56 protein-coding genes (2 of these 56 cut by a window edge) are annotated in these 56,807 nt (G+C 64.7%); 27 read left to right on the plus strand and 29 right to left on the minus strand.

Annotation, left to right across the window (positions count from 1 at the left end; all coding sequences use genetic code 11):
- The 5 genes from aroQ to F562_RS0112570 form a co-directional block, all read right to left on the minus strand.
- A protein-coding gene (gene aroQ / locus F562_RS0112550) for a type II 3-dehydroquinate dehydratase (RefSeq protein WP_018157316.1) crosses the window boundary here: on the minus strand, positions 1–187 show its 5' portion. Its footprint begins 269 nt before the window's first position; 187 of the gene's 456 nt are visible here — the first part of the coding sequence; it begins with the start codon at positions 185–187; the stop codon falls past the left edge of the window.
- A gap of 33 nt (positions 188–220) precedes the next feature.
- A complete protein-coding gene (locus tag F562_RS0112555) occupies positions 221–1,645 on the minus strand; it encodes an SPFH domain-containing protein (protein WP_018157317.1) in 1,425 nt (474 codons plus the stop codon).
- A gap of 5 nt (positions 1,646–1,650) precedes the next feature.
- Entirely contained in the window at positions 1,651–2,082 is a 432-nt protein-coding gene (locus tag F562_RS0112560) for an NfeD family protein (RefSeq protein WP_026181247.1), read from the minus strand.
- 161 nt (positions 2,083–2,243) lie between these two features.
- Positions 2,244–3,035 carry a carbon-nitrogen family hydrolase gene (locus tag F562_RS0112565; protein ID WP_018157319.1) on the minus strand — a complete coding sequence of 264 codons (792 nt, stop codon included), beginning with the start codon at positions 3,033–3,035 and terminating at the stop codon, positions 2,244–2,246.
- Positions 3,032–5,122 carry a cytochrome c oxidase assembly protein gene (locus tag F562_RS0112570; RefSeq protein WP_245553646.1) on the minus strand — a complete coding sequence of 697 codons (2,091 nt, stop codon included), beginning with the start codon at positions 5,120–5,122 and terminating at the stop codon, positions 3,032–3,034. Before F562_RS0112570 ends, F562_RS0112565 begins: the two co-directional genes overlap by 4 nt.
- 116 nt (positions 5,123–5,238) lie before the next feature.
- Between F562_RS0112570 and F562_RS20270 the strand changes: the two genes are divergently transcribed.
- The 3 genes from F562_RS20270 to F562_RS0112585 are packed head-to-tail and all read left to right on the plus strand — an operon-like array spanning position 5,239 to position 7,812.
- On the plus strand, positions 5,239–5,709 hold the full coding sequence (locus tag F562_RS20270; RefSeq protein ID WP_018157321.1) for a MarR family winged helix-turn-helix transcriptional regulator: 471 nt from the start codon (positions 5,239–5,241) through the stop codon (positions 5,707–5,709).
- Complete coding sequence (locus tag F562_RS19105; RefSeq protein WP_018157322.1) at positions 5,706–7,391, plus strand: MDR family MFS transporter; 1,686 nt, start codon at positions 5,706–5,708, stop codon at positions 7,389–7,391. Before F562_RS20270 ends, F562_RS19105 begins: the two co-directional genes overlap by 4 nt.
- Before the next feature lie 43 nt (positions 7,392–7,434).
- Positions 7,435–7,812, plus strand: coding sequence for a nuclear transport factor 2 family protein (locus F562_RS0112585; RefSeq protein WP_018157323.1), 378 nt, complete (start codon positions 7,435–7,437; stop codon positions 7,810–7,812).
- A 36-nt stretch (positions 7,813–7,848) separates the two neighbouring features.
- Here F562_RS0112585 and rbsK read toward each other — a convergent pair whose 3' ends face one another.
- The 8 genes from rbsK to hisC all read right to left on the minus strand — a co-directional run bounded on the left by rbsK (position 7,849) and on the right by hisC (position 17,277).
- A complete protein-coding gene (rbsK, locus tag F562_RS0112590; protein ID WP_018157324.1) occupies positions 7,849–8,751 on the minus strand; it encodes a ribokinase in 903 nt (300 codons plus the stop codon).
- Complete coding sequence (locus F562_RS0112595; RefSeq protein ID WP_018157325.1) at positions 8,748–9,803, minus strand: aldose 1-epimerase family protein; 1,056 nt, start codon at positions 9,801–9,803, stop codon at positions 8,748–8,750. The genes rbsK and F562_RS0112595 overlap by 4 nt, the downstream gene beginning before the upstream one ends.
- A gap of 1 nt (position 9,804) precedes the next feature.
- Positions 9,805–11,199 carry an L-fucose:H+ symporter permease gene (gene fucP / locus F562_RS0112600; RefSeq protein WP_018157326.1) on the minus strand — a complete coding sequence of 465 codons (1,395 nt, stop codon included), beginning with the start codon at positions 11,197–11,199 and terminating at the stop codon, positions 9,805–9,807.
- 171 nt (positions 11,200–11,370) lie between these two features.
- The gene (locus tag F562_RS0112605) at positions 11,371–12,315 is read right to left on the minus strand and encodes a sugar-binding transcriptional regulator (protein ID WP_018157327.1); all 945 of its coding nucleotides are present in this window, start codon (positions 12,313–12,315) and stop codon (positions 11,371–11,373) included.
- A gap of 37 nt (positions 12,316–12,352) precedes the next feature.
- On the minus strand, positions 12,353–13,741 hold the full coding sequence (locus F562_RS0112610) for a dihydrolipoamide acetyltransferase family protein (protein WP_018157328.1): 1,389 nt from the start codon (positions 13,739–13,741) through the stop codon (positions 12,353–12,355).
- 85 nt (positions 13,742–13,826) lie between these two features.
- Positions 13,827–14,816, minus strand: a complete 990-nt coding sequence (locus tag F562_RS0112615) for an alpha-ketoacid dehydrogenase subunit beta (protein WP_018157329.1) — start codon at positions 14,814–14,816, stop codon at positions 13,827–13,829.
- Positions 14,816–16,039 (minus strand): pyruvate dehydrogenase (acetyl-transferring) E1 component subunit alpha, encoded by a 1,224-nt coding sequence (gene pdhA, locus F562_RS0112620; RefSeq protein WP_018157330.1) that lies wholly within the window; start codon positions 16,037–16,039, stop codon positions 14,816–14,818. Before pdhA ends, F562_RS0112615 begins: the two co-directional genes overlap by 1 nt.
- A 134-nt stretch (positions 16,040–16,173) precedes the next feature.
- The gene (gene hisC, locus F562_RS0112625; protein ID WP_018157331.1) at positions 16,174–17,277 is read right to left on the minus strand and encodes a histidinol-phosphate transaminase; all 1,104 of its coding nucleotides are present in this window, start codon (positions 17,275–17,277) and stop codon (positions 16,174–16,176) included.
- 597 nt (positions 17,278–17,874) lie between these two features.
- Here hisC and F562_RS0112630 point away from each other — a divergent pair.
- Positions 17,875–18,327, plus strand: coding sequence for a phage holin family protein (locus F562_RS0112630; protein WP_018157332.1), 453 nt, complete (start codon positions 17,875–17,877; stop codon positions 18,325–18,327).
- On the opposite strand, the gene F562_RS20275 is transcribed toward F562_RS0112630, so the two are convergent.
- Genes F562_RS20275 through F562_RS0112645 form a run of 3 tightly spaced genes read right to left on the minus strand, consistent with a single transcriptional unit; the run spans position 18,318 to position 21,035 of the window.
- Entirely contained in the window at positions 18,318–19,169 is an 852-nt protein-coding gene (locus tag F562_RS20275) for an NUDIX hydrolase (protein WP_018157333.1), read from the minus strand. The two genes, F562_RS0112630 and F562_RS20275, sit on opposite strands and share 10 nt — an antisense overlap.
- Complete coding sequence (locus F562_RS0112640; protein WP_018157334.1) at positions 19,166–19,549, minus strand: ankyrin repeat domain-containing protein; 384 nt, start codon at positions 19,547–19,549, stop codon at positions 19,166–19,168. The genes F562_RS20275 and F562_RS0112640 overlap by 4 nt, the downstream gene beginning before the upstream one ends.
- Before the next feature lie 16 nt (positions 19,550–19,565).
- A complete protein-coding gene (locus F562_RS0112645) occupies positions 19,566–21,035 on the minus strand; it encodes a catalase (protein ID WP_018157335.1) in 1,470 nt (489 codons plus the stop codon).
- Between the two features lie 192 nt (positions 21,036–21,227).
- Here F562_RS0112645 and F562_RS0112655 point away from each other — a divergent pair, with 192 nt between their 5' ends.
- Complete coding sequence (locus tag F562_RS0112655; RefSeq protein WP_018157337.1) at positions 21,228–22,460, plus strand: alpha/beta fold hydrolase; 1,233 nt, start codon at positions 21,228–21,230, stop codon at positions 22,458–22,460.
- Here the strand turns inward: F562_RS0112655 and F562_RS0112660 are convergent.
- Both F562_RS0112660 and F562_RS0112665 read right to left on the minus strand, forming a co-directional pair.
- Positions 22,457–23,113 carry an HAD family hydrolase gene (locus tag F562_RS0112660; protein WP_018157338.1) on the minus strand — a complete coding sequence of 219 codons (657 nt, stop codon included), beginning with the start codon at positions 23,111–23,113 and terminating at the stop codon, positions 22,457–22,459. The genes F562_RS0112655 and F562_RS0112660 overlap by 4 nt on opposite strands.
- 31 nt (positions 23,114–23,144) lie before the next feature.
- Positions 23,145–24,539 (minus strand): amino acid permease, encoded by a 1,395-nt coding sequence (locus tag F562_RS0112665; protein ID WP_018157339.1) that lies wholly within the window; start codon positions 24,537–24,539, stop codon positions 23,145–23,147.
- Positions 24,540–24,769: 230 nt separating this feature from the next.
- Between F562_RS0112665 and F562_RS20625 the strand changes: the two genes are divergently transcribed.
- The 3 genes from F562_RS20625 (at position 24,770) to F562_RS0112680 (ending at position 28,440) form a co-directional block, all read left to right on the plus strand.
- Positions 24,770–25,342, plus strand: coding sequence for a hotdog fold thioesterase (locus tag F562_RS20625; RefSeq protein WP_018157340.1), 573 nt, complete (start codon positions 24,770–24,772; stop codon positions 25,340–25,342).
- Between the two features lies 1 nt (position 25,343).
- On the plus strand, positions 25,344–26,654 hold the full coding sequence (gene paaK, locus F562_RS0112675; RefSeq protein ID WP_018157341.1) for a phenylacetate--CoA ligase PaaK: 1,311 nt from the start codon (positions 25,344–25,346) through the stop codon (positions 26,652–26,654).
- Between the two features lie 88 nt (positions 26,655–26,742).
- The gene (locus tag F562_RS0112680) at positions 26,743–28,440 is read left to right on the plus strand and encodes an alpha/beta hydrolase (protein WP_018157342.1); all 1,698 of its coding nucleotides are present in this window, start codon (positions 26,743–26,745) and stop codon (positions 28,438–28,440) included.
- Between the two features lie 5 nt (positions 28,441–28,445).
- Here F562_RS0112680 and F562_RS0112685 read toward each other — a convergent pair whose 3' ends face one another.
- Positions 28,446–28,979: a DivIVA domain-containing protein gene (locus F562_RS0112685; protein WP_018157343.1), complete on the minus strand. Its 534-nt coding sequence runs from the start codon at positions 28,977–28,979 to the stop codon at positions 28,446–28,448.
- Positions 28,980–29,038: 59 nt separating this feature from the next.
- On the opposite strand from F562_RS0112685, the gene galE reads away from it, so the two are divergent.
- Positions 29,039–30,061 carry a UDP-glucose 4-epimerase GalE gene (galE, locus tag F562_RS0112690; RefSeq protein ID WP_026181251.1) on the plus strand — a complete coding sequence of 341 codons (1,023 nt, stop codon included), beginning with the start codon at positions 29,039–29,041 and terminating at the stop codon, positions 30,059–30,061.
- 26 nt (positions 30,062–30,087) lie between these two features.
- Here the strand turns inward: galE and F562_RS0112695 are convergent, their stop codons facing one another.
- Positions 30,088–30,588: an ASCH domain-containing protein gene (locus F562_RS0112695; RefSeq protein ID WP_018157345.1), complete on the minus strand. Its 501-nt coding sequence runs from the start codon at positions 30,586–30,588 to the stop codon at positions 30,088–30,090.
- Positions 30,589–30,683: 95 nt separating this feature from the next.
- On the opposite strand from F562_RS0112695, the gene F562_RS0112700 reads away from it, so the two are divergent.
- The 3 genes from F562_RS0112700 to panD all read left to right on the plus strand — a co-directional run bounded on the left by F562_RS0112700 (position 30,684) and on the right by panD (position 33,500).
- Positions 30,684–31,580 carry a siderophore-interacting protein gene (locus F562_RS0112700; RefSeq protein ID WP_018157346.1) on the plus strand — a complete coding sequence of 299 codons (897 nt, stop codon included), beginning with the start codon at positions 30,684–30,686 and terminating at the stop codon, positions 31,578–31,580.
- Positions 31,581–31,699: 119 nt separating this feature from the next.
- Entirely contained in the window at positions 31,700–33,040 is a 1,341-nt protein-coding gene (locus F562_RS19115) for a lysine N(6)-hydroxylase/L-ornithine N(5)-oxygenase family protein (protein WP_018157347.1), read from the plus strand.
- A 52-nt stretch (positions 33,041–33,092) separates the two neighbouring features.
- Entirely contained in the window at positions 33,093–33,500 is a 408-nt protein-coding gene (gene panD, locus F562_RS0112710; RefSeq protein ID WP_018157348.1) for an aspartate 1-decarboxylase, read from the plus strand.
- 13 nt (positions 33,501–33,513) lie between these two features.
- Here panD and argS read toward each other — a convergent pair whose 3' ends face one another.
- A complete protein-coding gene (argS, locus tag F562_RS0112715) occupies positions 33,514–35,460 on the minus strand; it encodes an arginine--tRNA ligase (protein ID WP_026181252.1) in 1,947 nt (648 codons plus the stop codon).
- Positions 35,461–36,026: 566 nt separating this feature from the next.
- On the opposite strand from argS, the gene F562_RS0112725 reads away from it, so the two are divergent.
- The 11 genes from F562_RS0112725 (at position 36,027) to F562_RS0112775 (ending at position 47,078) form a co-directional block, all read left to right on the plus strand.
- Complete coding sequence (locus F562_RS0112725) at positions 36,027–36,971, plus strand: ABC transporter ATP-binding protein (protein WP_018157350.1); 945 nt, start codon at positions 36,027–36,029, stop codon at positions 36,969–36,971.
- A complete protein-coding gene (locus F562_RS0112730; protein ID WP_018157351.1) occupies positions 36,968–37,732 on the plus strand; it encodes an ABC transporter permease in 765 nt (254 codons plus the stop codon). The genes F562_RS0112725 and F562_RS0112730 overlap by 4 nt, the downstream gene beginning before the upstream one ends.
- Positions 37,729–38,823 carry a sensor histidine kinase gene (locus F562_RS0112735; protein WP_018157352.1) on the plus strand — a complete coding sequence of 365 codons (1,095 nt, stop codon included), beginning with the start codon at positions 37,729–37,731 and terminating at the stop codon, positions 38,821–38,823. The genes F562_RS0112730 and F562_RS0112735 overlap by 4 nt, the downstream gene beginning before the upstream one ends.
- Positions 38,820–39,428 (plus strand): response regulator transcription factor, encoded by a 609-nt coding sequence (locus F562_RS0112740; protein WP_018157353.1) that lies wholly within the window; start codon positions 38,820–38,822, stop codon positions 39,426–39,428. The genes F562_RS0112735 and F562_RS0112740 overlap by 4 nt, the downstream gene beginning before the upstream one ends.
- 65 nt (positions 39,429–39,493) lie before the next feature.
- Positions 39,494–41,086: a cytochrome ubiquinol oxidase subunit I gene (locus F562_RS0112745; protein ID WP_018157354.1), complete on the plus strand. Its 1,593-nt coding sequence runs from the start codon at positions 39,494–39,496 to the stop codon at positions 41,084–41,086.
- A 25-nt stretch (positions 41,087–41,111) separates the two neighbouring features.
- Entirely contained in the window at positions 41,112–42,125 is a 1,014-nt protein-coding gene (gene cydB, locus F562_RS0112750; RefSeq protein ID WP_018157355.1) for a cytochrome d ubiquinol oxidase subunit II, read from the plus strand.
- Positions 42,125–43,654 carry an ABC transporter ATP-binding protein/permease gene (locus tag F562_RS0112755; RefSeq protein WP_018157356.1) on the plus strand — a complete coding sequence of 510 codons (1,530 nt, stop codon included), beginning with the start codon at positions 42,125–42,127 and terminating at the stop codon, positions 43,652–43,654. The genes cydB and F562_RS0112755 overlap by 1 nt, the downstream gene beginning before the upstream one ends.
- The gene (cydC, locus tag F562_RS19120) at positions 43,648–45,282 is read left to right on the plus strand and encodes a thiol reductant ABC exporter subunit CydC (protein ID WP_018157357.1); all 1,635 of its coding nucleotides are present in this window, start codon (positions 43,648–43,650) and stop codon (positions 45,280–45,282) included. The genes F562_RS0112755 and cydC overlap by 7 nt, the downstream gene beginning before the upstream one ends.
- Positions 45,279–45,644 (plus strand): BlaI/MecI/CopY family transcriptional regulator, encoded by a 366-nt coding sequence (locus F562_RS0112765; protein ID WP_018157358.1) that lies wholly within the window; start codon positions 45,279–45,281, stop codon positions 45,642–45,644. Before cydC ends, F562_RS0112765 begins: the two co-directional genes overlap by 4 nt.
- A gap of 2 nt (positions 45,645–45,646) precedes the next feature.
- The gene (locus tag F562_RS19125; RefSeq protein WP_018157359.1) at positions 45,647–46,501 is read left to right on the plus strand and encodes a M56 family metallopeptidase; all 855 of its coding nucleotides are present in this window, start codon (positions 45,647–45,649) and stop codon (positions 46,499–46,501) included.
- A 31-nt stretch (positions 46,502–46,532) separates the two neighbouring features.
- Positions 46,533–47,078, plus strand: a complete 546-nt coding sequence (locus F562_RS0112775; RefSeq protein ID WP_026181253.1) for a DUF4282 domain-containing protein — start codon at positions 46,533–46,535, stop codon at positions 47,076–47,078.
- A 70-nt stretch (positions 47,079–47,148) separates the two neighbouring features.
- Here F562_RS0112775 and F562_RS0112780 read toward each other — a convergent pair whose 3' ends face one another.
- Positions 47,149–47,559 (minus strand): hypothetical protein, encoded by a 411-nt coding sequence (locus F562_RS0112780; protein WP_018157360.1) that lies wholly within the window; start codon positions 47,557–47,559, stop codon positions 47,149–47,151.
- Positions 47,560–47,696: 137 nt separating this feature from the next.
- Here F562_RS0112780 and F562_RS19130 point away from each other — a divergent pair, with 137 nt between their 5' ends.
- From F562_RS19130 to F562_RS19135, 3 genes are all read left to right on the plus strand, one after another.
- Positions 47,697–48,458, plus strand: coding sequence for a VOC family protein (locus tag F562_RS19130; protein ID WP_156822647.1), 762 nt, complete (start codon positions 47,697–47,699; stop codon positions 48,456–48,458).
- 64 nt (positions 48,459–48,522) lie between these two features.
- On the plus strand, positions 48,523–49,947 hold the full coding sequence (gene purB, locus F562_RS0112790) for an adenylosuccinate lyase (RefSeq protein ID WP_018157362.1): 1,425 nt from the start codon (positions 48,523–48,525) through the stop codon (positions 49,945–49,947).
- A gap of 111 nt (positions 49,948–50,058) precedes the next feature.
- The gene (locus F562_RS19135; protein WP_018157363.1) at positions 50,059–50,361 is read left to right on the plus strand and encodes an SH3 domain-containing protein; all 303 of its coding nucleotides are present in this window, start codon (positions 50,059–50,061) and stop codon (positions 50,359–50,361) included.
- Positions 50,362–50,432: 71 nt separating this feature from the next.
- Here F562_RS19135 and F562_RS0112800 read toward each other — a convergent pair whose 3' ends face one another.
- The 6 genes from F562_RS0112800 to serS form a co-directional block, all read right to left on the minus strand.
- On the minus strand, positions 50,433–51,086 hold the full coding sequence (locus tag F562_RS0112800; RefSeq protein ID WP_018157364.1) for a VOC family protein: 654 nt from the start codon (positions 51,084–51,086) through the stop codon (positions 50,433–50,435).
- Positions 51,087–51,134: 48 nt separating this feature from the next.
- Positions 51,135–51,938 carry a TrmH family RNA methyltransferase gene (locus F562_RS0112805; protein ID WP_018157365.1) on the minus strand — a complete coding sequence of 268 codons (804 nt, stop codon included), beginning with the start codon at positions 51,936–51,938 and terminating at the stop codon, positions 51,135–51,137.
- 20 nt (positions 51,939–51,958) lie between these two features.
- Entirely contained in the window at positions 51,959–52,441 is a 483-nt protein-coding gene (locus tag F562_RS0112810) for a glutathione peroxidase (RefSeq protein ID WP_018157366.1), read from the minus strand.
- Complete coding sequence (locus F562_RS0112815; protein WP_018157367.1) at positions 52,438–53,259, minus strand: HAD family hydrolase; 822 nt, start codon at positions 53,257–53,259, stop codon at positions 52,438–52,440. Before F562_RS0112815 ends, F562_RS0112810 begins: the two co-directional genes overlap by 4 nt.
- Before the next feature lie 60 nt (positions 53,260–53,319).
- On the minus strand, positions 53,320–54,240 hold the full coding sequence (locus F562_RS21070; RefSeq protein WP_211206457.1) for a hypothetical protein: 921 nt from the start codon (positions 54,238–54,240) through the stop codon (positions 53,320–53,322).
- Between the two features lie 124 nt (positions 54,241–54,364).
- The gene (serS, locus tag F562_RS0112830) at positions 54,365–55,672 is read right to left on the minus strand and encodes a serine--tRNA ligase (RefSeq protein ID WP_018157370.1); all 1,308 of its coding nucleotides are present in this window, start codon (positions 55,670–55,672) and stop codon (positions 54,365–54,367) included.
- A 179-nt stretch (positions 55,673–55,851) separates the two neighbouring features.
- Here serS and F562_RS0112835 point away from each other — a divergent pair, with 179 nt between their 5' ends.
- The gene (locus F562_RS0112835; protein ID WP_018157371.1) at positions 55,852–56,226 is read left to right on the plus strand and encodes a peptidoglycan-binding domain-containing protein; all 375 of its coding nucleotides are present in this window, start codon (positions 55,852–55,854) and stop codon (positions 56,224–56,226) included.
- A gap of 16 nt (positions 56,227–56,242) precedes the next feature.
- On the opposite strand, the gene F562_RS0112840 is transcribed toward F562_RS0112835, so the two are convergent.
- Positions 56,243–56,807: the 3' end of a nucleobase:cation symporter-2 family protein gene (locus F562_RS0112840; RefSeq protein ID WP_018157372.1), read on the minus strand. The gene runs 917 nt beyond the window's last position; only the last 565 of its 1,482 coding nucleotides appear in the window; the start codon falls outside the window, past its right edge; its stop codon occupies positions 56,243–56,245.

Below are 56,807 nucleotides of genomic sequence, written 5' to 3' on the forward strand. Positions count from 1 at the left end.
CCTCGTCGACGAGAGCGCCCTCGTGGTTGGACTGGAACCAGGAAACCTTGCACCCCAAGTCGTTGGCGGCGGCCAGGCAGGAGCGCTCGACATCATCGAGCGTCTCCTGCCCGTAAATCTCCGGCTGCCGCTGCCCCAAAAGGTTGAGGTTCGGACCGTTCAGGACAGCGAAGATGCGGTGCGGCATAACCCCCAGTATGCCGCGCTGCCAAACAGTGAACTACTGGTGCGGGCCCTCGTCGTCTGGGCGCGGGCCCGGCTGGCCGGGCAGCTGCTGTGGCGGCGGACCCTGACGACCGGGGGGTGGGCCTTGTGGTGGACCCTGCGGCGGCGGACCCTGGCGACCGGGCGGCGGACCCTGCGGTGGGCCATTCCAGCCACCCTGCGGGCCTTGCGGCGGCAGCTGCATTCCTTCGGTACGCCCATCATCTTCGGCCTCATCGTCGCTGGGCAGCGGACGGCTCGGCTCCGGCGGGCGGGGCGGCGGCGCCTGGTCAGGTCGGATGGTCGTAGCCGGCGGCGAGACTCGCGGCGAGGTCAGAGGAGCTTCATCCACCGGGGTCATCGCCGCTTCCTCGGCCTTACGCACTGCCGCGATAGCTGCGTCGGCGGTCGTAGAACTGAACCAGTCCTCGACATCTTCATCGACGTCGCCCGGACGGAGAACGTTCGACTCCGGCTCGGGAGCTTCGTAGCGGAACACGCCATCGGGCCCCTTGTCGCCGAAGTTCTGCGCGAACTCCTGCAACGCCTTCGAGAAGTCGTTGGGGATCATCCACACCTTGTTGGCGTCGCCCTTGGCCATGGTGGGCAGAGTTTGGAGGTACTGGTAGGCCAACAGTTCGGGGGTGGGACGTCCCTGCTTAATCGCCGCGAAGGTCTTCTCGATGGCCTTGGCCTCACCTTGAGCGGTAAGGAACTTGGAGGCTCGCTGGCCTTCGGCCCGCAGGATCGCCGACTGACGCTCACCCTCGGCGGTCAGGATCGCGGCCTGCTTGGCACCTTCGGCGGAGAGCACTGCCGCCTGCTTGTCACCCTCGGCGGTCTTGATCGCTGACTCTCGGTTTCCCTCGGCGGTCAGGATCATGGCGCGCTTGTCACGGTCGGCGCGCATCTGCTTTTCCATCGACTCCTGAATGGAGGGCGGCGGATCGATCGCCTTGAGTTCGACTCGCGCCACGCGGATGCCCCACTTGCCGGTGGCCTCGTCCAGGACGCCGCGGAGCTGGCCGTTGATCGAGTCGCGGCTGGTGAGCGCCTGCTCCAGCGTCATGCCACCGACCACATTTCGCAGGGTCGTCGTGGTCAACTGCTCGACGGCCACGATGTAGTTCGCGATCTCATAGACCGCGGCCTTAGCGTCGTTCACCTGGAAGTACACGACGGTGTCGATGCTGACCGTCAGGTTGTCTTCGGTGATGACCGGTTGCGGGGGGAAGGACACAACCTGCTCGCGCATGTCGATTCGGGCGCGGATGCGGTCCAAGAAAGGCACCAGAATCATGACGCCAGCGATACCGGTCTTGTGATAGCGCCCGAGGCGTTCGATCACCGCGGCCTGTGTCTGAGGAATGATCTTGACCGCGCTGAAAACGATCAGGGCGGCGACGAATACCAACAGCGCCAGCACAATCAGCAGTTCCATGGCCTTCAGGCCCTTTCGATATAGACGGTCGCGCCGCGTACCTCACGCACACGGGCTTCTGTTCCGGGAGGCAACGGCGGTATGCCATCAGGGATCCGCGCGGTCCACGTGTCGCCGCCAACCTTGGCTAGGCCGTGCCCGCTGGTGACTTCTTCCAGCACCAACGCGTGGGCACCGATCAGCCGATCGATTCCGAGCTTGGGCTGGCCGGGGGCCAGCATCTTGCGTACCAGCATCGGCCGCACAAGCGTGATCATTGCGATGCTCACCACGAGAAACACGATCGCGGGTAGCAGAATGGCGTCACCCGTGACTGCCGCTGTGAAGCCGGCTGCGAGCGCACCCACCGCGAGCATCAGCAGGAAGAACTCGGCACCCAGGAGCTCGGCACCAGCAAGCAGGAGCGCGGCCCCCACCCAAATCAATGCGCCTCTCATGAGTCGACCCTAACCCGGACGGCCCTGCGTTCGTGAGAGAGTCGCTGATCCCTGTGGGGTCTCAGACCACCCGACCCGGAACTAACCGAGTTAGGTGCCCTTGACCAGGAAACTTCCTGGTCAAGGGCACCTAACTCGGTTATGTCAGTTGGGACGCGGCGCTAGAGCCGACGGTCGTCCAGCACGGGGAAAGTCTCCCGCGCAGTGGCGACCAGGTCGTCAGCCACCTCGACGGACAGGATTTCCTCGTCGGAGCCGGCCTCAGCGAGCACTTCGCCCAGCGGCCCCACCACCGCACTGTGGCCACCCATTTCGGCGCGCGCGTGGGTGCCAGCCGTATTGCAGGCCACAACGAGGCACTGGTTCTCCATGGCCCGCGCGCGCAGCAGCACTCGCCAGTGTTCAACGCGCGCCATCGGCCACGCGGCCGGGATGACGAATGCTGTTGCGTCGGAGTCGAGTTGGGCTCGGTAGAGCTCTGGGAAGCGCAGGTCGTAGCAGGTGGACAAGCCAGCCTTCATGCCATTGGGCAGATCGACGAAGCGCAGGTCTTCGCCCGCTTCCATGAGCGCGGGTTCGCCTGCGGCAAAACCGAATCGATGGATCTTGCGGTACGTCTCAAGCAGTTTTCCGTCCGCCCCCAGCACGAGCGAGGTGTTCCAGAGTTCCTTGCCCTCAGGTCCGGTCTCTCCTGGGCGTTCCACGATGGAGCCCGCGTGGACCATCGCGCCGATGTCCCGCGCAGCGGCCGCGATCGCTGCTCGCACGGAGCCCTCGACCGACTCGGACTTTTCGTCCCAGGCGCGGTAGTCGAATCCACCCATCGGCCACAGCTCAGGCAGCACGACCAGATCGTGCCCGGCTTGCGCTCGTACCAACTCCGCCACGCGCTCGGTGCGTTCGGGTACGGACTCGGTGTCGTCGTACCCGAGTTGGATCACTGCGATCTTCATGATTCCTCCGGGGGTCTCGACAGGCTCGACCGGCGTTGGTCCTCGCTCGACCGGGGTTGGTCATCGCTCGGGGGGCGGGCGCCGGATCGCTCGGCGAGATAGGCGTTGTAGGCCGCCAGCTCGGCGTCGCCATCGCGGTCCGCCTGACGGCCCTGCCTGCGCGCTTCTGCCGTATCGGATCGCAACCAGTCTGCCGTCACCAGAATCGCCAACACGAGCGTCGGGATCTCACCAGTGGCCCACGCGATCGAGCCGGCAAGTTGCTGGTCCTCCAACGGGTTTGGCACCCACGGCAGTTGGAGCGCGCTGAAGAACTCCGGCGCGAGCAGGGTGGTACCGCTCATGAGAGCCACCCCGAAGAAGGCGTGTGCAGCCAACGTCACCAACAACACCAGGAGACGCAGCGGCGCCGGCCACTTGGGTGGGCCCGGGTCCCGGCCAATGAGTGACCAGACGAACAAATAGCCGGTCAGCAGGAAGTGGAAGGTCATCAGGATGTGGCCGGTATGCGTCTCCAATGCCATCCCAAAGGCGGGCGAGTAGTAGAAGACGATGAGGCTCAGGAAGAACACGAGGGCGGCGACCACCGGGTTGGCGAGCACCCGAACTACCGAGGAATGCACGGTCGCCAAGACCAACTCGCGTGGCCCGAGAGTGGCGTCCTTGCGCTTCGGGAGGGCGCGCAACGCCAGGGTGACCGGCGCAGCCAACACCAGCAGCAACGGGATGGTCATGGCGATCGACATGTGCTCGATCATGTGGATGGAGAACATGACTCGGCCATAGATGCCGAAGCCGCTATCGATCATGTAGGCGAACAGCGCCCAGCCGCTCACCCAGGCAATCGTGCGGCCGATTGGCCAGGAGTCACCTCGTGCGCGCAGCCGCCAGACCCACGCGAGGTAGACACCGATAGCGAGGACCGCAATGGTGGTGAACAACCACTCCGTACGCCACATCGTGAAGAGGCGAGACACGGTGAAGTCCGGCGGCATCCAGTAGCCAGTCCGATCAAAGACCGGGTCGCTCTCCACGATCTTTTCCGGAACAGGTGGCGCCGATCGAGTGAGCGCGGTGGCCAGACCGACCGCGAAACCCATGACCGCCACTTCCACGGCTGCCAGCCGCACGAAGAGTCTTCGCGGCGGCTCAGCCGAGGGGTCTGCCTCCAGTGTGCGGACAACTCGCTCGCGCTGGAGATAGCCGAACATGCCGAGCACGATGAGCGCCACGGTCTTGCCCATGATGAGGACGCCGTATCGCGTCGTCAGTCCACCCCAACCACCGAGGCGGACCGCGGCATTCAGCAACCCGGATCCGGCCACGAGGACAAAGCACCAGAGCGCCACGGTGGAGTAGCGCTGCACGGTGACGCCAGCACGCTTGCCCAGCCTCGGCCAGAGCAGCAACAGTCCCAGCAATCCCCCGACCCAGATCGTGGACCCCATGAGGTGCGCCGCCAGCGAGTTCACGCCTGTGTCGTGATCGGCCGCGCCCGCGGAGTGCCCCACGAGCGCCAGCGGGAACATCGCGAAGACCCCGACAAAAAACAGCGCCGCCTGCGCATTGCGTCCACGCTCGACGGTGAGGACCAATGACATGGCGAGCGCCAGGAACGCGACGATGCCCGGCGCGCGCAGGGTCTCCAACTGCCAGGTATTGGTCCACCAGTCGCTAAAGAAACCCGGCCCGCCGACGCTGGTCCCCGCTACATCGGCGTACGCGAGCACTCCGCCAAGCAGGCCGGACAGTCCCCATACCGCCGCGGCGGGTGCCGCCAGGCGCGCGGTGAAGGCGCGGCGGGCGGTCGTACGGCCCTCGGGCACGATGAGGCCACCCAAGAGAAGTAGACCGATAGTCAGCGCCGCACTCAGGTCGAAAACCACCCGCAGCAACGGGATTCCCCATCGAACCGTCGGCCCGGCCTCCGATAGTGCGATCGGGTCCGTGGCGCCTGTGAAGATCGCCGCACTGGCGCTCGTCAGCAGACCGATCAGCACGACCAGACCCGCATAGACGACAGTCTCATCACGTGCAGTCGGGGCGCCTCGGCGTGATGTCGATGGTGCAGAACGGGGCGTGGTCACACGGGCAGCGTAGAGACCCGACCTGGACGATCCCTCCCTTGGCACTCGGTCCGATTTGCCGAATGACCAACCTGGGGTAGATAGTTGCATGATACAAGCAACTGAAGGAGTCGTACGTGCCCGTTGACGCTGACCGCGCTGATGCCCTCGCACACCGCGTCATCAGGATCATCAAGACGATGCGTTCCCTACGGCAGCATCTGCCCAAACCCGCCGTCGGTGTCGATCACGCGACCTATCCCGCACTGTTTGTCTTGAGCAACGGGCCGGCGCGCACCTCTGCCCTCGCCGAAGCGATTGACTCCGACATCAGCACCGTGAGCCGCCAGGTCGGACAGTTGCTCGACAGCGGCCTCGCGAGTCGCGCATCCGATCCAGACGATGGGCGGGCACACCTGGTGCACATCACCGACGCCGGTCGAGCTGCCGTCGAGCTCGTCCGGACCCAGCGCGCCGAGTGGTTCCGGGACCGCCTCCAGGATTGGTCACCCGCCGAAGTCGACGACCTCACCCGCGCGTTGGAGCGTTTCCATCACGCTCTGCTCGAACACACACCAGCCAGCACCACCGCGAAGGACTCCGCGTGACCGACACAACTACCTCTAGCGAATTCACGCACCGCCAGATCATGACGATTCTCGGCGGCCTCATGATGGGGATGTTTCTTGCGTCGCTCGATCAAACGATCGTCAGCACCTCGATCCGCACCATCGCTGATGACCTGCACGGGCTCGATGCCCAAGCGTGGGTGACCACGGCGTACCTGATCACCTCGACGATCACGACCCCTCTCTACGGCAAACTCGGCGACCTGTACGGCCGCAAAAAGCTCTTCATCTTTGCCATCACCGTCTTCGTCTTCGGCTCCTTGCTGTGCTCGTTGGCCACGTCGATGTACGGGCTCGCTGGCTTCCGCGCCATCCAAGGCATCGGCGCCGGCGGCCTGATGTCGTTGGCACTAGCCATCATTGGCGACATCGTGCCGCCCCGTGAGCGGGCCAAATATCAGGGCTACTTTCTCGCGGTATTCGGGACGTCCAGCGTTTTGGGACCGGTCATCGGCGGATTCTTCGCCGGGCACGAAACGATCCTTGGCCTCACCGGATGGCGCTGGGTGTTCCTGGTCAACGTGCCGATCGGCCTGGCCGCGCTGTTCGTCGTGAGCCGGACGCTGCACCTGCCGCACCAGCGCCAAGAACGCCGCGTCGACTGGTGGGGGGCCAGCGCACTCGTCTTGGGCCTCGTTCCGCTTCTCACCGTCGCCGAACAAGGTCGCGAATGGGGTTGGGGATCGGCCATCTCCATCAGCTTCATGGTTGTCGGTGTGCTCGGCATCGTGTTGTTCATCTGGTCGGCTCGACGCATGGGAGACGACTCCCTGATCCCGTTGCGCATCTTCCGCGACCGCGTGATCTCGGTGACGATCGGCGCCTCAGTCATCGTCGGCATGGCCATGTTCGGCGGGATGATGACCCTGCCGCTCTATATGCAGATCGTGCACAACGCCACTCCAATGGCGTCGGGGCTGATGATGTTGCCGCTGGTCGGCGGCATGATGGTCGCTTCCATCGTGACCGGCCAACTGATCTCGCGTACGGGCGTGATTCGTCCGTTCCCGATCATCGGGTCGGCTCTTCTGGTGATCGGCCTCTTCCTGCTGTCCACCATTTCGGCAGACACGCAGTTGTCGGTCGTGATGGCGATGATGGTCGTGGTGGGAATTGGACTCGGCAACTGTATGCAGCCGCTCACGTTGATTGTGCAGAACGCTGTGTCGCCCCGCGAGATCGGCATGGCCACCGCAAGCGCGACCTTCTTCCGCCAGATGGGTGGCACGCTCGGCGTCGCGGTGTTCTTGTCCTTGCTGTTCAGTACGGTGGCCGATCACATTGCCAGCGCACTCAAGGCGGCCGCTGCGACACCCGAGTTCGGGCGCGCTATCGCCGGCGCCTTGCGCGACCCGCAACTCCAACAGGACCCCGAGGCGTACTCCGTCGTCAAGGGCCTCGCCGACCCCAGCCAGGGTGCGGGCGCGTTGGAACAGGTGCAAACCGACTCCTCCGTGCTCAGCAGACTTCCCGACGCGGTCGCCCACCCCTTCCAACAGGGCTTCGCCGAATCCATCTCTCAGGTCTTCTTCATCGCCGGCTGCGTCGCAGTCATCGCGGTCGTGGTGTTGCTGTTCCTTCCCAAGGTCGAGTTGCGTACGCAATCGGCGATGAGCGCCCGTGCCGATGCGGACGCTGCCGACGCCCTGTCCACGCCCTGAGCCAGAGCGGGCCAGTGTCAGGGGTCGGTCGTAGGTTCTGCGCATGGGAACTGACCATCACGCGACCGTCCGCCGCCACTGGGAGACCTGCGAGGCTCGCGACTGGGAGGGCCTCGGTGACACCGTGAGTGCCGATGTCGTCTACGAGATGCCACAGACTCGGGAGCGACTACGCGGCCGCGAGGCATACGTCCGGTTCAATCGGGAGTACCCCGGCGACTGGCACCTGAACATCACCCGAGTGGTCGCCGACGCCGAGGGGGCCGTGTCCTGGGCCAACGTCACCGTCGGTGAGGAGCACCTGACCGGGATCGCGTTCTTCACCTTCGACGACGAGGGACGCATCGCCACCGTGCAGGATTTCTGGCCGGAGCCGTACGACCCACCCGCCGGGCGAGCACAGCTCGCCGAGCGCGCCTAAGGGGCGGGCAGTACCGGTCCGATCGAACCGGCCGCACTATTCGGGCAACCGCCCATCGGCCCACGCGTAGGACGTCTGTGTTCCGTGTCGGGTGACCGAGGCCGCGGCGTACTCGTTGCTCGCCCGGATGGCCGACTCGACGTCTCGTGAACCTACCCAGCTCGTGCTGAAGCACCCAATGAACGCGTCCCCGGCTCCGGTTGTGTCGATGGGCCGGACCTGCGTCGCCTCGATCAGCGTCTCGCCATCGGCACGGGCCCACAGCGCTCCACGCTCCCCAAGCGTCACCACGACGTTGCTGATCCCGGCCGCGAGCAAGACCTGCGTCGCCTTCGTGACGTCGTCCAGGCTCGCGACCGGCATCCCGGTCAGCAGCTCCAGCTCGGTCTCGTTCGGGACCAGGAAACTCACGTCCCGAATGCGATCGAGGTCAAGGGCGGGCGAGGCGGGGGCGGGGTTGAGGAGCACCGGGATGTTCAGCTCGTTCCCGAGCGCAACCGCGGCATACACCGTCTCCAAGGGGATCTCCAGCTGGAGAACAATCAGCTCGCAGCGCGCGATGTCTTCCCTCGCCCGTTCGACGTCATCGGGGGTCAGCAGGGCGTTGGCGCCCTTCACGATGATGATCGAGTTGCGGGAGTCGGGGTCCACAAAGATCGGTGCGACACCGGAGGTCGCGTCGGTGCGCAGGACGTGCTTGGTGCTGATGCCGTTGTCTTCAAAGTTCTGCAGCGTGGAGTCGGCGAAGATGTCGTTGCCGACCCGCGAGACCATCACAACCTCGGCGCCGAGTCGCGAGGCCACGACAGCCTGGTTGGCGCCCTTGCCGCCGCATCCCATCCGAAAGTCGGGTGCCTCGATGGTCTCGCCCTCGGCGGGCATCCGGTGGGTGTAGGAGATCAGGTCGACCATGTTCGACCCGATGACAGCAATGGTCATGCGCTCGTCTCTGCTCTCTCCCCGGCAGCGACCAGTCCAGTGGTCACGCCGAAGTGTCTGCTCTCCCCCGCGGGAAGTTCGATCAGTGTCCCCGCCTTGTGGGCCGCGCGGTAGCCCTCCGGCCGGCTCGTGCCAGGAATGACGTATGCCGCTACCTGCTGGTCTGGGTTCGAGAGGATCCAGCGGGTCGCGACAGCGAACTCGGCCGAGTCGAACTCCGTCACGAACTCAAAATCTGAGCTGTTGGACATCGAGAAGCGAAGAGCCGAGCCAAGACCGGGCAGGTCGTCGGCGAAGTAGACGATCTCGGGGTCGAAGACCTCGGCGCCCACGAGGCTGTCCGGGTCGATCTCGCCGTCCCGGATCCGTTCGTTAATCGCCTCCCACTCCGGAGTGGGCGTGACGTGGGCGGGCACGGTGTCACGCAGGCCGAACGCACCCGGAGGCAGGTTCTGGCGCAACGTGGCTCCCGGGAGGAAGCGGGGGTTGAGATGACACATGTATTGCAACGGCATCGGCGCATAGGTCGAAAGGTTGGTGACCTCGAGCTCGATCTCGAAGAGGGCTGATCCAGCACGCATCGTGACGGACGGGGTCGCGAGATAGTGATGCCCAAAGCCCATCACGTACTCGCGCTGCGACCGGACCACCACCTTGTCCTCATCCAGGATCAACTGCGCGGAATCCATAGGAGCGCATGGAAATTCGCCGTGCAGGACGTGGTCGTCCTCGGGCGAGGGGCAACCCGCGGCCAAGAGCCCCGCGTGGAAGGCAAAGCAGCCGTACGTCCCCATGATGTGGTCGGTGTTCTGCGGCTCATCGAACATGCTTGCCATGCGGAGAGACTCGCCATCGAACTCGGCATCCCAGATCATCTGCCCGAGGTAGGGCAGGACTTCGACGTAACCCCGGGAGTTGTGGATGGTCAGGGACGCGACGCCGGTGGAGTAGCGGCGCGCCCGCACTGACCACTCAGAGCCCTCTGAGCTCTCGCACACCACTCGCTCGGCCGAACCGAAGAGATCCTCGGGAAGGTCAAGTGTGAACGCCATCTCAGGCCGCCCCGTGTTCCTGCGCAACACCATCGCGTGCGCTGCGGCGATGCAGGAGCAGGAAGTAGCAAAAGATCGCGGCAAAGCAGAAGAAGTTCACGATGAAACTCACCCGCATCGAGCCGAGCGAGTCGGACACTAGCCCTTGAATTGCCGGGATGACGGCACCACCGATGATTGACATCACGATGATGGCGCCACCGGTCTCGGTGAAGCGCTTGTCTTCGATCATGTCGAGGTTGCGGGCAAAGATCGTGGGCCAGCCTGGCCCAAGCAGCGCAGAAGCGACGACCGCGGCATACACCGCAGTGAAGTTCGGAACCAGCACGATGTAGGTGATCGTCAGCATGCCGAGCACCGAATAGCCCATCAACACCAGGTCTTCGTGAACCTTCGTCATCAGCACGTTGGCGATGAACTTGCCGACAAAGAAGGCGATGAACGCGGCAATGAGGTAGTTCGCCGCACCACGCTCGTTGAGTGAGTCATCCATGTCGAGGGCCAGCCGAATCGTGAACGACCACAACGCCGTCTGCATCCCGACATAGAGGAACTGGGTGACGATGCCCGCACCAAAGATCTTGTTGCGCAGCAGGTAGGCAAGAGTTTCACCAATCGACGCCTCTGCCTCTTTGGCGTCGTCGCGTAGTGGTTTCGCGTGGGGATATTGCGTGATTGCCACGAGGACGATCAGCACGAGCAACAACCCGAGAATGACCTTGTACGGGTCGAGGGTTCGGCCCAGCGCCTCGGAGGTGATGGCGACTCGCTCAGCCTCGGACCCCGCAGCCTCGATGCGTTTGTGCAGCGCGTCGCCGTCGGTGAAGACCAGGAACTTACCGAGCAACGCGCCGCCCAGAAAGCCGAAGGCGGTGAAGGTCTGGGAGATGTTCAGACGCAGGGTCGCCTGCCTGCGCGGCCCGATCATCGAGGAGTACGTGTTGGCGGACGTCTCCAAGAACGACAAACCGATGGCAATGGCAAAGAGCGATCCGAGGAACACCGAGTAGGTTGCGACGTGCGACGCCGGGAAGAACATCAAGCAGCCGAGCATGTAGACGCTCAGTCCGATCAGCAGGCCGAGCTTGTAACTGGTCCGACGGATGACCCGGCTGGCCGGGATAGCCACCACGAAGTAGCCGCCGTAGAACGCTGATTGAACGAATGCCGAGGCGAAGTCCGAGAGGTCGAACACGGCCTTGAACTGCGTGATGAGGATGTCGTTCATCCCCGCGGCAAGTCCCCACATCGGGAAAAGCACTGACAGCAGGATGAATTGGAAGAGCGGCGTCCGATCGAGATAGCCGTCCTTCTGCTGAAGGGATGGATCCTTGATCAGTCCGGGTGAACTGTTCGGCAGCCCACGGTCGAGGTCGGCCGTCTGGGAAGTGCTCATCATCATCTACTTTCTGAACGCGCAAAGCCTGTGGGACGGGGCGCTTGTGGCTCCGCACGTCGGTCGACGACATCGTCACGACCGTCCTCGGCTTGGACAATTCAGTGAAAGGCCCAAAGGGCTGGCCAGACAATGGCTGTGTGGCACATATGTGCCAAGTTGTGTCTCAGATCACTTGCCCTGAGCGAGCGCCGTTGCCGTATCGATGTCGGTCACCAGGTGATTGGCATACCGGCTTCCCAAGGCAGCACGAATGATGGGAATCGTCGCGTGCCCTCCACCCACCAGCACTGTCCGCTTGATCTTGCGCAGATCGGTCAGGGTCGGGCCCAAGGTGCGTTGACTGAGCGAAGGCGCCACGATGCGCCCCTCCGCGTCGATGAATCGCCCGCAAATCTGGCCCACCGACGAGTTCAAGATGCTCGTGCGATCTGGATCGGTCATGAGCGGTGAATCCCAAAGGTCCGACTCCTCCGCCGTCTCCGGACTGAAAATCGCTACGTCACAAGCAGATTGGAGCGCAACGATGCTGCGAGAAATCTGATCCTCCGCTGCTGCGAGGCGTGCGGTGAGGTCTTCATGAAGGATCGGATGAGGATAAAGGTGTACGGGCACAGCGACCTGGCTACTGAACGCCTCGAGGATCGTCTCGACGGCCTCGTATGGGTCGGTGCCATTGAGTTGAACGAACTCGCGCGGCCGCAGGTTGGCCCGCACCGCTGAGCGGGCGAACGAATGCAGCAGGCCCGACCACCAGAATCCGACAACATCGTGCGGCCCGACAAAGGTGCTGAGCATCTCCGCGGCCGCGTCACCAAGCGCCTGGTGATGTCCCATCGGCCTGTTGTTGACTGGCATCACCAGCCGAACTTCGGTGAGGTCGAAGCGGCGGCGTACGGCATCGATCAGATCGGCATCGGACTCGCGCGGATCGACGACCTGCATGCGGACGAATCCACGCTCTCGCGCCGCAGCCACCAACTTGGAGATGTGCGGTCGCGACACGTGCAGCAGGTCGGAGATCTCTTGCTGCGAGAGGCCAGCCGTGTAATAGAGCTTGGCCGCATCCAGGGCTAACTGGTCGCGCGGCGTCAACCCATACCGATCGCTCGCCACCTGCGCCTCCTCGCGTTGACGGTGTAGGCGTACGCCTTCAGCCCCAGACGAGCGCGCGTCCCGGATCCTCCAGCAAGGCCGCCACGTCCGCGAGGAAGCGCGAGCCAAGATCACCGTCGACCAGTCGGTGATCAAACGAGAGTGACAGTTGGGTGACCTGGCGCGGGACGATGACATCTGCACCAGATGCGTCCTGCACCACCCAGGGCATCTTGCGAACCTGCCCAAAGGCCAGGATCGCGGCCTCACCTGTATTGATTATCGGCGTGCCGGTATCGACGCCGAAGACGCCGACATTGGTGATGGTGATCGTGCCGCCGGACATATCCGCTGGCGGCGTCTTGCCCTCACGAGCCGTGCTGACCAACTCACCGAGCGCACTCCCAAGGTCGCCCAGCGACATCTGCTCGGCGTCCTTGATGTTGGGGACGACCAGGCCGCGTGGGGTTGCCGCGGCGATGCCGAGGTTGACGTAGTGCTTGATCACGATCTCCTGGGCGGCTTCATCCCAGGTGGCATTGATCTGCGGATTCCGTTGCACCGCAAGGCACATCGCCTTCGCGAGCACCAGCAGTGGCGTGACCTTGACGTCTCGGAACTCACGGTCATTCTTCAACCGTTCGACCAGATCCATGGTCGCCGTCATGTCGACGGTGACGAACTCGGTGACGTGCGGTGCCGTGAACGCCGACCCGACCATCGCCTGCGCGGTCATCTTGCGCACGCCCTTGATCGGCACGCGCGTCTCCCGCTCGCCGGGTGCCCTCGGCGCCACCGCAGCAGCCGCACTGCCGCTCGCCGCAAACGACTCCACATCAGCACGGGTGATGATCCCGCCCGCGCCCGAGGGCGTCACCTGTGACAGGTCAATACCGTTGTCCTTGGCGAACTTTCGCACCGGCGGCTTGGCGAGGACCTTGCCACCGGGAGACGCGGAGCCGGGATGGGTGGCGGCGGCGCTGGCTGGGTCTGGCGGGGTCTCGACAAGCGGGGTCTCGACAAGCTCGACCGGCGTTGTCGGGGTGGAACGACGGCGACGCCGAGTCGTCCCGCCATCCGAGGGTCCGTAGCCGACCAAGTTAGCGACGCGTTCCTCGCCAGCCTTGTCACTCGACCCCGGCCCGGTCGGCACCGAGTCACCGCCAGCGCCGGGTGCGTGCGCGTGGTCGTCGTCCCGGTGCGATCCGACAACGTCGACCGACACGATGGCTGCGCCGACTTCGACCGTGTCGCCTTCTGAGACAAGCAATTCCAGGATGGTGCCGTCCCACGGGATAGGCAGCTCGACCAGGGACTTCGCGGTCTCAATCTCCACCACGATGTCGTTGGTCTTCACGTGATCGCCGACCTTGACCTTCCAGGACACGATGTCGGCCTCGACCAGGCCCTCGCCCGGGTCGGGGAGTTTAAACAGCTGTGCAGCCATGTGGCTTCTCCTTCGAATCCTTGGTCTCGATACGGCTCGCGGTTTCGACAAGCTCAACCGGCGGACCTGCTCGACCATCGTGGTGTCAGTAGGCAAGCGAGCGGTCGACGGCGTCAAGCACGCGGTCGAGATTGGGCAGGAACTCCTGCTCATAGCGACTGGGCGGGTAGGGAATGTTGTAGCCGCCGACGCGCAGCACCGGCGCCTCCAGGTGGTAGAAGCACTGCTGCTGGACCTGAGCCGCGAGCTCACCACCCATACCGAGGAAGGTGCTGGCCTCATGCACCACCACTACCCGGCCAGTCTTCTTCGCCGAAGCGACAATGGTGTCGACATCTAGCGGTGACAGGGTGCGAAGGTCGACAACCTCGAGCGACTTTCCCTCCTGCTCAGCGGCATTCGCTGCTTGCAGGCAGGTCTTCACCATGGGGCCGTAGCACAGCAACGTCAGGTCCGTGCCCTCACGGACGACGGCGGCATCGTGCAATCCCAGTGTCGGACCTGCCGATTCGTCGATATCGACTTCGCCGCGCTCGTGGTAGCGCCGCTTGGGCTCGAACAGGATGACCGGGTCATCACACGAAATGGCTTGCTGAATCATCCAGTAGGCGTCCGCCGGATTCGCGCACGTCACTACCCGAAGGCCAGCCGTATGGGCGAAGTAGGCCTCGTTGGACTCACTGTGATGCTCGACCGCTCCGATGCCACCACCGCAAGGAATACGAATGACCATCGGCAACTTCAGATGCCCCAGCGACCGCGAGTGCATCTTGGCGACCTGGCTGACGATCTGGTCGAACGCTGGATAAACAAACCCGTCGAACTGGATCTCGACCACGGGCCGGTAGCCGCGCAGCGCGAGCCCGACGGCCGTACCAACGATGCCCGACTCGGCGAGCGGGGTGTCGATGACCCGGTCCTCACCGAAGTCTTTCTGCAAGCCCTCGGTGATGCGGAAAACGCCACCGAGCTTGCCGACGTCCTCGCCCATGAGGACGACCTTGGGGTCCTGCTCCATAGCCCGCCGCAGGCCCGCATTGAGGCCCTTGGCGAGGGTAATTTTCTGCGAAGCCATCAGTGAGCGCCCTCCGCCTCGAAGGATTCATGGAAGGCGACGAACTCGGCCTTCTCGGCCGCGACGAGCGAATGGGGCTCGGCGTACACATCGTCAAACATGTGAGGAAGCGGCGGGTCCGGCATTTCTTGGCAGGCCTTCCGGATACGCGCGGCGAGTTCATCTGCTTCCTCGTCAATGGCGGTGAAGAAGTCGGGGTCAGCGTGGTCCTTGGACTCCATGAACCCACGCATGCGCTTGATCGGGTCCTTCTCCTTCCAGACGTCGACCTCGGCCGCGACGCGGTACTTCGTCGGGTCATCAGAGGTCGTATGCGCGCCCAGCCGATATGTGAAGGCCTCGATCAGGGTGGGGCCCTGGCCCGAACGCGCAGCATCCAAAGCGGCCGTGCTCGTGGCATAGACCGCCAACACGTCGTTGCCATCGACGCGTACGCCGGGGAAGCCGAACCCGCGCGCACGCTGATAGGGCGGGATGCGGAACTGCTTGTGGTTGGGCTCAGAAATCGCCCACTGGTTGTTCTGGACGAAGAACACCACCGGTGCGTTCGCGACGCTGGCAAAAACCAACGCCTCGTTGTAGTCGCCCTGGGCTGTCCCACCATCGCCGGTAAACGCCATCACGGCAGCATCACGATCAGGATCCTGCGTGCCGACAGCTCCATCGCGCTGGATGCCCATCGCGTAACCCGTCGCGTTGAGCATCTGGTTGCCGATGACAATCGTGTAGAGGTGGAAGTTATTGGCGTTGGAGTCCCACCCGCCATGGTTGACGCCTCGGAACATCCCGAACACATTCTCGGGTGGCACACCACGGCACCAACCCACGCCATGCTCGCGGTAACCGGGGAAGGCGTAATCCTGAGGCCGCAGCGCACGCCCCGCGCCAACCTGTGCGGCTTCCTGACCGAGGAGCGACGGCCACAACCCCAACTCGCCTTGGCGCTGCAACGCGTGCCCTTCGGCATCAATACGGCGCACGAGCACCAGATCGCGGTACATCGACTGAGCGTCCTCGGGGGTCATCGCCTCGACGATGGCGGCGTAGGGCTCGTTCGCTTCGGTGATCCCGATGCGCTGGCCGTCGCCATCGACGAACTGGACCATGTCGGGTCCGCCGTCCGTGATGTCGCGAGTAGCCGGCGGCGGCACCGTCGTCTCATGGTGGCGGATGGGCTCGGATGCCGTGGAACCGGCTGAATCCGGGCGCTCGGGCGCGCTCATGCTCGTCTCCTTCGCTCCAGCGACGGGGTGGTGTCGCGGAATGATTCGGGCACGACGCCAGACGCGGTAGCGGGGCGCCGCGAAGCGGTCCGCCACCTCATTGTGGCGTCGATCACAGACTGCTCACCCGCAGGTTACTCGGCGTGCTCCCGTCGGAACGCCGCGGCCACCTCTATCAGCCGATCATTCGCCTCGGTCTCCCCGATCGTGCATCGCGCGCCTTCGCCCGCAAAAGGACGCACGACCAAACCTGCCTCCTGACAGGCCTGGGCGAAGTCGACGGTCGCCTCACCGAGCGGCATCCATACGAAGTTGGCGTCAGTCTGTGGCACCGCCCAGCCTTGATCGCGTAGGGCCGACACGACGCGCGTACGTTCTTGCTTCAGGGACTCCACCCGCTCGGCCAACTCACCGAACGCGTCCAAGCTGGCGATACCGGCCTGTTGCGCCACGTGACTGACCCCGAACGGCACCGCAGCCTTGCGCAGCGCGGTGGCGACGGGTTCGTGCGCGACGGCATAGCCCACGCGCAGCCCCGCCAGGCCGTACGCCTTGGAGAAGGTACGCAGCACCACCACGTTGGGATGGTCGCGCCAGATCGCCAGTGCCTCCGGGGCGTCCGGGTCTTCGACAAACTCCAGGTAGGCCTCGTCGATGACGACGACGATGTTGTTCGGCACCGCGGCAAGGAACTCCTCGAGTTCGGCTCGGTGCACGCTGGGACCGGTCGGGTTGTTGGGCGTACACACCACGACCAACCGGGTGCGGTCCGTGATGGCCGACGCCATCGCCGGCAGATCGTGCCGAGCATCCTCCGTCAGCGGCACCTGGACCGAGACCGCGCCTGCGAGGCCCACCACGATGGGATATGCCTCGAACGAGCGCCAGGCATAGACGACCTCATCGCCCGGATCGCAGGTGATCTGCACCAACTGGCCCAGGACCCCGACGCTGCCGGTGCCGGTCGCGATGTGATCTGGTTCGACCTTGAGCTCATCGGCGAGCCGTTCGGTCAGCGCGCCGACAGCCATGTCCGGGTAGCGGTTCATCTGACCTGCGGCCTCGCGGACCGCATCCAGCACGGAGGGCAGCGGCGGGTACGGATTCTCGTTGCTGCTGATCTTGTAGGTCGTCACGTCAGTACGGTCCGCGGCCGGCTTCCCCGGTTTGTACGCCGGGAGCGCATCGAGGGTGGATCGCAACTGGACGCCATTGGCCAGCGTGGTCTCTTCACTCATGCCCTCAGGGTAGGCGCGCTCCCACCGACAACCACCCCCACCGCCGGTCGAGCCCCACCGCCAGTCGAGCCCCACCGCCGGTCGAGCTTGTCGAGACCACGCACCAGGCCTCGACACGGCCTCGGCTAACGCCTCGACCGGCTCGACCAGCGTTAGGAGCCTCGACTCACACCCAACGCCGGTCGAGCAGGCGGGAACGAAGTGACCGCCGTGTCGAGACCACCCCAACGCCGGTCGAGCTTGTCGAGACCACCCACCAGGCCTCGACACGGCCTCGGCTAACGCCTCGACCGGCTCGACCAGCGTTAGGAGCCTCGACTCACACCCAATGCCGGTCGAGCAGGCGGGAACGAAGTGACCGCCGTGTCGAGACCACCCACCCCAACGCCGGTCGAGCTTGTCGAGACCACGCCGTGTCGAGACCACCCACCCCAACGCCGGTCGAGCTTGTCGAGACCACCCACCAGGCCTCGACACGGCCTCGGCTAACGCCTCGACCGGCTCGACCGGCGTTAGGGGCCCCGACCGGCTCGACCAGCGTGAGGCGCCTCGACCGGCTCGACCGGCGTGAGCGGCCACCAGTGCGACACTGGCGGTATGAATGTCTTCATCAGGATTGCCATCAACGCCGTTGCGCTTTGGGTCGCGGCGGCAGTCGTCCCGGGTATCACTTTGGTCCAGGATTCCGCCGAGACCTCTTCTAAGATCCTGACGATCGCCCTCGTGGCGGCCATCTTCGGCATCATCAATGTGGTCGTACGCCCGATCGCTATGTTCCTATCGCTGCCTGCCCTAATCCTGACGCTCGGTCTCTTCACCCTCGTGGTGAACGCCGCGATGCTGGAGTTGACGTCGTGGATCTCCGGAAAGTTGGACCTGTCCTTCCACGTGGATGAGTTCTTCTGGAGTGCGATCCTGGGCGGCTTGATCATCAGCCTGGTGAGTTGGGCGCTCAACATCGTCGCGCCGGACGATCGCGATCGGCGCGTGTCTGGTCGCCAAGGACCGTCTGGGTCGGCGCGCTCGCGCGAAAACTACGACTACCGCTGAGCCCAGTCAGGCAGTTCGGCGTTCTCCAGGTAGGTCGCGCCCTTGCGTGATGTCAGTTGGTCCAGCGCGTGCTCGATGAGTCGTGCGGTATACGGCGCGCATCGCTCTCGGATGGTGTCTCGGTCAGCCCAGTGGAGGCCTTTGATCTCTCGTCGCTCAAGCACTGCTTCGGCGACCCGATCGGCGAGTAACCCGTCCGCGCTGGCGACGTCGAAAAGGTAGAGCAACGCGTCGTCCCAGCCGCGCCAGGGCGGAAGCCACGTCACGGTGATCAGGCCCTGCACGACGGCGTCGACCTGCAATTCCTCCGCCATTTCGCGCACGACCGCGACGGCCGGAGACTCCTTCGGGTCCACGACACCGCCGGGCAGGTCCCACTGACGCTTGTAGACCAACTCCGCGAGCAACACCTCGCCGCGCGCATTGCGTACGAGACCTTGGGCAATGGTGCGGGTGCGCGGCAGCCCGGCATTGAGCGTGGCGCGGAACATCTCACCGCTGCCAATCAGGGGGTCATCGGCGAGCCGTGCCACCAAAATGTGGTCGCGTCGCTCGCCATCGGTACCTCGGGCATAGCCGCGCGCAAGCCCTTCGCGGCGCATGCCGACGCGAGACGCGAGCCGCAACGCGGCTCGGTCTTGCGCGTCGACGTATGCCTCGATCCGGGCGAAGCCGCCATCGCCCAGTGCGTGCTCAACCGCCGTGCGGGCCGCGTCGAGTGCGAGCCCCTTTCCGCGATGCGCGGGCTCCACCTCGCACCAGATCGATGCCGTATCGGGACGGTCAGCACGCGCCTCGACGCGGACGTACCCGACCTCCAAGCCGTTCGCCTCGATCTTCACCCGGTCAACGCTATCCCTGCCCGACCGAAGAGTGCCGCCGCCTGGCGGGCTGTAGGCGTCCCCGCGTCGAGGTCAGCACCAGCAGCGACCAAGGCCGCTACGACCGCGTCCTCTCCCTTGAAGAGCGCTCCAGCGACCGGCGTCTGATCGCGGCTATTGCGCAGGTCTGGGTTGGCGCCCCGATCCAAGAGCGCACTGACCGTCCCGACATGGCCGTGGTACGCCGACAGCATGAGCAGTGAGTTGCCATCGGCGTCTTGGCTGTCGACCGGCAGCCCGTGGTCGCAGAACTCCAGCAGCTGCTCAGTCTCACCCTGCCGCGCGAGATCCATGGCGATCTCGAGTACGCGGCCAGCCTGCTCTTGAGTCAGCTCAAACACGGTTTCATATGCCTGGTCAGGACTGGTTGGCCTCGATGGCCTGTCGCACACCCTCACCGTAAGCCGGGTCGGCCTGGGTGCAGTTGGCGATGTGCCGTTCGATCGTCTGCTGCGAGGCGCCATCGATGGCCCGGGCGGTGTTCTCAAAGAGCCGCTGCTGCTGCTCGGCGTCCATGAGACGGAACAGGTCGCCCGGCTGTTCGAAGTAGTTGTCGTCCTCTTCGCGGAACTCGAACCGATCGGCTGTGGCCCCAATCGCCAGCGGGGGCTCGCGCCGATCTTTTTGGTCACCGAAGTGGCCATAGGAGTTCGGCACGATCGAGGGCACCGCGCCCTGGTTTCCATCCACACGCATCTGGCCATCGCGGTGATAGCTGTTGGTCTGCGGCGCGGCCTTCGCGGCATTCACCGGGATCTGGTGGTGGTTGACACCCAGACGGTAGCGCTGCGCATCGCCGTAGGAGAACAAGCGACCCTGAAGCATCCGGTCGGGTGAGAAGCCAATGCCCGGAACGACATTCGCCGGGCTGAAGGCCGCCTGCTCCACATCGGCGAAGTAGTTGTCGGGGTTGCGGTTGAGCTCCCACTCACCGACTTCGATCAGCGGGTAATCCTTCTTGGACCAGACCTTGGTCAGGTCGAAGGGGTGGAAACGATAGTTCTCGGCGTCGGCCTCCGGCATGACCTGAACGCACAGCTTCCACTTCGGGTAGTCGCCGTTTTCGATCGAGTCGAACAGGTCGACTTGATGCGACTCACGATCGGCGCCGATGACCTTCTCGGACTCAGCATCGGTGAGGTACTCCAGGCCCTGCTGGCACACGTGGTGGAACTTCACCCAGTAGCGCTCACCGGCGTCGTTGTAGAAGGAGTACGTGTGCGAGCCGAAGCCGTGCATGTGGCGGTAAGACTTCGGGATGCCGCGGTCACCCATGAGGTAGGTGACCTGGTGCAGCGCCTCAGGCAGGTTGGTCCAGAAGTCCCAGTTGTTCTCGGCATTGCGCAGGTTGGTGCGCGGATCACGCTTCACGGCGTGGTTGAGGTCGGGGAACAGCAGCGGGTCACGCATGAAGAAGACCGGCGTGTTGTTGCCCACGAGGTCCCAGTTGCCGTCCTCGGTGTAGTACTTCACCGAGAAGCCTCGGATGTCACGCTCGGCATCGGCCGCGCCACGCTCACCCGCAACCGTGGAGAACCGGACGAACATTTCGGTCTGCTTGCCGACCTCGGAGAACACCTTGGCGTTGGTGTACTTGGAGATGTCGTTCGTCACGGTGAAGGTGCCGAACGCGCCGGAGCCTTTGGCGTGCATACGGCGCTCGGGGATGACCTCGCGGTCGAAGTGGGCGAGCTTTTCCAGGAACCAGACGTCCTGAAGCAGCAGCGGACCGCGCGGGCCAGCGGTCACGCTGTTCTGGTTGTCGATCACCGGGGCGCCGGCAACGGTCGTCGCGGGGGCTGTGTTGTCCGGGTTGTCTACAGGCACATCTGCTCCTTGGCTACTTCGGTGACGAGGATGCGACCGAGGCGGCTGCGGCGCACCATGCTGAACTCGTCACGTGGTTGCAATGTCCACAATTCTAGTCATCGTTTCTGGAGTCATTCAAGGTTAGGTTGCCCTGACCAACAGCCCGAGAGCCTCCCGGGGACCGCGAACTTTGGGCCGTACGCTCGGCTCATGCCGCACAGCATTCGCCTCCCCGGAATGATCCTGACCGACCACACCATCGAGGTCCCGGTCGACCACTCCGATCCGAGTGGCGCGACGCTCACCGTCTTTGCCCGCGAGGTGTCTGCGCCGGGCGGTGCCGACAAGCCTTACCTGTTGTTCCTGCAAGGCGGTCCCGGCGGCGAGGGCCCGCGCCCTGCGGTCCCACTCGGCGGCTGGCACGCTCGCGCCCTCGAGGACTTCCGGCTCTTACTCCTCGACCAGCGGGGTACGGGCCTGTCCACTCCGGTGGGGAGTTTGCCGGGGATGACCCCCCAAGAGCAGGCCGATTACCTCGTGCACTTCCGGGCTGACTCGATCGTCCGCGACGCCGAACTGCTGCGGGAGCATCTGGGCGTGGAGCAGTGGAGCCTGCTGGGCCAGTCCTTCGGTGGATTCTGTTCTCTTCATTACCTATCCGCGTTCCCAGGATCGCTGCGAGAAGTCTTCTTCACCGGTGGCGTACCGCCCGTGGGCTTGCCCGTCGACGAGGTCTACCGCGCCACCTACGCCCGCATGCAGGAACTGACCGAGGGCCATTACCAGCGCTTCCCTGGCGACCGCGACCGCATGCGACAGATTGCTGCCGAGTGCGAGCGCGGCGCGATCACATTGCCGAACGGCGTCCCCCTGACGACGCATCGCTTGCAGACACTCGGATCCGGACTGGGCATGACCGGCGGTAGCGAGGCCTTGCACTTCTTGCTGGAGCGCGACCCGGCGTCACCACGCTTTGTGTCCGATGTCTATGACGCCGTCCCGTTCGGTGGCTCCATGCCGATTTACACCGTGCTGCACGAGGCGTGCTATGCCGACGGCGGCGCGACCCGATGGTCATGCGACCGCGTACGCCCTAGCGAATACGACTCTGATGTCGCACTTTTCACCGCCGAGCACCCCTTCCCTTGGCACTTGAATGAGACGCCTGAGCTGAGCCCGTTGGCGGATGCCGCCCACTTGCTGGCCGAGCATGAGTGGCCTCGGCTCTATGACGAGGACGCCCTGCGGCGAGCCGAGGTGCCGTGCGCCGCGGCGATCTACTACGACGATCCGTTCGTGCTGCGGGAGCACTCCATGGCGACCGCCGAGTTGCTGCCACAGATGCGCCCGTGGATCAGCAATGAGTGGCTGCATAACGGCATCCGTGCCGGCGGGCCCGATGTACTCGACCGGTTGATCAGGATGACCCGCGGCGAGATCTAAGCGTCAGGGAGCAGGGTCTCGCCCAGCGTCGCCATCGAGTCGACCTGCACGGTGGGTTTGGCCGCGCGCAATGCCTCCGGCGTGCCAGCACCCCAGGTCACCGCAACGGTCTGCAAGCCAGCGGCTTGGCCGGCCAAGACGTCAACTGCCGCATCGCCGACGTAAACCGACTCATCTTCCAGGGCGCCAATTGCCTTACACGCCAGACGAATTGGCTCTGGATCGGGCTTATGTGCCGACGTATCCTCAAGCGTCACCGTCGGGTCAATCAAGCTGTCCAGTCCAGTCAAGGCCAACGCACGTTGCGCCTGGCCCCGACGTTTCGAGGTCGCAACACCCACGCGTACGCCTGCCGCCGCCAACGCGGTCAACAACTCACCGGCGCCAGCGAACGGGCGGATCATCTCCTCGGTATGCGCGTTGTTCCACTCGAGATAGGTCGCGTACATCTGATCGGCGAGGTCCGGATCGACCTCCCGAAAGGCCCTGATCAAGGGCTGTCCGATCCAGTTCTTGATCCGCGCCTCGTCTTCCGTTCGCCCCAAATGCGTTTGGAAGGTGTGCTGGTAGGACGCCACGATGAGCGGCACCGTGTCGACGAGCGTGCCGTCAAGGTCGAAGATGACTGTGGGCCAGCGCGGGGAATCGGTCACTAGGCAAGGCTACGAAAGTCGAGCACTGAGGTCAGTGGCCGCCTCTCGCATCCGATTCCAGTGACTCAGGCGAAGCCTTGCGGCTGGTCCCGTGCAGGTAGATGCCGATGCCAACGATGGCCGCCGCCAGACCCACCGACAGCCACAGCTGCAGTCGCTGCCCCTCCAGCACGGCCATGAGCACGAGCGTCACCGCAATGAAGGCAATCGCGGCGATCGTGAGGTAGGGGAAGGCCCACATGCGGACGAGCGGCTTGGCCCCTTCGGCGTCCAGCAGCGCGCGCATCCGCAATTGGGACAACGCGATCACCAGGTAGACGAACAGCGCGATCGCGCCGGAGGTCGCCAACAGGTAGCCGAACATCTCTTCGCCGAAGACGTAGTTGCCAATCACCCCGACAAAGCCAAACGCGGTGCTTGCCAGAATCGCCCAGGTCGGTACGCCACGCGCGGCGACGGTGGACCAGGACCGGGGAGCGTCGCCTCGCTTGGAAAGGGAGAACGCCATCCGGCTAGCGGTGTAGAGCGCGGAGTTCAGACAGGATGCGACCGCGGTCAGGATGACCAGGTCCAGGACCCAGTTGAGGCTGCCAAGCCCCAGGACATCGAGCGTGGCCTGATAGGAGCCAGCGTCACCGAGGTTGGGCGAGTTCCAGGCCACCAGCGAAACGACGACAAAGATAGAACCCAGGTAGAACAAGGAGATTCGCCAGATGACCGAGTTCACGGCGCGGCGGATCCCACCGGCCGGGTCGCCCGACTCGGCTGCTGCGATGGTCACGATCTCGGTGCCCATGAAAGTGAACATCGTGGTGAGCATGGCGGCCAGGATCCCTTGGAATCCACCGGGCGCGAAGCCTTCGGTCCACAGGTGCGAGATCCCTGAGACATCCGAATTGGGAAGCAGGCCAAAGATCCCCAGCAGTCCGACCGCGATGAACGCCACAATCGCGACCACCTTGACCAGAGCAAACCAGAACTCGAACTCGCCATAGTTTCCGACGGAGAGCAGGTTGGTACCCATCAGCAGCAGCGTGATGATGAGCGCAAAAATCCACTGATCAATGCCCGTCCAGTTGGACAGGATGGCCGCACCCGCAATCGCCTCAACCGGGATCACCACGACCCAGAACCACCAGTAGAGCCAGCCGATAGAGAAGCCCGCCCAACGGCCGAGCGCCCGGTCGGCATAGGTCGAGAACGACCCACTGTCGGGGTGGGCCGTTGCCATTTCGCCGAGCATGCGCATCACGAGCACGACCAACGTGCCGGCGAGGGTGTAGGAGATCAGCACGGACGGGCCAGCGAGTTTGATGGCCTCCGCCGAGCCGACAAATAGTCCGGCGCCGATCACGCCGGCGATCGAAAGCATGGTGATGTGACGGGACTTGAGCCCCGCTTGGAGTTGTTGGTCGCTACCACTCATGGGGTGTCGCTCCTGATGCTCAGTGGTTGGAACCGTCCGAGTCTGTCGCCCACCCCGCCAGAACGATCCGTCATTCTGTCCGATCTTGTCCGACTTGCTGTCAGATCGTCGGGCGACGTCTCGTGCCAGGTCGTATCACGCAGCCGCTGGCAGGGACGGTGATTGGTGCCGGGTATGCAAAGGCCCGGCTTTAACCACCTCGCCATCGCGTGCCTGGCAACATGACCATCATGGGCGGAGAAGCGATCGACAGAGGCCACGTACTGAGCATGTGGGAGGCCGACCGAGCCTCCCGCGACTTGGGGATCGAGTTGCTCGACGTCGAGTTACGCGACGGTCTTGGCTATGCGCTCACGCGCATGACCATCTCCCCGGCCATGGTCAACGGTCACGGCATCGCACACGGAGGGTACGTCTTCATCCTCGCTGACTCGACATTCGCGCTGGCATGCAACGCGGGCGGCATGACGACGGTCGCCTCGGGGGCGGATATTTCGTTCGTCTCTTCCACGCGACTCGACGATGTACTGATCGCCGAAGGTATCGAGCGAGCGACCTACGGCCGCAATGGCATCACTGATGTCACGGTGACCCGCGAATCCGACCGCGCACTGGTCGCGGAGTTCCGGGGGCGGTCTCGACAGGCTCGACCAGCGAGCGCGGCTCGACCAGCGAGTGCGGCTCGACCAGCGAGTGCGGCTCGACCAGCGAGCGCGGCTCGACCAGCGAGTGCGGCTCGACCAGCGAGTGCGGCTCGACCAGCGAGTGCGGCTCGACAAATTCGACCAGCAAAGGACGCCTGACATGACGACCCTTCCCGCGATCGCCGACGGCACCCACCTTTTCGATGATGCCGAGCGTTGGTCGCTCGATGAGTTGCGCGCCCGACAACTGGAACGCCTCCGCACGACCCTGCAGCGCGCGTACGACAACGTCCCGCACTATCGAAAGGCCTTTGACGACAAGGGTTTCCATCCCCAAGACCTCTCATCGCTCGAAGACCTTCGCCACGCGCCCATGACCGAGAAGACTGATCTGCGGGACAACTACCCGTTTGGGCTATTCGCCGTGCCGCGCGATCAGGTCGTGCGACTCCACGCCTCCAGCGGGACCACCGGAAAACCCACGGTGGTCGGCTACACCCGCGAGGACATCGACACGTGGGCCAGCCTGGTCGCGCGGTCGCTGCGTTGCGCGGGCGTACGACCAGGGGACGTCGTCCATGTCGCCTACGGCTACGGACTGTTCACAGGTGGACTTGGCGCGCACTACGGCGCCGAACGGCTCGGCTGCACCGTCGTACCGATGAGTGGCGGGCAGACGGCCAAGCAAATTCAACTGATCCACGACTTCGAGGCTCGCGCCATCATGGTGACGCCGTCGTACTTCCTCTCCATGCTGGATGAGATGCAGGCGCACGGCGTTGACCCGGCCCCGTCCCCCTTGCAGATCGGCGTCTTCGGCGCCGAGCCGTGGACTCCCGCGATGCGCGAGGAGATCGAGCGCCGCGGTGCCATGCACGCGACCGACATCTATGGGCTGTCGGAGCTGATGGGGCCAGGCGTGGCGCAGGAGGCAGTCGAGACCAAAGACGGCCTGCACATCTGGGAGGACCATTTCTATCCAGAGATCATCGACCCGATCACCGGCGACCCGGTGCCCGATGGCGAGGTTGGAGAGTTGGTCTTCACCTCGCTGACCAAGCAAGCCATGCCGATCGTGCGCTATCGCACTCGCGATCTCACCCGACTCCTTCCAGGCACCGCGCGCCCGGCGATGCGACGTATGGAGAAGGTCACTGGTCGCACCGACGACCTCATGATTGTGCGCGGCGTGAACGTCTTTCCTACGCAGATCGAGGAGCTAGTGCTGGCCCTTCCCGGGCTGACTCCCTACTTCCAATGTGTCCTCACGCGGCCGGACCGCATGGACGCGTTGACGGTTCGTGTAGAGGCCGAACCGGCGCTTTCGGCGGATGAACGGACTGCCTTGGCCGCTAGGCTGGCCGAGCAAATCAAGACTCGGATTGGGACCTCGGCAACCGTAGAGATCCTCGGCGAAGGCGGGATCGAGCGGTCAGTGGGTAAAGCTCGACGCATTGTCGACGAGCGATAGTTCAGGGAACCGCGCCGCCAGCGCCAACGTCGGACGCATAGATCTTCGGCCACCGCACACGGCCGTCACGCTTCGGAAGGACCTAGTCATGGCTACTCGCCACTCCCGTACGGCGACTCTCGCCGCCCTCACCCTCGTGGCCGGCGTCGCCGTGTCAGGTTGCCAAGACACTGGCAGCCCCACCGTGGCACCGACCTCCTCGCCGGCACAAAAACCCATCGCCGACCTCACGAAATACGCCAAGCAATCGGTGACTTGGTCAGAGGAAACCTGCCCTGAGTCCATGCGCTCTATCACCCTGATCTCGGATGAGACCACGTGCGCCAAGGTGACTGCGCCGAAGGACTACACCGACCATGGCAAGGGCGACATCAGCCTGATGGTCGCGCGGACCAAGGGCAAAGACGCCAACTCGCGAGTGCTGTTCACCAACCCCGGCGGGCCCGGCGGCCCCGCAGCCCGGTTCTCCGCCGCTGTCGCCAAACTGTCGCCTCTGTCGGCCACCCACGACGTGATCGGCATCGATCCGCGCGGGACGGGCGACTCCACGTCGGTGAGCTGCGAACCGGCCAAGGTCGACTACGACGACCCCCGAACGCTAGGCCCAGCACAGATCCGGCAGATCCAGACCGCCACCAAGAAGTCCGTCCAGGCCTGCGCGAAGAAGCACGGCGACCTGCTGCCGCACATCACCTCCGATAACACCGCACGTGACCACGACCTGGTGCGCCAGATCCTGGGCAAGGACACCGTCGACTATTACGGGGTTTCGGGCGGCACCTGGCTCGGCGCGCGGTATGCCACCCTCTTCCCCAAGCGGGTCGGACGCTTCGTCCTCGACAGCAATACCGACTTCTCAGCGGAGTGGTCCAAGACCTTCTTCAACCAGCCGATGGCCTTTCAGCGACGTTGGGACTCCCAGTTCTTGCCCTGGGCCGCCCGGCATAACGACCGCTATTCCCTGGGCGCCACACCGCAGGCCGTCGACCAGACCTACGAGAAAATCCGTAAGGCGGCTGGTGACGGCCGGCTCGGCGAGTTCACTCCCGTGATCATCGACAGCATCCTCGCGAGTGCGCTCTACTCCGACAGCGGCTTCACCTCCTCCGCCAGCTTGCTCGTCCTGCTCAACCGGGCGGCCGACGGTGACAAGGCCGCGTTGTCCAGCGCCGAGCGCGGTGCCGGATCCGGCGGTGGCGGATATGAGGACTACCGCGAGCGCACGACCTTCACTGCCATCACCTGCAATGACACACCGTGGAGCAAGCAGGCCTCGACCTATGCCGCGAACGCGCTGAGCCAGGGCAAAAAGTACCCGCTCACGGGCTATAACGGGCTGACCAACGAGTGCGCCTTCTGGCCGTACGAGGCGCCGCAGACCAAGGTCGACCTCTCGAAGGCACCGCCGATGATGATGGTGCAGACCGAACTCGACCCGGCGACCTCCTACGAGAACGCGATTGCCGCGCACAAGGCTTCTCCCTCGACGCGGATGCTCGTCGTGGACAACCAGGGCGATCATGGCGCCGTGGTGGGCAGCAAGAACGCGTGTGTGACAACCGCCGCCTACGACTTCCTCATCAAAGGTGACTTGATCGGCGACGACGGTGTTTGCCCGTCCATCCCGCTGCCGAACGACCGCACTGCCTATGAGGTCGGCGAGAAGCAGGACGGCGAGAAGTTGCCGACCACGGATGGCTACGCACGTCAGCAGCCCAACTTGGCCCAGCAGGTCATCGACCTTCTGCTCAAGATCATCGCTGAGGCAACGCGGCCACGGAACTAGGCCGATCAGCCACCAGGCTTGAGGGCGCTGAGCTCGTCAAGGAAGTCATCGACCTCGTCGAAGACGTACCCCTGGTGGAAGCCGGAGGTGTCGAACTTGGAGCTGGCGATGTCGGGCAGCGGATTGTGGTGCGCCATCGCGACGATCACTCGATCGAGAAAGTCGTCCACATCGGCACAGACGTAACCGCCACGTCGGATCGTGAAGGTGCGGTCGCGTACCCAATCGACCTGGGACTGGGTCCAGTTCCAGGACGGGGCAGCCCGTCGGTTCGTCTCCGGTGGTGCTGGCGCGTCCCAATCGGCACGCCAGCGTTGGAGCCGATCGATGAGGCGCTTCACGTCAGCTCGGGCGTATCCCTGGCCAAATCGGTTGGTGGGTAAGGCAAAACTGGTCGGGTCAGGGATTTGGCGGCCTGCACGCATACACGCTGAGGTGTTACTGATGAGGAGGTCTACTGCGGCGTGATCATGGCCGCCACGCTCGGACCGCAGCGACATCGCGTTCAAATCGCTGAGGTGTTGAGGTGTCCACTGCATGAGTCCAGGATGCCAGCAAGGCATCTGGCGCTTCCGCGGACGGGTCTAGAGTGAACGCCATGCGCGTTCTGGTCTCTGGGGGAGCCGGCTATATCGGCCCACATACCGTCCTTGCCCTCCTTGCAGCGGGCCACGAAGCCGTCATCGTCGATGACCTGAGCAACAGCAAGGCGAGCGTGCTCAACCGGCTGGAGTCCCTGTCGGGACAGCACATCCCTATGCACTCGATCGACCTGACGGACCGGGATAAGACCGACCAGATTTTCGCTGAGACCGCGTTTGATGCGGTGATCCATTTCGCGGGGTTCAAGGCTGTCGGCGAGAGCGTCGAAAAACCGCTGGAGTACTACGAGAACAACCTCGACTCCACGCTGTCGATCGTGCGGGCGATGCGGCGCCATGACGTCACCAAGTTGGTGTTCTCCTCGTCCGCCACGGTGTACGGCCCCCGCGCCCCGTTGCCGTACTCCGAGGAGTGGTGGCCCCTGGAGGCAACCAACCCTTATGGCTGGACCAAGGTCATGAACGAGCAGGTCCTGCGCGACGTCGCTCCCACGATCCCGGGCCTGAAAGTGGCCCTACTGCGCTACTTCAATCCGATTGGCTCCCACCCGTCTGGGCAGATCGGCGAGGACCCGAATGGCATACCGAACAACCTGCTGCCCTTCATCGCCCAGGTCGCCGTGGGCCGCCGCGAGAAATTGATGATCTTCGGTGACGACTACGACACCCCCGACGGGACCTGCCTACGTGACTACATCCACGTGGAAGACCTCGCCCTCGGTCACCTCGCGGCGCTGGAGCACCTCGACTCCATGAAAGAACCTGTGCGTGCGTTCAATCTTGGTACAGGGCAAGGGGTTTCGGTGTTTGAGGTGCTCCGTGCCTTCGAGAAAGCCGTGGGGCGCGCGCTGCCCTACGAGGTTGCGCCACGCCGCGCAGGAGATCTGGCCGAGAGCTATGCCGACCCCACGCGGGCCGAGCAGGAACTCGGCTGGAAGGCGACCAAGTCCATCGACGACATGTGCGCCGATGCGTGGCGTTGGCAGCGGGAAAACCCCATGGGATATCCCGCTGGGTGATGCCCAGGCGGGTGCGCCGTCGAACGTCAGGGGTAGACGAGGGAGAAGCGTTCCAGAACCACTGGCATGTCCTCGCTGAACGGGCGGCCGTGCCCGGCGTGCTCCGTAAAGAACTGTTGGTGTATTTCGCGCCAGGAGGCAAGGGTGCGGTCGTCCTCGCCCTCAAGATAGGCATGCTCCTCATCGACCTGATCGAAGGCGACGGTGTCGACCTTGGTGGTCTTGATCAGCGCATATGGCACACCAGCGCTATCGAGGATGATGCTCAAGTCGCCAGGCGCAGGAAGCGCCTCATCTGCGATCTCGTAGTCCCACAGCGCTGAGGCCGTCGCGGTCTTAGTCCCGTCGAGGACGAGTTGCAGCAATGAATCGGCCTGCCCGGACGTCGCACCGAAGGCCCATGCCTCAGGGGGAACCGTGTCGGCGGCCGTCACGCCGAGATAGCCAGGCGCTGGATTGGCCTTGGCCTTAATCCTGGCCCGCTCCCAGAACTGTGCGACCGGATCTGGCAACTCGGATGGGCTCATGACGCCAACCCTCCCATGGCTGCACGGGTCACGCGACCGTGAGAAACACTCGCTCCCATGCTTAGATAAGGCTTACCTATCTGAGAGGATCGTCCATGCCCTGGAATGACTTCGTGCTGAGCCTCACTGAGACCTCGCGCGTCGCCAAGAACTTGCGGCGCTTGGAGTTCGAGGTCGTCCCCGACAGTGGGCACGGCTACGACCCCATCGATCCGGGCGACGAAGCCATCGCGTTCTACTTCTCTGCGGACGAACACCCCCTGGACACCCGACCCGCGGCGGAAGAAAGTTCCGGAATCGCATGGGAGCTCACCGAACCGGAGAGATGCACCGGAAGTCGGAATTTCACGATTCGCCAGTACGATCCGATCACCCGGCGCATGCTCATCGACGTCGCGGAACACGACCACGGCCCCGCGATTGACTGGTTTCGCGCGGCGCAGCCAGGGTGGCGCACCCTCGCCGCTGGCCCACGGTCGTGGCACTCACCACCAGCCGACGCCAGTCGGCACATTCTGGCTGGCGACCTGGCCTCCCTCCCTGCAATAGCCCGCATCATGGAAAACACCGATCCGGACATTCACGTCACCGTCGTCGCTGAGGTGCTGGATGACAGCGAGATCGATTACCTGCCGCGTCGCGATCGCGCCGAGATTGTCCCGCTGCTGGGCTCCGGAAACGGTGTAACTCGGAGTCGACTGGCAGCGGCCTTAGGCGAGGTCGATCTTCCGGCCGATGCCTATCTGTGGCTCGCCGGCGAGGCAGCAGACACGCGCGCCGGGAAGAAGCACGTACGCAGCCTGGGCTGGCCGCGCAACCGCGCCAACGTGGTGGGCTACTGGCGCTTCAACTCCGAGGAGTGGGAGAAGAAGTTTGCCGAGCGTGGAAGCGACCAGCTCATCGCGGTCTACCAGGACGCCGTGAAGTCAGGGATGTCTGAAGAGGACGCTGCTGAGGTCTACGACGCCGCCTTGGAGAAGGCCGGACTGTAGCTTCGGCGACGCCAAAGTCGTCGACGAGCGCACACGTTTTGACCTCGCCGATTCAGTAAGGTTAGGTTTACCAAAGTGAATGCGCGTGCGGCCCACCGTTCCGAGGAGACACCCCGACCGTGACGAATGAAGATGTGCTCGACGTCGTCGGCGTAGGTTTCGGACCATCGAACCTCGCCTTGGCCATCGCCCTCGAAGAACACAATCGCGCAGTGTCGCCAGAGCAGCAACTCACGTCGCTGTTTCTTGAACAGCAGGCTCAGTTCGGCTGGCACCGCGGCATGCTGATCCCGGGGGCGACTATGCAGGTCTCCTTCCTCAAAGACCTTGTCACACAACGTAATTCGTGCAGCGAGTACAGCTTCCTCAACTACCTATCGGAACGCGGTCGGCTGACACACTTCACCAACCTGCAGACCTTCTTTCCGACTCGCTTAGAGTTCCACGACTACCTGGAATGGGCGGCGCAGCGCGTCTCAACCCCAGTCCAGTACCAATCCGAGGTCACCGACATCAGTGCCAACGGTGACGTCTTCGAGATCACCCGTCGCGGGCTACCGACCGTTCGTTCACACAACGTCGTGCTGGCCGGCGGCATCGTCGGGAAGCTCCCACCCGGTGTCACCACGGGTCGCCGGGTCTTCCACAACCACGGCCTCCTTCATCACCTCGCGGACCTCCCAGCGCGCACCCAGCGACGCTTCGTGGTCGTAGGCTCGGGTCAAAGCGGCGCGGAGGTGACGGCCCATCTTCACCAGACCTATCCGGACAGCGACGTGCACGCCGTCTTCGGCAAGTACGGCTACACCCCCTCGGACGACAGCCCCTACGCCAACCGGATCTTCGATCCCGAAGCCGTGACCGACTTCAATTCCTCGAACGAGGGCCTGCGCGAGCAGTTGCTGGCCTACCACCGGGGCACCAACTATTCCGCGGTCGACCTGGAGTTGATTGAGGATCTGTATCGGCGGGAGTATGCCGAACGGGTCGCGGGCCATCGCCGCCTCTTTGTCCAGGGCGCCTCCGCCGTGACGTCAGTCGAGGAGTCGCCCGACGGGGTCGCAGTCCAGATCGCCAGGCGCACCGACGGGACCGAGACCACACTGTTGTGCGATGCGGTCATCTACGCCACGGGTTTCCGGTCAAAAACGATCGCCGAGGTCGGAATGTCCTTGGCGCCACATTGCCTCACCGATACTCACGGGCGACCGGCCATCAACGCCGATTATCGCCTGGAAACCAGTGATGTCATTCGCGGAGAAATCTTCATCCAAGGCAATACCGAGCACACCCACGGACTGACCTCGACCCTGTTGTCGAATCTCGCGGTCCGATCAGGCGAACTGGTGTCGTCACTGGCCGCCAGCACGGCTCGGTGCACCCACGACCTCACCATGGAAGCCCGTTGGGCCGACGTCCGCACGCACGAGCTGCGCGAGGCGTTCGCCGAAAAGCACTAACCACAAGACAAGCATCCCGCCAGACCGTCACGGAAAGTCGGACACCCACGCCATGCAACGGACACTCGTCAACGGAAAAATCCATCGCGCCACCGTTACCCAGGCCGACCTGCACTACGTCGGGTCAATCACGATCGACCAAACTCTCATGAAGGAGGCCGATCTCGTCGAAGGCGAACTGGTCCACGTCGTCGACATCACCAACGGGTCCCGCCTGGAGACCTATGTCATCACCGGCCCGGCCGGCTCGGGCGTGATCTGCATCAACGGCGCGGCGGCTCACTTGGTCAACCCGAATGATCTAGTGATCATCATGTCCTACGTCAGCCTCGATGAGGCCGAGGTTCTGGTCCACCAGCCCAAGGTGGTCCATGTCGACGAGAACAACTCGATCGTCGCGCTCGGGCACGACCCCGCCGAGCCGGTCCCGGGTGCGGTCGACCAACTCTCCAGCCGCTGAGACCACCTGCGTTCTACATCTCCTCGGGCGAACTGATTCCCAGCAGACCCAGGCCGTCGACCAGCACGCGCAGGGTGAGCGAACACAGTGCCAGACGACTGCGCTGGGTCATTGCGTTCTCGGCCTTGAGCACCGGACATTGCTCATAAAAGCTCGTGAAGGTCTGTGCCAGATCAAAGAGGTACGCGGCCAGTCGGTGCGGCTCCAGCGCTTCGCCGACCTCCGCCACGACCGGACCGTAGCCAAGCACTTTGAGGGCGAGCGCCCGCTCGGCTGGCTCGGACAACAGCACCGGGCCCGTCGCCTCCGCGATGTCGGCGCGACGGAGGATCGAGCGGATCCGGGCGGCGGCGTACTGCAGGTAGGGGCCAGTGTTTCCAGTGAGGGCCACCATCCGATCCAAGTCGAAGGTGTAGTCACTGTCGTGCGATACCGATAGGTCGGCGTACTTGATCGCGCCGATGCCGACTTGGTGAGCCACCTTCTCGCGCTCTTCTTCGGAGAAGTCCGGGCGCGACTCGGTCAACACCTCGCGCGCCCGCCCAATCGCCGAGTCGACCTCGAACTGCAGGGTGACCAGGTCACCAGCGCGCGTTTTGAGTACTTTGCCGTTCTCACCGAGAACCGAACCGATCTGCACGTGGATCGGTTCGGTTTCACCGAGCCAACCCGCCAGTCGCGCTGTCTCCCAGCACATCTGGAAGTGCAATGCCTGGGTGACGCCGACGACGTATAGCGCGCGATCGGCGCCCATCTGGGCGTGTTTCCACACTGTCGCGATGTCCGAAGTGGCGTAGCCATACCCGCCGTCGGACTTGCGGATGATGAGCGGCTGCGGCTTGCCCTCGCGCCCGGTGTATCCGTCGAGGAATACGCACAGCGCACCCTCGCTGATGGTGGCGATGCCCTTCTTCTCGAGTTCTTCGCAGACCACCGGGAGCATGTCGTTGTAGGTCGACTCCCCTGCGAGATCCTCGTCGGTGAGCGTGACGTCGAGCTCGGTGTAGACACGGTTGAAGTACGTCTTGGACAGGTCGATCAGCTTCTGCCACAACCGCATTGACTCGGCGTCGCCGCTTTGGAGAAGGGTGACGCGCTTGCGCGCGCGCTGGTCGAAGGCCCCGCCTTCTCCGCTGGTCGAGTAGCCGAGCCCCCCAGGGCTCGGCGTATCGAGACCCGGAGTGGTCTCGACAAGCTCGACCGGCGTCTCGCCTTCTCCGCTGGTCGAGTAGCCGAGCCCCCCAGGGCTCGGCGTATCGAGACCCGGCGTGGCCTCGACAAGCTCGACCGGCTCGACCGGCGATGCGTCGAACTTTGCCCGCGCCGCACGGTAGAAGGCGTTGGGATCGGACTCCAGGTGCGCGGCCTCCGCACTGTCTTCGCCGACCTCCAAAAGATGCTCAATGAGCATGCCAAACGGCGTACCCCAGTCACCGATGTGGTTCTGCCGTACGACGGTGTGGCCGAGCCGCTCCATCGTGCGCGCCAGCGAGTCGCCGACAACCGTCGTCCGCAAGTGACCGACGTGCATCTCCTTGGCAACATTGGGAGACGAGTAGTCGATCGGGATGGTCTGCGGTGCGGGTACCGGAATCCCGAGTCGCTCGTCGTCAATGAGTGCCTGGGCATTCGCCGCGATCCACGGGTCAGCGAGGGTCACGTTGATGAAGCCCGGTCCGGCGATCTCCAGGCTCACCGCGAGATCGTCGATCCCCTTCTCGCGCAGCGCGTCCACGATCAGTTGCGCCACCTCGCGCGGAGACTTGCCGACCTTCTTCGCAAGAGCCATGGCGGCATTGATCTGAAGGTCGGCCGGCGCCGCCAGCTCGGGCGCCTTGCCCTTCTTCGCCTTCAGCGCGAACGGGCGGATCACCGGGTCTGCTTCTCGCCATTCATCTCCCAGGGCAACGCCGATGGCGGCCTGGACACGGGGTGCGAGCACGGATGCGGGATCAGCCATGCCCCAAGGGTAGAAGGCGATGCTCGTGTGCCTGAAACGACGGTCGAGACCAGCGTCGGTCGAGCTTGTCAAGACCACGCTGGTCGAACTTGTCGAGACCACCTCGCCACCGCGCTCCACCAGGAGAGGTGGCGGCGACGCACCATCCGCCCTCCTCGGATAGCGCCTCGTCGCCTGGGCCGGCCGCATCCTCCCCTGGACCGTGGCCGCCGACGCCCGCCCACAAGCCCAGAACCCACGAGGACGCGCACGAGCGCGGAGCCCAGGGGGATGCGGCGCGGCGTGGATGGGTCTGGCAGGAGGGCCGGAGCGAAGCGGAGGCCCGACCGGTTGTCGCGCCGCATCCCCCTGGGCGGAGCGCGGAGGCGAGGTGGTCTCGATACGCACTCACTTCGTTCGCGCTACTCGACCAGCGAGACCCCGCGCCACTCGACCAGCGAGACCCCGCGCCACCCGACCAGCGAGGTGGTGAACTCGACCAGCGACATACCGCGTGACATCTGTCAGGCACGACCGGTGACGGAACGCGTGGGAGCGCTGAACCTGCCGGCAGCAGGCTGGCGAGCATGAACCAGACAGCCGCACCCGCGGTCGAGATACGCGGGCTGACCAAGACCTTTCAAACCCCTGGCCAAGACCCTGTCGGGGCCGTACGCGGTCTCGACCTGACGATTCAGCCGGGCGAGATCGTGGCACTTCTTGGACCCAACGGCGCGGGCAAGACCACGACGTTGGACACGGTTCTCGGCCTCACCGAACCCACCTCTGGGACGGTCGAAGTTCTCGGCATGCCGCCCCGCGCTGCGATCGCGGCGGGCCGAGTGAGCGCGGTCCTGCAGTCTGGAGGTCTGCTGCGCGACCTGACCGTTCGCGAAACGGTAGAGGTGATCGCCTCGACGTACACCCACCCACGGCCGGTCGACGAGGTCCTCCATCAGGCCGCCATCCAAGACATCAGCCGACGCAAGATCAGCAAGTGCTCCGGAGGGGAACAGCAACGCGTGCGCTTCGCCCTTGCACTCCTGCCGGACCCCGACGTCCTGATCCTGGACGAGCCGACCGCCGGTATGGATGTCCAGTCGCGTCACGACTTCTGGGACAGAATGCACGCCGACGCTGCCGCAGGGCGCACGGTGATCTTCGCCACGCACTACCTGGAAGAGGCCGACGCCTTCGCGCGGCGGATCGTGATGGTCGCCGCGGGCCAGGTCGTGGCCGATGGCAGCACCGAAGAACTCCGCGCCAAGGCCAGCGGCCGCACCGTGTCCGCTGACCTTCCACCTGGCGATGCCGAGGCGCTGACTGAGCGCTTACGCCACGAACCCGCTATCCACCGGGTCGCTCTTCGCGGACACCGCATCACGCTGACCGCCGCCGACTCGGATGCCGTCGCGCTGCACCTACTTCGCGACCTCGGCGCCCTCAACCTGGAGGTCGTCTCCGGTTCGTTGGAGTCGGCCTTTCTCGCCATCACCGGCACCGACCAAACCCACCAGGAGACGTCGCGATGAACACCACCTACTACGCACTTGAGGTCAAGCGCATCGTGCGGGACCCCGCCGGTCTGTTCTTCACGGCGGGACTGCCTGCGGTGATGTACCTCATCTTCGGCGCCGCCCAGAGTTACAAAGATGAGGACGCCGTCAACGGCAATGTTGGCTTGTTCATCGCGATCTCTATGGCGGCCTACGGCGCGGTCACCGCGACGACCGGTGTCGGCGGCACCGCCGCTGTGGAGCGGATGCAAGGCTGGGGCCGCCAACTCGGGCTGACGCCCTTGCGAGACAGCCAGTACGTCCTCGTCAAGGCCGCTGTCGCCGCGACGATCGCGGTCGTTCCGATAGCCCTGATCTATGTCCTCGCGGTGTTGACCGGCGCCGAAGGCAGCGCCACTGCGTGGCTGGTCAGTGGGCTGATTGTGCTGCTTGGAGCTGGCATCTGGGCGTTGTACGGCCTTGCCATCGCCCAGGCTTTCCGCTCGGAGTCCGCGGTCTCGGTGGCCAGCGGCATGCTGGTCGTGCTGGCCTTTCTCGGCAACATCTTCTTCCCGCTATCTGGCACGATGCTGACCATCGCCAAGTTCACCCCGCTGTACGGCTACGTCCAGCTGGCGCGCTACCCATTGACGGAGGGGGCCATGATCAACAACAGCTCTGGCAGCGAGTTCTCGATCGAGCCGTTGTGGGTGCCGCTGCTCAACCTCACGATCTGGTCCGCGATCTTCGCCCTGGGAGCGGTCGCACTGGTCCGCCGCGGTCGAGGTCGGCAGTGATCTCATCGTCATCCGGCGACCCATCAGGGCGCTCCGAGCAGCAATGGGACTGGCTGCTCGGGGTGATCTGGCTAGTCTTCCTCGGTTTTCCGGTGGCCACGCTCATCACGGCGGACATCTCAACCGTCTGGTCCTGGCTCGGCATCGGGGTTCTCGTCGTTTTCGGACTTGTCTACGCCCACGGCATTTACCGACTCGACCATCATGTCGAGCACTACGACGTCACCCGCAACTCGGTCTGGCGTCTGGTCGTGATGGTGACCCTGATGTTCACACTCGCGCCGGTGCTTCACGAAGAGACCAGCGGGATGCTGCCCTACGTCGTCAGTCTGGCTCTGCTCGGCCTTCCCTTGGTGTGGGGTCTAGCGATCTGGGTGGCGAGTATCGCCGCTGCTGTGGCGGTTCCTCTCGTGGTGGGCGAGCCTGTCGCCACCTTTCTGGCCGGGATCATCGTCCTGGTGGGCGTCACGGTATTGATCATCCGCACGCTCGAAGAGCGCGCCGCTCGCAGCCGCGTGCTCGAGAAGGAGCAGGAGATCACCCAAGAACGTGACCGCGTGGCCCGTGACGTCCACGATGTCCTCGGCCACTCGTTGACGGTCGCGACAGTGAAACTCGAACTGGCGGAGCGCCTCATCGATCTTGACACTGAGCGCGCGAAAGCCGAGCTGGCACAGGTGCGTTCGATGACCCGACAGTCATTGGCCGAGATCCGTTCCACCGTCTCGGGCCTGCGCATCGCCCAACTGTCGCAGGAGGCGGACCACGCGCGTCACGCGCTCCGTGACGCCGGCATCGCGGCTGAGATCCCCATCGATCCAGAGAGCGTCGACCCACTGCATCGCAGTGTGCTCGGCTGGGCGCTACGCGAAGGGGTGACCAATGTCGTCCGCCACAGCGGTGCGGCCAACTGCACAGTCGCGTGGGGCTCGGACTGGCTGACGGTGACCGACGACGGGTCAGGTATGGGGGATCGCCCAGAGGGCAACGGGATTCGCGGAATCCGGGAGCGCGTACGACCTGCGAGTGGCACCGTCGAAATCACGTCCGGTGCCGATGGCAAGGGCACTGAGATGAAGGTGCAACTATGACGATTCGCCTACTGATCGCCGACGACCAGGCCCTTGTACGCGGAGCCATGGCCGCGTTGCTCGACCTAGAGACCGACCTGGAGGTCGTCGCCGAGGTCGGCCGTGGCGACGAAGTCGTCGCCGCAGCCCAGGACAGCCGAGCAGACGTGTGCCTGTTGGACATTGAGATGCCCGGAGGCTCTGGGATCGAGGCCGCTCGAGAACTCCGTCGCGACCTTCCAGCGGTTCGCTCGCTCATTGTGACCACCTTTGGTCGCCCTGGATACCTGCGCAGCGCCATGGACGCTGGCGCTTCTGGATTCGTCGTGAAAGACACCCCTGCGCGTGAGTTGGCCGAGGCGGTACGCCGCGTGCACCAGGGCCTCCGGGTCGTCGACCCGGCTCTCGCGACCGAGTCACTACTCGGCGGACCGAACCCGCTCACCGAGCGAGAACGGGACGTCCTACGCAGCGCGCTGAGTGGGGCAACCGTCGCGACGATCGCCCGCACGGTGAACCTCTCGGAAGGCACCGTCCGCAACTACCTCAGTTCGACAATTCGCAAGACCGACACGGCGACTCGCGTCGAGGCCGCTCACGTCGCTCAGGAACGCGGCTGGCTCTGAAGTTGTCTCCTACAGACTGTAGGAGTACCGTCAACTACGACATGTAGTAGACGGATGGAGTGGTGATGGATACGCTCGACCTCGCGCGGTGGCAGTTCGCGATCACCACCGTCTATCACTTCCTCTTCGTCCCCATGACGATCGGATTGTCGGGCGTTGTCGCCGGCTTAGAGACGGCGTACGTCCGGACGCGCCGTCCGCATCTGCTGCGCCTCACCAAGTGGTTCGGGACGCTGTTGACCATCAACGTCGCACTGGGCCTGGTCACCGGAATCGTGCAGGAATTCCAGTTCGGAATGAACTGGTCGAACTACTCGGCCTTCGTGGGCGACATCCTTGGAGCACCCCTGGCGCTCGAGGCGCTCCTCGCCTTCTTTGTGGAGTCGACATTCCTTGGCCTGTGGCTGTTTGGCTGGGGTCGCATCCCCGACAAGCTCCACGCCGCGTGCATGTGGGCCGTACATCTCGGCACGCTCGCCTCGGCCTACTTCATCCTGTCGGCAAACTCATTCATGCAGAATCCCGTGGGCTTTCGCATCAACCCGGACACCGGTCGGGCCGAGCTCACCGACTTCGTCGCCATCTTGACCAACAAGGTGCAACTCATCACCTTCCCGCACGTGATCATGGGCTCCTACATGGTCGGCGGCGCGATCGTCATGGTGGTGGGGATCTACCTGATGCGGCGCACGGGTGCGGGTCTTGGTCTCGATACGCCGAGCCCTGGGGGGCTCGTCTACTCGACCAGCGAAGGAGGTCCCACGCCGAACAGCGAAGAAGGCCCCACGCCGGTCGAGCCAAACCCCACGCTGGTCGAGCCAAACCCCTCGCCGGTCGAGCTTGTCGAGACCACCGCGATGTATCGCACCGCGGCCCGGATCGGTGCCGTCGTCGTCCTGCTCGGCGGTCTCGGCGTGGCCATCACCGGCGACCTTCAGGGCAAGGTCATGACCGAAGTCCAACCCATGAAGATGGCAGCTGCCGAGGCACTGTACGAGACCCCGCCGCCGGGCGAATGCGCCGACTTCTCCGCGCTGAGCATTGGCAGCCTTGACGGCGAGAAAGCGACCGACATCGTCACCGTGAAGTGCCTGCTGAGTTTCCTCGGCACCGGCTCCTTCGATGGAGAGATCGAGGGCATCAACGACCTGAACTCGGCATACACGCAGCGCTATGGCGGCGACCCACAGACCGCGGCTCCGTCGTACGTGCCCAATGTTCCAATCGCCTACTGGAACTTTCGCTTCATGATCGGAGCGGGTCTCTTTGCGGCGGGGTCGGCCTCGCTCGCACTGTGGTCCCTTCGCAAGGACCGCAAGGGGACTCACGGGTTTCACCTGCCAACTCAGCGATGGTGGCGCCCGCTCATCGTCCTCACGCCACTGGCCACGGTGCTCGGGCATAGCTTCGGCTGGATCTTCACCGAGGTGGGTCGACAACCCTGGGTCGTCTTTGGCGTCCTGACCACAGAGCAAGGAGTCTCACCGGGCGTCACGGCCCCAGAGATTTGGATCTCCATGGGCGCCTTCACGGCTCTTTACGGAGCGCTGGCGTTCGTCGAACTCAAGTTGCTGCTGCGCTACATCCGACGCGGGGCGCCGCCGACCGAGGAGCCTACCCCGGCGGACTCGGACGACCGCCTGACCTTCTCCTACTAGCACGAGCTGAAAGGACTGTGTGCCAATGGAACTCACGACTGTCTGGTTCGCCCTGATCGCGCTTCTGTGGTGCGGCTACTTCATGCTCGAGGGCTTCGACTTTGGCGTGGGCGCACTCCTACCCGCTCTCGGTCGTGACGGAGCCACAACCGGGGAAGACGGCGAGAAGAGGCGCCGTCTCATGCTCACCACGATCGGCCCCCACTGGGACGGCAACGAGGTCTGGCTGATCACCGCGGTCGGCGCGATGTTCGCGGCGTTCCCGGTTTGGTACGCCACCCTCTTCAGCAGCTTCTACCTTCCGATGTTGGTCGTCCTCATGGCCCTCATCCTGCGCAACGTCGGCCTGGAATATCGCCACAAGCGACAAGACGCCAGGTGGATCAGGGGCTGGGACCGGTGCATCGTAGTCGGCTCTCTCGCAACGCCGTTCGTTCTGGGCACCATGGTGGCTGCCCTGGTCGGCGGGTTGCCTCTCGATGCACGTGGTGACGTCAGCCTGGTAGGTGCGCTAGTCCGACCTACCGCACTCTTGGGCGGGCTCGCGATGGTTGGTCTCGCTGTGGTGCACGGCGCAATGTTCCTCAGCCTCAAAACCGTTGGCGCGGTGAGTGACGATGCCCGCCAGGTAGCCCGCCGAGGTTTGCCGGCGGTGCTCGTCGTGCTGTGCCTCTATGCGAGTTGGATCGCCAGCGATGGGCCTCTTGCAGGCTTCCTCGCTGCACTTTCCGTCACAGCCTTCAGTATCGCGATCGTGCTGTGTTTTCGCGGCCGCATGAAGGCGTCGTTCGTGGGCAGCATGGTTGCGATTGGCAGCATCGTCGGCGCGGCCTTTGCACGCATCTTCCCGTTCGCGATCCCCTCCAGCCTCAATCCAGTCTGGTCACTGAGCCTGCACGATGCCGCGAGCTCGCCCTACACCCTTGGCATCATGACCTGGGCTGCCGTCATCTTCCTGCCCATCACCCTGCTCTACACCGCCTACAGCTATTGGGTGTTCAGGCGTCGAATCAGCCTGCACCAGCTAGCCGTTCACTAATGGGCCCCATCGAGCCTCGCCTGCTCCGCGACGTTCCGGACGCCCGCGTTGCCGTACGCAACCTCAGTGCGCTGGGTCTCATCAAAGGCCTCCTTGCGCTACTGCAGGCCTACGCCATCACTCAATTGGTCATGGCTGTCATCTGCCAACGCCCACTCGGGGATGCCGTCACGCTCACGCTGGTGACGTGTGGCGCCCGTGGCCTGGTCACAGCGCTCGGCGAGATCACCGCGATCCGTAGCGCGGCCAAGGTCACCCGTGCGATTCGTCGACACGCGATCACCCGCTGGCTCGCAAGCTCGGTGGAGTCGCGCCCCGATTCCGCCACCGCACACTCACTGGCCACCGAAAGTGTCGACGCCGTCGAACCGTACGTCGCCCGCTATCTTCCATCGCTCGTCTCGGCGGCTGTCCTCCCACCCTTGGTCGTGATCGCCCTGCTCCTGACCGACTGGCTGAGTGCGTTGATTGTCTTCCTGACCTTGCCGTTGCTGCCCGTCTTTGCGGTGCTTATCGGACAGCACACTCGGGAGGCGGTTGACCGACGCTTTGCCGGATCGGTCCAACTCGCAGGGCATTTCGTCGACGTTGTCCGTGGTCTCCCCACACTGGTCAACTATCAACGCGCCCACCAGCAGGCAGATCAGGTCGCAGCGGTGGGGCAAGCACACCGACGCACCACGATGGGCACCTTGCGGATCGCGTTCATGTCGTCGGCTGCGCTTGAACTCATTGGGACAATCTCCGTCGCCATCGTCGCCGTGGGTGTTGGGCTACGCCTTGCGGGTGGGTCCCTCAGCCTCGAGGTCGGTCTGCTCGCCATCCTGCTCGCACCCGAGGCGTACTGGCCGTTGCGGCGCGTCGGGCAAGAGTTCCATGCGGCGAGCGACGGCGCCCACGCACTCACGGCACTTCTGGGCCAGCATGACGCCCCGACTCACGGGCCGCGAGCCGCTCAGGACGCTGTGGTGATTCGGGAACTCCACTATCGGCATGCCGATTCGGACATCGAGGTCCTGCCCGGACTGTCGGAGACCATCGGACCGGGCATCACGGCGATCACCGGGCCCTCCGGCTGCGGCAAAACCACCCTGTTGGAATTGCTGGCGGGCCTTCGCACTCCTACCTCGGGCTCGATCAGTAGCCCACCGACGCACTTCGTGACACAGACGCCCTTCCTCGTCCCCGGGAGCGTGGCCGAAAACTCCCGCATGGGCGCCGAGTCGCACGACGCGCCGACCCGGCTCGGCGAGCTACCACCCGAAATGGTGATTGGCGACGATGGCTTCGGCCTCTCCGCCGGACAACGCGCCCGGGTGGCGTTGGAGCGCGCGCTCGCCAGCCCGGCGCCGGTTCTTCTGTTCGACGAGCCCACTGCGCACCTCGATGTGTGCTCGGCAAGCGCGGTCATCAACGTCCTGCGGGAGTGTGCCGCCACCCGCATCGTGGTCGCCGTCACGCACGATCCCGCGATCCTGAGGTCAGCCGATCGTGTCATCACCATGACTGCGGGCGGTGCCCCATGCTGAGCGGGCCGGTTCTGCGCGCGGCGCTCATCGGTGCCGCCGCCACCAGCGCAGGGGCCGCGCTCACGGTGACCAGTGGCTGGCTCGTCGTTCGCGCCAGCGAGCGTCCCATCATCCTGACCCTGATCGTCGCAATCGTGTTGGTGCGAACCTTTGGCTTAGCGCGCCCGGCACTGCGCTACTTGGAGCGACTTCGCTCTCATGACGCAGCACTCAGCGACCTCATCGCACGCCGTGTACACGTCTATCGGGCACTGATTCCGCTGACCCCGGCACGACTAGGCCGACGGCGACGCGCCGATCTGCTGACCGGATTCGTTCACGACCTCGACGACATCGTGGAAGCACAGGTACGCGCCGTCGGTCCGCTGGTGTCCGTCGCGACCGTTGGCGCTCTCGCCGTGGCGCTCACCTGCTGGCTGTATGCCCCTGTCGGTGGAGTGGTCGCGGCCCAGATGATCATTGCGCTACTGGTCACGTTGATCGGCCGGCGAAGCGAACAGCACTCCGAACGATCTGCGCTACATCGCCGCGCCGAAGTCGCCCGAGCGGTGCACATGGCGACGGCGAATACCATGGGTCTGCAGGCGATCTCGGCCACCGACTGGGCGGTCCAACAGTTAGATTCCGCAGAGAATCGACCGGCCAACCACGGAACAACCCGGGCCGTCATGGCCGCCATCCTCACCTGGCTCACTGGCCTCGCCATGACCGCCGCCGCCGCGGTGCTTGCGCCTGCCGTCCTATCCGGGGCGGTTCAACCACCGGTCGCCGCCATGCTGCTCCTCACCCCACTCGCGATGGGCGAAGCGCTCGAGGTCGTTCCTGATGCCGTCCGGGCCGCGGCGCGAGCCAGCATCGCCCGTGGTCGCATGGCCGACCTGCTCGGGCAACGTCCGGCGGTTAGTGCCAACGGGAGACACCCGGTCACCACCTCTCCACATGAGTTGTCGACGCACAGCGCAACGGTCACCTGGCAGGATGGTGAGCCAATGTCGCTGCCGGACATCACGATTCGCCAAGGCGAGCATGTGACTCTTACCGGGCCCAATGGGTGCGGCAAGTCAACGATGCTCGCACTCTTGGCCAGGCACCTCGACCCAGCCACGGGGTCGGTGCGCATTGACGACCGCGACGTCCTCACCCTCCAATTGGACGACGTACGCCGCCATGTGGCGCTGGTCGACGACGAACCGCACATCTTTGATGGCTCGGTTCGAGCAAACATGCTGTTGGCCCAACCGGCCGCCTCGGACGCCGAGATCGTCCGCGCGCTTGACCATTCCGGCCTAGGCCGATGGCTCTCCGGGCTAGGGCACGGCCTGGACACGGCGATTGGAACGCACGGGAGTCCGCTCTCAGGCGGGGAGCGTGCGCGACTCGCCATCGCTCGGGCCGTGCTGTCCGAGCGCCCGTTCCTGCTGCTCGATGAACCGTTCGGGCATCTCGACCATCCGACCGCTCGCCAGATCCTCGTGGACCTACACCTGCGGGCCTCAGCACAAGCCATCCTGCTGGTCAGTCACCAACGCCTGGGTGAGGAGGGCGCCGACCGCGTCATACGCTGGCACTCTGAGATCACACCCACCAGGGCTACGGTCGGAAGAACCAGGGAAGGGACATCGGTGTGAGCGGGCGCGCGGGCATGGGCGAGTTGGAGTCCGCGGTCATGGGTGCCCTCTGGGCGGCCGATCGGCCAGTCACCGTCCGGGAAGTCATGTCGAACCTCAGCGACCGCGACCCGGCATACACCACAGTCATGACCGTGCTCGACCGGTTGGCGAAGAAGGGTCTTGCCCAGCGTGAGCGCGATGGCCGCGCCTGGCGTTACACCGCAGCCAGCACCCGCGAGGAACTCACCGCCACGGCGTTGCGCAGCACGCTGAGCGCACTGGAAGGCCCTTCCCGAAAGGCCGCTCTACTGCACTTCCTCGATGGGGCCTCTCCGGACGAAATCGCCGACCTGCGCGCTGCCCTGGACGATCTGGACTGACCATGGACCCCACCCTGGGGGCGGCGCTGCTGGTCGGCCTGGCCCTGCTGTTCTCGGGTCCGGCCCCTCGCCTGCTCCCCCGCTGGCGGGCACTTCGCGCGGTGCCAGGATCTGCTCTCATGCTGTGGCAAGCGGTTTCGCTGGCCGCGCTCATCGCGGGATTAGCTGCAGCTCCGGTCGCGGCACTCCACCCGAATGCGCCTGCCGTGTGGGTGCTCCCCGTCGCGCTCCTGGTCAGCGGAGTCCTCCTGGCCCGGCTCCTTCTTGCGGGGCATCGCACCGGTATCGCCCTACGCCGCGCCCGACGTGAGCATCGCGAACTGGTCGACCTCATCGGCTTTCCCGACCCTGGCGAACCGACCGTCCGTGTTCTGGAGCATCCGACACCTACGGCTTACTGCCTCCCAGGTATGCGCAGTCGAGTGGTGCTCTCCGAAGGTGCACTGCGCGCGCTGACCGAGCCGGAGCTGGCCGCCGTACTCGAGCACGAGCGTGCCCACCTGCGTTTTCGGCATGACTTGGTGCTGGAGCACTTCACCGTGATGCACACCGCGGTACCTGAATTCGTCCGCAGCCCAGGCGGATTGCGCGAGGTTCGGCTGCTGGTGGAGTTGCACGCCGATCGGTATGCCCGCGCCCGCCATCGCGCACGCGCGCTCGGCAGCGCCCTCGTGGCATTAGCCGAAGGTCAGCATCCGGAGGCAGGAATGGGCGCGACCGGCGACGGCATGGCCGGTGCGCGTTTGAATCAGTTACGTGACCGCGCCTCGCACCGCACCCTGAGCCTCGTCGCGGTGCTCCTTGGAGCCATCGCCCTCGCCTCACCGATCACCGTGATGGCGCTCATGCTCCCGTAGGCTTGCCGTCAAGCACACCTCAGGAGGAAGTATGACAACACCGTCCAATGGTTCATGGGGAGAAGCGCCCGAGCCTCACTACGGCACCGGGCCAAACCCCGGGCAGCCCGGCGCCCCTGGGCAGAGCCTCGGACAGGGCTTTGATCAGCAGCAGGGCTACCCTCAGCAGCCCCCGCAACAGGGTCAGCACAGCCAGCAGGGTCAGCACGGCCAACACCAGCAGGGATTTGCTCCGCAGCAGCCATACCAGCAGGCCGCCCCCAGCCCTGCAGCAGCGGGCAACAGCATCGGGGACCTGTTTAGCGACTTCGGCTTCCGCAAGGGGCTGACCGAGAGCATCGCGTCAATCGCCTTCATCATCACCGTGATCTGGGCCGTCCTGGACTTCGTTGCCGTGATGGCTAACGCCTGGGGTTCCCAGGACTTTGGCGACACCAAGGTCAAGAACATGGGCGGGTTCGAGGCCATGATGGCCACCCTCTCCGGCCTGGTGTGGCTGGTCTTTGTCGTCGTCGTGGCGCGACTCTTTTTCGAACTCTGCATCAACATTGCCCGGATGGCGCGCAACCGCGACTAGCCACCCGTACGCACACGAAGGACGCCCCGGCTCACCGAGCCCGGGCGTCCTTTAGTTAGTTGGCGCCAAGTCAGCCTTCGACAGGAAGTTCGCTTTGGACCTGATGCACTGCCCAGCGCAACAACATCACGTCATCGATGTGACCGGAGAGTTCCTGGTCGGGTATCAGGTCGTCGTCGCGCGCGAAGTAGTGCAAAGCGGCGACCACCAGGCTCAGTCGCTCGGTCGCGCCAGGGATCGGAGCACCTCGCGGCAGGGTCTCCAACTCCTCCACCCGCGCATCAATCACCGCGCAGGCGATGTCCACCGGGACACGTTGTAGCGGGTCGTGCGGATCCCAGCCTGGAAAGCGCTTGTTCTCCACACTGGAGATCAACTCCCGCAGCCGATCTGGACGGTCGGCCAAATGGCGTACCGCGCGACGGGAACTCATGAACGCAGGCGACGCCAGCAGTGTCGCAATGTCGACCTCGCCAGCCATGGCGAACCCCCTTCACGCTCGGTCAATGTGATGACTGTAGGGCGCCAAGGCAGCCCGTGTGGCGGTATCGCTTCTTCCCGTTTACTTGAGCAGGTGCTTCTGAGATGTGACGTGTGCTCACGTGGGAGAGTGTCGCCATGAGTACCCGCGATACTTCCTGGCCATACGGCCACCCCGCCTGGATCGACCTCAACAGTCACGACCTGCGCGCCACTCGAGCGACCTACGGACACCTCTTCGGCTGGGATCTCGGCGACGCCGTCGAGGGCGAATACGCCATCGCCCTCAAGAATGGGCGATCCGTCGCTGGCGTCTACGCCGCAGAAGATGGCAAGTCCCCCGCCTGGTTGCTGTACTTCGGGACTGATGACGTCACCGCGACCGTCGAACGGGCGACTGAGGCTGGCGCGACCGTGCTCGTGGCGGCCTCCGACGCGGGCCCGGCATCTGGCCGGTTCGCGATCCTGCAGGACCCCGCCGGCGCAGCCTTCGGCCTGTGGCAGGGCGGCGAACTCACCGGTATGCAGATGGTCGGCGAGCCTGGCGGCTTCGGCTGGGCTTCGCTGCTGACCCGCGATCTGCCGACGGCGAGCGAGTTCTACTCCACGCTCTTCGGCTACCGCTACGACGAGATCACTCCGGATCTGCTGACGGCACGCAACGCGGACGGCGAGGCCGTCGCAACCCTGCATCTGGCCGACCAGCTCCCCGACGATGTCCCACCCACGTGGAACATTCACCTCGCCGTGGCTAGCCGCGATGCGACCGTGTCGCTGGCCGAGATGGAGGACGACCTGGATGTTCTCGCGACCTTCGACACCTCCTTTGGTGCCGAAGCCGTTCTTCGTGGTCCCAGCGGCGAAGTCTTCAACGTCATGGAGACGCTCGACACCGAGTAAGCACCGGGTAGGCGCGCACGTCCCGGCTCTCGCCTCATCCGGGTCACCAGGAATAATCGGCGCCATGCGTTCCCTCGCCGATGTCCAGCCGTCCATTGCTCTCGGCGCCCTCGATGGCCGTTACCGCTCCGCGGTGGCGCCCTTGGTCGACCACCTGTCAGAGGCGGCGCTGAACCGCCGTCGAGTGCACGTCGAGGTGGAGTGGCTGATCCACCTCACCGACGCGGGCGTGGTGCCCGGCGTACGCTCGCTGACGGCAGATGAGCAGGCGGCATTGCGCCAGGTGGTCGAGGATTTCGGCGCCGAGGATATCGCCGAGCTCGCCGACATCGAGCGCGAAACCGTTCATGACGTCAAAGCCGTCGAGTACTACCTCAAGCGCCGACTCGACACGATTGTCGGCAGCGACTCCGACGGTCTCGGTGAGTTGATCCACTTCGGATGCACCAGTGAGGACATCAACAACACCTCCTACGCGCTCATGGTGCGGGGCGCGCTGGAGCAGGTATGGCTGCCGAAGGCCCGGACCCTCGTCGAGCAGATTGCGGCAATGGCGCGCGACCTGCGCGAGATCCCGATGCTGTCGCGGACACACGGCCAAGCGGCAACCCCCACCACGCTCGGCAAGGAACTCGCGGTGCTGGCTCACCGCCTCGATCGGCAACTGCGGCGACTTTCTCAGCAGGACTATCTCGCCAAGATGTCCGGTGCGACGGGCACCTTTGGTGCGCACGCCGCCGCGCTGCCCGATGTCGACTGGCCGCAGGTGTCGCGCGCCTTCGTCGAGGACCGTCTTGGCCTGACGTGGAATCCGCTCACCACGCAGATCGAGAGCCACGACTGGCAGGCCGAGCTTTATGCCGACGTGGCACGGTTCAATCGCGTCCTGCACAACCTGTGCACCGACGTGTGGTCCTACATCTCCCTTGGCTACTTCGCGCAGGTGCGCGGCCAGGGAACCGTCGGCTCTTCGACCATGCCGCACAAGGTCAACCCGATTCGCTTCGAGAATGCCGAAGCCAACCTGGAGGTCAGCAACGCCCTCCTCGACGTCCTGGCTTCAACGTTGGTGACCTCCCGGTTGCAGCGGGACCTCACCGACTCCTCGATGCAGCGCAATATCGGCACCGCCTTTGGACATTCGCTGCTCGCCATCGACAACGCCGCGCGCGGTCTCGCCGGTCTTGATGCCGTACCCGCAACTATGGCAGCCGACCTGGACGCCAACTGGGAAGTCTTGGGTGAGCCCATCCAGTCGGCGATGCGCGCACTCGGCGCGCAAGGGGTACCCGGCATGGACAAGCCCTACGAGCGCCTAAAGGAACTCACCCGCGGGCGGCGCATCAACGGCGAAGACCTGGCCGAATTCGTGAAGGGCCTGGGGCTACCGAGCGACGTGGAGGCACGTTTCTTGGAGATGACCCCGCGGTCGTACGTCGGTCTCGCCCCGCGGTTGGTCGACTATCTGGATGTCTCGTCCCCGTCCTGATTCAAGAATCAACTATCGCAGTTAACCCCTTGATCATCGATCCTGGTTCACGATGAGCGCACAGTGCGGGTGAACTCGTCGCCCCACTGACGATCACAAGGGGATATCACCATGGGAAAGATCCAACACGTAGGTGCACTCGCCGCCGCTGCCGTGGCGTTCTCGGGCCTAGGAGGCGTCGCGCTTGCCGATTCCGCATCGGCCGCCGACAAGTGGTGCCCGTACAAAGTGACGGCCAGCGCGTTGAAGATCCGCACCGGGCCAGGCACGAACTACACCGCAACCCACCAGGTCTCTAAGGGCAAGCAGGGTCTTGGCAGCGAACAGACCAAGAACGGCTTCCGACAGTTCGACGGAGGCTGGGCCTCCACGAAGTACCTCCAGCGCACTGGCGGGTTGTGCGCAACTGCCTAACGCTCACGATGACGCCGGGTCCCGGGGCCCGAGACTTCTCCAGCCCCGGGATCCAGCCTCGACAACTGGCCTCAGACAGTGACGTCGCCCTCAGCGGTACGGAACGTCACCGACAACAAGCCGGGCGTGCCCGCTGGGCACGAGAAGTCGAACTCGACGTCGGGCTCCCACTCGTCCCGGTCCACGCCGGGAGTGCCAGACAAGCCGAGCCACTCGCGAACGCGGTTGGGCGAGCCAGCAATCTGCATCCCGCTCAGCGCGCATGACGAGGCGCCGTCACCGGACGGGTGGTCCTGGGGGTTGTCGTAGGCGATGAAGAACGGCACCTGCGGGTCGGCCATCAAACCCTTGACGCCAAGCTGCCGCCAGGTGACCTCGGTGCCATTCGGGCGGTGCCGGTTGCCGGGGACCGCTTCGCGACCGACCAGGCGCTCGGCCCCAGCCATGTCCTCAACTTCGACAACCCACCCGAGCCAGCCGCCGCCAGCCTCGCTGCGGGCGCGTACGGCCTTGCCAAAAGGAGCCTTGTCAGAGGCAGGGTGATCCAAGGGCTCGACGACTTCAAGGAAGCGATGGCCATCGAGCGGGATGATCTCGTTGCGCGTCCCAAATCGGGGATGCAGACCTCCGTCTACAACCTCGATGCCGAGTCGTTCTCCGAGCCGCTTCGCGGTTGCCCCCAGGCCGTCCGGCTCTGCGGCATACACCACATGGTCGATGCGCATATGAGCATCGTGCCATGGGTCACATCGACGATTTGACGAGGGGTCGGGCTACGCCGAATTCCGTTGGCGCTCAGCCTCATAGAGCAGAATCGCGGCCGACGTCGCGACGTTGAGCGAGTTGACCTGTCCGTGCATGGGGATGCGAACGCGGTGTTCTGCGGCATCCATGAGGCGGTCGGTGAGGCCTTCCTTCTCCGTGCCGACCGCGATCGCGACAGGCCCCGTGAGGTCGATCTCGGTGTGCGACAGGTCGCTGTCCGGGGTCGCCGCCAACAGGCGTACGCCACCCTCCTGAAGCCATTGCAGCGTCGCCTCGGTCGTGTCCGTTGCGACCGGCACCGAGAACACCGTGCCTTTGCTCGAACGCACCACGTTGGGGTTGCCCCAGTCGGTCACTGGGTCAGCCGCCACCACCGCATCGACCCCGGCAGCATCGGCAGTGCGCAACATCGCGCCAAGATTGCCCGGCTTCTCGATGCCTTCCGCGACCAGCAGCAGCGGATCGACCGGCAGGATCAAGTCCTGGAGGGTTCGCGCAATAGCGGGCACCACCGCCAGGACGCCATCCGGGCCTTCGCGATAGGCGACCTTCTCGAATGCGCTCCGGGACGTACGCAGCACTGTCGCCTCGGGCGCACGCTCCACGAGCGCACGTTCCCGGTCAGCGTCCTGGATGAGGTCGGGGCACAACACCAACGTCTTCGGCCGCACGCCAGCGGCAAGCGCCAACTCCAACTCGTCGATTCCGTCGACCATCGTCACACCCTGCTGGTCGCGGACGCGGCGACGGCGCAAGGCAGCGATGGCCTTCAGCCGAGGATTGGCTGGCGAGGTAAGCAGTGCCTGCGCCATGGGCGGGACGGAGGTCTGGCTCAGGCCGCGAGCGCAGCGCGGACGTCGTCGGCCAGGTCAGCCGGCTTAGTCGTGGAGCCGAACCGCTTGATGACTTTGCCGTCCTTGCCGACGAGGAACTTGGTGAAGTTCCACTTGATGCGGTTGCCGAGGACGCCGCCCTTTTCGCTGCGAAGCCAAGCAAACAACGGGTGGGCGTCGTCGCCATTCACGTCGACCTTGGCATACATCGGGAAGGTGACGCCGTAGTTCTTCTCGCAGAACGCACCGATTTCGTCAGCCTCGCCAGGCTCCTGGCTACCGAACTGGTTGCAGGGAAAGCCGAGCACGACAAGGCCCTGGTCGCGGAACTCCTGATAGAGGTTCTCGAGGCCCTCGTATTGCGGGGTGAATCCGCACTTGCTCGCGGTGTTGACGACGAGCACGACCTGACCCGCGTAGTCAGCGAGCGCTGATTCGGCACCCTCAAGGGTGGTGGCGGTGAAGTCGTTGATGGTCGTCATGGTGTCGAGTCTAGGCCGGGGCCCTCCGCGGCCAGGAAAGCCTCCAACACGACCGCGAGCCCGTCGTCCTCGACCGTTGCGGTGACCTCATCGGCCACGTCCTGAACTTCTTGGGGTGCTTGCCCCATGGCGACCCCCCGCGCAGCCCACTGCAACATCTCCACGTCGTTGCGCTGGTCTCCCACCGCGAGAGTGTGCGCGGCGCCGACACCAAGGTCGGTACGGATGTCCTCCAGCGCCGAGGCCTTCGAGACTCCGTCGGGATTGATGTCGAGCCAGGCCGTGAATCCGACGGCGTAGTTGACGCCATGCAGTCCGATCCGCTCGGCGAGCGCCACGAAGTCCTCGGCGGTGCCGCTCGGTGATCGGAAAGTCACCCGGGTGGCGGGGTGAGCGCCCAGTTCATCCCACTCGACTTCGATCTGATCGGCCATCAGCTCACCGTCCGGAAAGCGGGCGCTGACCAAGTGACCGATGCCGGGTACTTCGACCGCAACCAACGCATCCGGCCAGGTTCCGCGGAGCCGACCCAGCACCGGCGCAGGGTCGAAGGTGGTGGCCTGAAGGAGCGTGAAGTCACCCTCCACGCCGGGGTCGAGCAGGATCGTGATGGCCCCGTTGGCGCATACCGCCGGACCATGCGTCAGCCCGAGTTCAGCGGCAATGGGCAGGGTCGCAGAGGTCGAACGCCCCGTCGCCAAGACCACATGATGCCCCGCGTCAGCAACCGCGCGGATGGCGGCGCGAACACGATCACTCAGATGACCGTCGAAATGGATCGTGGTGCCATCAATGTCGAGAGCGATGAGCCAAGGCACGCCCCAACCTTATCGCCGGTCGAGCCGGCAACTATTGCGGCGTTGGCCGCGGTCGGGACCCTAGCGGCGTTTGACCAGCCCGACCACTCCGAGCAGGAGCATGAAGACGCCGACTGCGGTGACGAGATAGAGCCCCCACCCGACGGACAGCGCCTGGTCGACCGAAGCCCCCGGCAGGGAGGGGGCGTTCGACAGTTTGTCGGCCTCATCGGTGATGTCGATGTAGTTGAGGATGCCGACGCCGGCGATCAGGAGTCCGCCAACGGCTCCGCCGATCGCGCCGAGAGTTGGCACCTTCCCGAGGGCACGCACCAGCGCGAGGAGGCCAACGATCACGGCGATGACGATGATGTAGTACCCGTCCTTGACCTCGTCCTGTTCGGCTGCCGGACCGGTCCCGTTTTCCATGGCCTGGTCGGGGTTGTCACAGATGGTCTGCAAACTGGGCGGCAGCGTTCCGGAACACTCCGCATCGACGGACTGGTTGCCGATTCCAGTCATCGATACTGACCCGGTGAACGTGCTCTCCACTCCGGGGACACTGCTGCCCGACACGGTGGATTCCAGGGTCGCCCATGTCACGACCGAGCCGATGATCGCCAGGACGCACATCAGGAGCAATGCCCACCCGACGAATTTGCTCCCACCGCTAACCTTGTTGGTTCCGATGACGCCGTACGACTGCCCATAGGCGGGTTGCAGGCCGTACTGCTGTTGTTGGCCGTAGCCCTGTTGTGGTTGCTGGCCGTAAGGCGGTTGCTGCCCATACGACGGTTGCTGGCCGTAACCCTGTTGTGGCTGCTGGCCGTAGGGCGGTTGCTGGCCGTAGCCCTGTTGTGGCGGCTGGCCATAAGGCGGCTGCTGACCGTACCCCTGTTGTCCCTGACCTGAGTTCTGCCCGAACCCTTGACCCAAGCTGGGTCGGCCTTGCTCCCCATAGGGATTCGGCTGCCCCTGCTGTGGCCCACCCGGCGTGCTCATAGTGCTCCCATCACGTGTCACTTCCCGCGCGCAACCTAGCACCGGGCAGGCCAAACCGCCTATGGAATCGACGCAGCGCAGACCGCTGCGGTTCCCTCGCTCGACGCCGCGGGTGCCCGATGCCCTACAGCGGCGTCAGGACGTCCGTGCCGAGATAGGGCTGCAGCACCCGGGGAACTCGAACCGATCCGTCCGCTTGCTGATGATTTTCCAGCAACGCGACGATCGGTCGGGTGTCGGTGAGCATGGTGCCGTTGAGGGTCGCGACATAGTCGGTCTTGCCCTCCTCGGTGCGGTAGCGGATCCCCAGACGACGGGCCTGGAACTGCGTCGTGTTCGAGGTCGAGGTCAGTTCGCGGTACTTGCCCTGCGTCGGCACCCACGCCTCGCAGTCGTACTTGCGCGCGGCCGACCCGCCGAGGTCGCCGGCAGCGACGTCGATGACGCGATAGGGCAACTCCAACCCGTCGAGGAGGCGCTTCTCAATGCGCAGCAGATTGTCATGCTCGGCGACGGCGTCTTCCGGCCTGCAGTAGATGAACATCTCGGTCTTGGTGAACTGGTGCACCCGGAAGATCCCGCGAGTGTCCTTGCCGTAGGAGCCTGCCTCCTTGCGGTAGCAGGTGGAGGTCGCCGTGTAGCGCAGCGGCCCGCCAGCAAGGTCGATGATCTCGTCGGTGTGGAAGCCCGCGAGCGCTACCTCACTAGTGCCGGTGAGGTACAGGTCGGCGTCCGCCACGCGATAGACGTCGTCGTGTGCATCGAGGTAGCCCGTGCCTCCCATCGTCGCGGCGTTCACCATCGTGGGCACGGCAAGCGGCGTGAAGCCTTCTTCGTAGGCGATGCTCTGGGCGTACGCCATCAGCGCCTGCGAGAGACGCGCACCGGCGCCTTTGAGGAAGTAGAACCGGGCACCGCTGACCTTCGCACCACGCGACATATCGATCGCGCCGAGCTTCTCGCCCAGCGCGAGATGGTCGAGCGGCTCAAAATCGAATGTCGTTGTCGTTCCGACTGTTTCGAGGGTATTGAAGTTGTCCTCACCGCCTGCAGGAACTCCGTCCTTGACGATGTTCCCCAGGCTGCGCAGGGCCGTCTCATAAACCTCGCCCGCCTGATTGGCCGCGGCCTCCAGTTCCTTGACGCGGTTGCTGAGCTCGGTGGCCGCATCCCGTGCAGCCTGCGCCTCGCGCTCGAGGTCTTCGGTGGGCTCGCCAGCCTTCTGAGCTGCCTTGACCTTGCCCATCGCCGCGCCGATGCCCTTGCTCACCGACTTCTGCTCACTACGCGCCTGCTCAAAGGCTTGGAGCGAGGAGCGACGACGCTCATCGGCCGCCAGGATCGTGTCCACGATCGTCTCGTCCTCGCCTCGGGTGCGCTGGCTGGCGCGTACCAGGTCGGGGTTCTCTCGGAGCAGTTTGATGTCGATCACGGGTCAAGGCTAACGACGTCGACCCACACATCTCGCGAGCATTACGGGTTCTGGTAGCCCAGTCGGGTTGAGCGACACCCGACACGGGGTTGGTTCTCGGCCGCGCGAAGCTCCATCGTGGATGGTGATCGATCGAGTCGAGTCTCGATCATTCGCTCCGGAAGGCAGGGGAATCACCTATGCAAACCAACATCATTCGCCGCTCGGCTGCGGTCGTCACGCTGAGCTGTGTCGGCACGCTAGGGCTGGCCGGGCACCAGCCGGCTGAGGCTTCTGACATTTGTTACACGTTCACCTCGGCCCACGCGATCGAAGTCAAGTACGGCGATCGAGACTCCAGCGCTGAGGTTCGCGAGGTCAGTTGGTGGCAGTGTCACCTGAAGGCGATTGGGTACGACGACGTCTTCGATGACGGCCACGGGGTATTTGGCAAGGAGACCCATAAAGCGGTCGTGAACTGGCAGCGCAAGCACCCATCGATCAAGCGCACCGACGGCCTCATCGAGGCCCGCACGATGAACTCGATCCGGGCCGCTTGTCCTATCGACTTCTGATCAATCGACGAGGGCGCTAGCGATCGGCCGTCGGGCCACGCCCACGCGGCCAGTGGTCGCCATCCTCGAGATTGGCCTGTCCTCGATCGCGGCGCTCGCCGCGTGGGTCGAGGCGCTCCTCATCCGTGTCGCTGATCGCTCCGGGGGCGCCGCCGTGCGAGAACACCGGACCCTCGCTTGAGTCGCGGCCAATGATGTTGAAGACGATGTTGAGCACCACCGCCATGATCGCGGCCGAGGTGATGCCTGAGTCGAAGATGGTGCGGAACCAGTCCGGGAAGTGCTCCCAAATCTCTGGTCGCACGATAGGAGCCAAGCCGAAGGCGACCGACGTCGCGACGATGACGATGTTGGCGTTGCCACTGAAATCGACCTCTTTGAGAGTACGAATCCCGCTGGCCGCAACCGTCCCGAAGAGCACCAAACCCGCGCCGCCGAGGACAGACATCGGCACGGTGGCCACGAGCGCGCCCAGCACTGGGAAGAGTCCGAGGACGATCAGGATGCCACCGCCGTAGGCGACGACATAGCGGCTGCGGATGCCGGTGATCGCGACGAGGCCGACGTTCTGCGCAAATGCC

This window comes from Demetria terragena DSM 11295 (genome assembly GCF_000376825.1).
Taxonomy (GTDB): Bacteria; Actinomycetota; Actinomycetes; order Actinomycetales; family Dermatophilaceae; genus Demetria; species Demetria terragena.

Excerpts from the sequence above, each read along its gene's own strand:
- paaK (WP_018157341.1), top strand. The coding sequence starts at position 25,344 with ATGACGACCCTTCCCGCGATCGCCGACGGCACCCACCTTTTCGATGAT.
- rbsK (WP_018157324.1), bottom strand. The coding sequence starts at position 8,751 with ATGACCATTGCTGTCATCGGGTCGAACATGGTCGACCTGATCTCCTAC.
- F562_RS0112775 (WP_026181253.1), top strand. The coding sequence starts at position 46,533 with ATGACAACACCGTCCAATGGTTCATGGGGAGAAGCGCCCGAGCCTCAC.
- F562_RS0112655 (WP_018157337.1), top strand. The coding sequence starts at position 21,228 with ATGCCGCACAGCATTCGCCTCCCCGGAATGATCCTGACCGACCACACC.
- F562_RS19135 (WP_018157363.1), top strand. The coding sequence starts at position 50,059 with ATGGGAAAGATCCAACACGTAGGTGCACTCGCCGCCGCTGCCGTGGCG.
- galE (WP_026181251.1), top strand. The coding sequence starts at position 29,039 with ATGCGCGTTCTGGTCTCTGGGGGAGCCGGCTATATCGGCCCACATACC.
- panD (WP_018157348.1), top strand. The coding sequence starts at position 33,093 with ATGCAACGGACACTCGTCAACGGAAAAATCCATCGCGCCACCGTTACC.
- F562_RS21070 (WP_211206457.1), bottom strand. The coding sequence starts at position 54,240 with ATGAGCACGCCGGGTGGGCCACAGCAGGGGCAGCCGAATCCCTATGGG.
- F562_RS0112630 (WP_018157332.1), top strand. The coding sequence starts at position 17,875 with ATGAATGTCTTCATCAGGATTGCCATCAACGCCGTTGCGCTTTGGGTC.
- F562_RS19125 (WP_018157359.1), top strand. The coding sequence starts at position 45,647 with ATGGACCCCACCCTGGGGGCGGCGCTGCTGGTCGGCCTGGCCCTGCTG.
- cydC (WP_018157357.1), top strand. The coding sequence starts at position 43,648 with ATGCTGAGCGGGCCGGTTCTGCGCGCGGCGCTCATCGGTGCCGCCGCC.
- F562_RS0112755 (WP_018157356.1), top strand. The coding sequence starts at position 42,125 with ATGGGCCCCATCGAGCCTCGCCTGCTCCGCGACGTTCCGGACGCCCGC.
- F562_RS0112680 (WP_018157342.1), top strand. The coding sequence starts at position 26,743 with ATGGCTACTCGCCACTCCCGTACGGCGACTCTCGCCGCCCTCACCCTC.
- F562_RS0112610 (WP_018157328.1), bottom strand. The coding sequence starts at position 13,741 with ATGGCTGCACAGCTGTTTAAACTCCCCGACCCGGGCGAGGGCCTGGTC.
- F562_RS0112835 (WP_018157371.1), top strand. The coding sequence starts at position 55,852 with ATGCAAACCAACATCATTCGCCGCTCGGCTGCGGTCGTCACGCTGAGC.
- F562_RS0112560 (WP_026181247.1), bottom strand. The coding sequence starts at position 2,082 with ATGAGAGGCGCATTGATTTGGGTGGGGGCCGCGCTCCTGCTTGCTGGT.
- purB (WP_018157362.1), top strand. The coding sequence starts at position 48,523 with ATGCGTTCCCTCGCCGATGTCCAGCCGTCCATTGCTCTCGGCGCCCTC.
- F562_RS0112805 (WP_018157365.1), bottom strand. The coding sequence starts at position 51,938 with ATGGCGCAGGCACTGCTTACCTCGCCAGCCAATCCTCGGCTGAAGGCC.
- F562_RS0112745 (WP_018157354.1), top strand. The coding sequence starts at position 39,494 with ATGGATACGCTCGACCTCGCGCGGTGGCAGTTCGCGATCACCACCGTC.
- F562_RS0112740 (WP_018157353.1), top strand. The coding sequence starts at position 38,820 with ATGACGATTCGCCTACTGATCGCCGACGACCAGGCCCTTGTACGCGGA.
- F562_RS0112725 (WP_018157350.1), top strand. The coding sequence starts at position 36,027 with ATGAACCAGACAGCCGCACCCGCGGTCGAGATACGCGGGCTGACCAAG.
- F562_RS0112665 (WP_018157339.1), bottom strand. The coding sequence starts at position 24,539 with ATGAGTGGTAGCGACCAACAACTCCAAGCGGGGCTCAAGTCCCGTCAC.
- F562_RS19130 (WP_156822647.1), top strand. The coding sequence starts at position 47,697 with ATGAGTACCCGCGATACTTCCTGGCCATACGGCCACCCCGCCTGGATC.
- F562_RS0112730 (WP_018157351.1), top strand. The coding sequence starts at position 36,968 with ATGAACACCACCTACTACGCACTTGAGGTCAAGCGCATCGTGCGGGAC.
- F562_RS0112615 (WP_018157329.1), bottom strand. The coding sequence starts at position 14,816 with ATGGCTTCGCAGAAAATTACCCTCGCCAAGGGCCTCAATGCGGGCCTG.
- F562_RS0112810 (WP_018157366.1), bottom strand. The coding sequence starts at position 52,441 with ATGACGACCATCAACGACTTCACCGCCACCACCCTTGAGGGTGCCGAA.
- F562_RS20625 (WP_018157340.1), top strand. The coding sequence starts at position 24,770 with ATGGGCGGAGAAGCGATCGACAGAGGCCACGTACTGAGCATGTGGGAG.
- fucP (WP_018157326.1), bottom strand. The coding sequence starts at position 11,199 with ATGAGCACTTCCCAGACGGCCGACCTCGACCGTGGGCTGCCGAACAGT.
- F562_RS0112565 (WP_018157319.1), bottom strand. The coding sequence starts at position 3,035 with ATGAAGATCGCAGTGATCCAACTCGGGTACGACGACACCGAGTCCGTA.
- F562_RS0112585 (WP_018157323.1), top strand. The coding sequence starts at position 7,435 with ATGGGAACTGACCATCACGCGACCGTCCGCCGCCACTGGGAGACCTGC.
- F562_RS0112595 (WP_018157325.1), bottom strand. The coding sequence starts at position 9,803 with ATGGCGTTCACACTTGACCTTCCCGAGGATCTCTTCGGTTCGGCCGAG.
- cydB (WP_018157355.1), top strand. The coding sequence starts at position 41,112 with ATGGAACTCACGACTGTCTGGTTCGCCCTGATCGCGCTTCTGTGGTGC.
- F562_RS0112800 (WP_018157364.1), bottom strand. The coding sequence starts at position 51,086 with ATGCGCATCGACCATGTGGTGTATGCCGCAGAGCCGGACGGCCTGGGG.
- hisC (WP_018157331.1), bottom strand. The coding sequence starts at position 17,277 with ATGAGTGAAGAGACCACGCTGGCCAATGGCGTCCAGTTGCGATCCACC.
- F562_RS0112780 (WP_018157360.1), bottom strand. The coding sequence starts at position 47,559 with ATGGCTGGCGAGGTCGACATTGCGACACTGCTGGCGTCGCCTGCGTTC.
- F562_RS0112700 (WP_018157346.1), top strand. The coding sequence starts at position 30,684 with ATGCCCTGGAATGACTTCGTGCTGAGCCTCACTGAGACCTCGCGCGTC.
- F562_RS0112695 (WP_018157345.1), bottom strand. The coding sequence starts at position 30,588 with ATGAGCCCATCCGAGTTGCCAGATCCGGTCGCACAGTTCTGGGAGCGG.
- pdhA (WP_018157330.1), bottom strand. The coding sequence starts at position 16,039 with ATGAGCGCGCCCGAGCGCCCGGATTCAGCCGGTTCCACGGCATCCGAG.
- F562_RS0112555 (WP_018157317.1), bottom strand. The coding sequence starts at position 1,645 with ATGGAACTGCTGATTGTGCTGGCGCTGTTGGTATTCGTCGCCGCCCTG.
- argS (WP_026181252.1), bottom strand. The coding sequence starts at position 35,460 with ATGGCTGATCCCGCATCCGTGCTCGCACCCCGTGTCCAGGCCGCCATC.
- F562_RS0112685 (WP_018157343.1), bottom strand. The coding sequence starts at position 28,979 with ATGCAGTGGACACCTCAACACCTCAGCGATTTGAACGCGATGTCGCTG.